Here is a 48809-nt window from a genome sequence, read left to right as displayed (position 1 = left end):
ACTGAGGGATAACCGCTCCCATGCTCCCGATGAAGTAAGAAGCAAATGTCGAGACTTGTCTAGTATTTGTGTAGCAGTTTATACTTTGGTTCGCTTAAGTGTACGAAACTTTAGAAATAATTAACCTCAACCTTTGAAACTATGTCACTGTATGACGAAGACACCTTTGTGGTGTTAGAAACAAACCAGCCAGAGCAGTTTTTGACTGCGGCGGAACTGTTAGAAAAGCTGAAAGCCGTGTTAGCCGAGGAACACGAAGATTTGCCGCAGGAGGTGGATAAAATATCTGGCGTGGAAGCTCAAGCCAAGTATTTAATTGATACTTATTGTGAATTAGATGTCGGGTATGGAAAATTTTTGCAGTGGTATGCAGTGCGCTTGGAAAAGTAATTTTGGGCATCGCGCATTGGGCATCTGGCATCGGGCATCGGGCATCGGGAATCGGGCATCGGGAATCGGGCATCGGGAATCGGGCATCGGGAATCGGGCATCGGGCATGGAGAATTGGTTATTAGAACCAACAAGTAACAAATACCAAATAACAGGTAACAAATAGCAAATAGCAAATAGCAAATAACAACCAACAAATAACTTATGCCCTATGCCCTATGCCCCATGCCCCATGCCCAATTCCCAATTCCCAATTCCCAATGGTTAATCTTCTAACTGTTGAACCGATGATACTTCTACTGCGGTAACATCGATCGTACCGGGCGGTGTCAAGCGACTAAAATGACCTTCCTCTATTTGCAGAGGTTCGCCGCAGTTGGCACACTGAAACTGAGTTTGATTTAAAGCTGTAAATTCGTATTGACAAACTGGACACTTATCTTCAATTAAATTGCGTTTCAGCCACCACTGAAGCGCGAAAAATGCGACCACAGGTGTCAGCAACAAAAAAGCTACTACAATCAACACTGATTTAACTACCCAACCCAAACCAATTGACACCAACAAACACGCGATGCCCAGCAGTATCAGCCAATTACTAATACGGGGTAGCTTGAAAGATATTTTGGGGCTGCCTTGGTTCACGGTGGTCTCCTTGGGTGTCTTTGCAGGTAGGCATAACTGCTACATAAGATTGACATAAAGCGGACAAGACTGACATCTCGGACACTTAAAACTTATTTCCTGTGTCTGCGTAGGGAGTCGGCTCCTTACTACTCAACAGGCGTTAATTCAGGACTAGCCATCCTTACTCGATCTTTTGGGACTGATGCTAAATTAATCGCAGCATTCAAGTCTCGATGACAATTGTTACCGCAAGACTCACAAACAAACATTCGCGCTTGAAGTGGCATCGGTTGAACGTGGCTGCAGCTTGAGCAAGTTTTAGATGAGGGATACCATCTATCTACCAGTTCGACAACAGTGCCGTAAATGGGAGATTTATAAGTGAGAAAGCGTCGAAATTCATAAAATCCTGAGTCTACTACTGAAGAAGCCAGTTTGTGATTGGCCACCATCCCAGAAACATTTAAATCTTCGATGCGGATGTGAGCATACTTCTGACTGATTTCTGTCGTTGTTTTCTGCAAGAAATCTCGTCGCCCCTGAGCAATATCGGCGTGTTGTTTAGCCTGATTGCGATAAAATTTCTGAGCGTTTTTCGAGGCTTCAATCCCAAGTTTTCTATTGCCTAATTGCTTGTTTCGATTGCGGTACTGTAGTTTCCCTAGCTTGATTTTCGCTTTTTTTAGGGAATTTGGCAGTTGGTATACCGTACCGTCACTCAAGGTGGCAAAGGTGGAAACTCCTAAATCTATGCCTGTCGGTTCGCATACTTCATGATACAAAGGGGGGATTCTGTCAGCTTTTATTGTAAAACTGACATACCATTTTTCGGCCCTACGGCTGATGGTAAATGTTTGAGAGCAACAGTTGTACCCGATAGATTCTTTCAGGCGAAACGTTCCCAATGTGGGAATTTTTATCCGATTTCCAGCTCTCAGAAATATTGGCCCATTGCTGCTGTCTACGGTAAAGGAGTCCCCGCCTTTCTTGCGTTTGAAATTAGGAAAGCCACTGACCCCGTTAAAAAAGCGTTCTAGGGCGCTATTGAAGGCCCGGAAAGCATTTTGATAAACGCGAGATGATAAAGTGTTAGTCCATTGATATTCTGGTTGTTTTTTGATGAAGTTTGTGAAGGTTTTTTTGATGAGGGCAATTTTTCGAGTACGGCTAACTTTGATATCCATCACGCCCAAGTAAAGGGTACGAGCCAAGTTATAGCAAAACCGAGCGTAACCGGCGTGTCGCGCCATCCTTGTACGTTCTGAATTGTTGAGTTTGAGTTCTAGCTTTAGGGCGTACATAGGCTGGGGAGAGAGTCAGGACTGCCTTCTTCGGATACTAATTTTACCAGTCGCAGCCCACAAAAGACAAGAAAACGGTGTTTTTTTGTCCAATATGTCTTTAATGTCACCAAAAGTATACGAAACTGCCGTTTAGTATCACCTCTATCCTACTCACAAATTCAGGCTGTCGATCGAGTTAATTTTCCCATTGTACACCCAGAAACCGCTCTCTACGGCATAAGCTTATCTGAGTCAGAGGGTTGAAAAATTCCTAGTAATGATTGACAAAGGGATTCAACACTAAATCTTGCGAGGGTTTGTTCCCTCAACCAGTGGCGATCGCACCTTTTATCCTCCCCTCGCAGCATTTCCACACAAGCAACCGCTACTGCTGCTGAATCTCGGTGGGGAACTCGCCATCCCAGTTTACCATCTTGCAGCGGATCGGCTGACCCGTCTGCGTCCCCCGCGAGTACGGGTACTCCGCAAGCCAGCGCTTCCAAATAAACTATACCGAACCCTTCCTGGGAGGGCATTACATAAGCATCGGCCAACTGGTAATGTGCTGCTAAATTTTCTGTCGGTACAAAACCCGCAAATATTACTCTTTCGGTAACTCCCAAGTCATCAGCGAGTTTGGCTAATCTAGATCGATCGTCTCCTCTGCCAATAACTAAGTATTTCACATTCGGAAAAGTTTCGGCTATTTGCGGCAAAGCTTGAATTGTGACATCGACGCCTTTGTAAATATCGCTCGATCGCAATCTGGCTACAGTCATCAATATTTTAGCACCAACCAAATTGTACTGCTCTAATAAATCCTGTGGCTTGTGCCGAGTCGTAAATATATTTACATCTACCGTACAAGGCACTATTTGGAACTTTTCAGGATTTAATTGGTTAATTTTGCAAGTGCGGTCGCGCGTGTACCTGCTAATAGTCCAAATACTGTCAGCTTTACTCATTGCTGTTTGATATTTGGGCCCAAGCGGTTCCCACACTTCCTTGCCGTAAGTTAAAATTGTGTAGGGAATTCCCAAGGGTTGGCACAGAATTTGAATTAGCGGTGCGAGTTTGATGTGACCGCAAAAAACCCGCTGCGGTCGTTTTTGCAGCAAGCGAGTTAGTAATACTGTAGCAAAATTAAGACGACCAAACCAGAGATTCTCGGTTTTGAGATAATAAAATTTCAGATTTCTTGACTCGTAAGGATTGTTGCATTCTTCGGAATCTCGCAACAGCAAAACTTCAGCTTGTGGCGGCGAGGTCGTGTTTGCGGTTATGGACAGGTAAGCTTTGAAAATGTCTTTAACGTAGGATTGTATGCCGCCTTCGCTGGCAAATATTTCTAGGAAACAGAATAGGTGATTTGTCGATCGCATCTCAGATTTAGGCATTGACAGCGCAGACAATTATTGCAGTATAGTAGTGATTTTGCCAATCCGGGCGATCGCCATTATCCAGAGCTTTTAAACCATGTCAAGAGGATTGTAGTTGCAGGTTTTACAGGAAAATATTTGACTCGCCTACTCTCACCGTTAGTTTTGAGCGAAGCTCTGCTTTTTAACTAGGGCTTTTTAACGGGCTGCATGGGTGAGCGCGAGGCTTTGGTTGCATTTTACTACGATCTACCGTTATTAACTGTAAACTTAATGATTTTTTACAATATCCTACCCAAGCAAAATTTAAGATTTATGGAGTTGCTGCGGGGCGTTCGACCCGACGGCGGATTAGCAGATCGGTGGCGATATAGGCTCTCGCATCTTTAGTTTTTGCTAAAAGTTTTGTCTATCCAAAGATAGATATCGAGCCAGTATTGAACTGTTATCATCAGCAAATATAGAGAGTTAAATTTAATATGACTCTGCCAGGTTTTAAACACAATTTCTGAAAAATTTTGTCGAAAATATTCTCCTAAAATTTTCTCAGATACTGCTCAAATTAATGCTCATAAAGCATTTAAAAAAAATCAAGCCTCGTTGATTTTTTGCAGGGAGGACAGAGACTGGATATTCGTATATTGTCTGTTCGCAAAAGCAGTCTAACGAGCCGAGCCAGAAAGTTTTACGAGAAGAAAAGAAACAAGGTTTTGTACAATCATGTACGAAGAAAAGCCTGTCACCTAAAAAATTAGGTATTCGAGCTTAAACCTGACCAAAGCTAATGTTAGGTGGGCAACGTCATATTTACGAGCGACTCTCTCCAAACGATCCTTCATTGGAGTTTGAGGTGAAACGAGTAACGATCGCACTCAGTCTTTTTAGTCTACTCAGCAGCACTCTGGCAAGTTGCGCCGCAGCTTCCCAGAACGCTCAAAACAGCACGGAAAAAAGCAACTCTGAACTTTCATCAGTTGCTGTAGCAGTCCGTGACCTCGGCAATCCATTCTTCGTACAAGTTGGCAAGGGTGCTGAGGCCGCAGCCAAGAAAATCGGCGGTGCAAACGTGAGGACAACTCTCGTTTCCAGCGGCGACGATTTAAATCAGCAATTTAATCAAATCGAAAACTTTATTGCCTCTAATGTCAGCATGATTGTACTCAATGCTGCTGACACCAAAGGCATTGCCCCGGTTGTCGAAAAAGCCAAGCAAGCCGGAATTCCGATAATTGCAGTTGATACCGCCGCCGAGGGAGGCGTTGATGCCACAGTTACTTCAAATAACGTGCAAGCTGGCGAAGTAAGCTGTCAATATATAGCCGATCGCTTGAAAGGAAAAGGCAGCGTTGTGATTATCAACGGGCCTCCCGTCGCTTCAGTGGTCGAGCGAGTTCAGGGTTGCCAGAGTGTGCTCTCCAAATATCCCGATCTCAAAGTTCTTTCCAAAGATCAGAACGCTGAAGGCAGCCGCGATGGCGGGTTGAGAGTTATGAGCGATTTGCTTACTTCCTTCCCAAAAATTGATGCGGTTTTTGCAATTAATGACCCCTGTGCCATTGGTGCAGAATTAGCAGCCAAACAGGCACAAAGAAGCGAGTTCTTTATTGTTGGAGTCGATGGTGCACCTGAAGCTTTAGATGCCCTCAAGCAGAACAACAGTTTATTTGTGGCTACAGCAGCTCAAGATCCATTTCGCATGGCAGCGAAGGCAGTTGAAGTCGGGAACGACATTCGGAAAGGGAAAAAGCCAGCCAATCCAAACATTCTGATTCCAGTCGCGCTGATTACTCGCGAAAACGTCAATCAACATAAAGGCTGGACAAGTGAGTGACCATTAGTGCCAAGTTAAGACTAAAACCCTTGAGGAATCTCGTTTTTACCCGAGTCTAGATCCCCCTAAATCCCCCTGGTTGTTGGGGAGTAGGGGTTGACTTTGATCGGAATCTTGTCCCCCCCTTCGTAGGGGCGGTGCCCCCGTGCCCGCCCTTGGGGGGGCTAGGGGGGATCTAAGTTTAATAGTCAAGCAGATTTTCTTACGGTATTTACGATGGTAAATAGCACTAAAAATTCAATCCAAACTAAGCCCGTCCTCGAAATGCAAGGTATTAAAAAAACCTTTAACGGTTTTATAGCCTTGCACGATGTAAATATCACCGTTTACCCAGGCGAAGTCCACGCCCTCATGGGGGAAAACGGTGCGGGCAAAAGTACGCTGATGAAAATTCTGGCGGGAGCCTACATAGCCGATGCAGGCGAAATCAGAATTGACGGCGAAGCTGTTAAGATGACAGACCCCGCTCAAGCCAGAGATTTAGGGATAGCAATTATTTATCAAGAACTCAATCTCGCCCCCAATCTGACAGTTGCTGAAAACATTTTTATGGGCAGCGAGATCAAGAAAGGAGGTACATTTCTAGACCAAGATGAAATGCGGCGCAAGGCATCTGAGGTCTTGAAAAACCTCGATGCAAATTTTGAGGCTGGAGACCTGGTTTCGACACTTTCAATTGCCGAACAGCAGCAAGTGGAAATAGCTAGAGCGCTAAAAGATAAAAGCCGAATTTTAGTGATGGACGAGCCGACGGCAGCGCTTTCAGACCGCGAAACAGATAAGCTTTTTGAAGTGGTTCGCCGCTTGCGGAATGAGGGCATTGCTATTATTTATATCAGCCACAGAATGGCAGAAATTTATGCCCTTGCCGATCGCGTGAGCGTCATCCGAGATGGCGGGTATATTGGCTCTCTTGAAAAGCACGAAATTTCTGCCAATCGCCTGGTGGAAATGATGGTGGGTCGTTCTTTACAGGATTTGTACGAAAACAAGCATCAAATAACACCGGGTGCTGTTGTTCTTGAGGTAACAAATTTAAGCGACGGCCGCAAAGTAAAGCCGACCACTTTTCAAATTCATGCGGGCGAAATTCTGGGTTTAGCTGGTTTAGTTGGCGCCGGCAGAACAGAACTTGCCCGCCTAATTTTTGGTGCAGATCGGAAGGTAAGCGGTGAAATAAAACTGGAAGGTCGTCCTCTCAATGTCTCGACACCCGATGAAGGAATGGCCGCCGGAATTGCTTACGTGCCAGAAGATCGCAAGGCTCTCGGACTATTTTTGGAGGCAAGTTCGGGTGAGAATATCACCATGAATGTCCTCGATCGAGAAGCAAAAGCTGGCATTATTAACTCAAATTTTCTGTTGAAAGTTGTCAATGATGCTATTAATAATTTGCAGATTCGCCTTGCAAGTCCGAGCATCAGGGCAATGGATCTGTCTGGGGGAAATCAGCAGAAGTTGCTGCTAGCGCGTTGGTTGGCTATCAACCCAAAGGTGCTTTTGCTAGATGAACCGACGCGGGGTGTGGACATTGGCGCAAAAAGCGAAATTTATCGAATTATTAGCGATTTGGCAGCCAAAGGTGTAGCTATTTTGATGATTTCCAGCGAATTGCCGGAAATTGTGGGAATGAGCGATCGCGTCTTAGTGATGCGAGCAGGAAGCCTCGTCGGTGAAGTAGGCGGATCGACTGGGGAAGCAATTACGCAAGAAAACATTATGGCTTATGCCACTGGTGCAAAAGAGGTAGTAAAATCATGAGTCAAACCCAAACAAAAACCAGCAGAAATTCAGGGAGCGATCGCCAAAAAGGCAGTAAAGCTCAAGCTTGGAGAAATTTTATCCAAGTAGCCGGTATCCTGCCGATTTTGGTTGGTATCTGTATCATTTTTTCCCTGGTAACGCCCAACTTTCTTTCAGTAGGAAATTTGATCAATGTCATCCGGCAAGCATCGATCAATATTGTCCTAGCTACCGGCATGACTTTTGTGATTTTGACGGGCGGAATTGACCTTTCAGTAGGGTCAATTTTGGGCGTGACTGCAGTTGTCGGGGTGCTGGTTTCCTTAGTTCCAGGTCTCGGTTGGTTTGCAGTACCGGCTGCCTTAATAGCCGGAGTCTTTTTGGGATTGCTTAACGGCTCGCTAGTTGCCTATTTAGGTTTGCCTCCGTTCATCGTCACCCTCGGTTCTTACACAGCTTTGCGGGGAGTTGCTTATTTAGTCGCTAACGGCACTACCGTTATCAATAGAAATCTGAATTTTGCTTGGGTAGGTAACAATTATGTCGGCCCAATTCCCTGGTTGGTTATTATCGCTTTCCTTGCAGTTCTAGCGAGTTGGTTTGTCTTGCGGCGGACTGTTCTCGGAAGGCATATTTATGCCGTGGGAGGCAACATTCGGGCAGCACGATTGACAGGTATTAAGGTGAGTCGCGTGCTGTTATTTGTCTATGGCGTGAGTGGGTTGCTTTCTGGTTTAGGTGGAATTATGAGCGCGTCCCGTCTCTACAGTGCGACGGGGATGTTGGGGCAAGGCTACGAATTAGATGCGATCGCTGCTGTAATTTTGGGAGGAACGAGTTTTACAGGTGGAATTGGCACTATTTGGGGTACTTTGCTGGGGGCTTTAATTATTGCCCTGCTCAACAATGGACTAACTCTCATGAATGTGTCTTTCTTCTGGCAGTTAGTTGTGAAAGGTCTGGTGATAATTATCGCAGTGACTATTGACAAAGTTCGCACAGGTTCAAGCGCAGCGTAGGGGAAGCCAACCCCCCCCTGCCCCCCCAAGGGGGAAAAGGAAGAAGGAAGTTCGGCAAAGGATTCTGTAACGAATTTAACGGATGTAACTGAGATATTGCACCTTTCTCAATTACTTGTTTAGGAACGGGCTCTCCGGCCCGTTCCACAAAGAGTGAATTTTTTTGTGGAACGGGCCGGAGAGCCCGTTCTTGAGAATGATGCAATATCGGTTTTTATGTGGAGCTTTGTCCTATGCACATCCACCATTTTCCTCCCCTGATTATTGCTTTTATACTGGGAACACCTGCTGTATTTCTACTAACATCATCCCCAACTTTTGCGGTTCCAATTGATAGATTAGTTGCTCATGAACCGTTAAATACCTTGACAGAAAAACCCTTCGCGCAGGTGAATTCTGTGTCTCAACTCTCGGATGTAAAACCTACTGACTGGGCGTTTCAGGCGCTGCAATCTTTAGTAGAACGCTACGGCTGCATTGTCGGTTATCCCGATGGAACTTACAGAGGAAACCGGGCGCTGACGCGGTACGAATTTGCCGCAGGATTGAATAGCTGTCTCGATCGAGTCAGCGAACTAATTGCCGCAGGAACAACCAACCAGATTACTGGGGAAGATTTAGCGATCGTCCAAAAACTGCAAGAAGAATTTGCAACAGAATTATCGGTGTTGCGGGGTCGAGTCGATGCTCTCGATGCACGCACAGCCGAACTAGAAGCGAATCAGTTCTCGACTACGACGAAGCTGAATGCGGAAATTATCGTGGTGGTAACAGATACCCCTCTACCGCCGGGGAGGTGGCGGTGCTGCTGCCAACTGGACGATCGTCAAAAACCTCACCCTGACTGTGGGCTATGTAGGCGGAAATCCCAATCTCTCGCAGCAAAGTAACGGTTTATTCAACGGTTCATACAATGCTCTGGTTCAGCTTGCCTACCGGAGCGATCGCGGAGCAATTGGCGTAGCCTATTCTCGTACCTTTGCACCAAGCGGTAAAGCCGATCTCACAGGCGGTACGGGCAGTTTTCTGGCTGCGCGACCGTTTGGGGACAATATTGCTACATCCAGCGATTCTGTAGGCGTACAAGGATTCTACCGCCTTGCTCCCCGGTTGCAAGTTCACGGTTGGGGCGTTTATACTCGCGCCAATGCAGAAAATTCTGGTGTTAGCAGCGTTTCTGATGGTAGAGGTGGCGTGGTTTTGCTAAATGTTGACGGTGACGATCGCGCCGATATTGTGTATGCAGCGATCGGGATAAGTTTCCCAGATGTGGGAGGTGAAGGCAACCTACCCGGTATTTTGGTCGGTTTACCAGGTCGCGTGACGAGCAGTAATGTCCGCCGCGAGCGAGATACTTCCTATCACATTGAAGCCTTCTATCGCTTTCAGGTCAACGACAACATTTCCATCACCCCTGCTGCTTGGGTCGTTGTTAATCCTGAGAATGACAGCCGCAACGAAACTCAATGGGTTTGGTTGCTTCGCACTGGCTTTAACTTTTAACCGGAAAGATATTTTACTAACCTAGTCCAGGACGCAAAAACCCAGTTTCTTAACGTAATTGCCTCATTTGAGACGATAATCGCGAGAAACCGGGTTTTTTAGACTGATAGTGCATCCAGGGCTTCATATCGTTTGCGGTGGCATCGGAATAATAAAATCGAGTCAACAGTTAACACTCAACCATTCAGTTTTTCGACCCGCCCGTCAACAGTCAACAGTCAACAGTCAACAATCACCTGACGGTGCAACCGGAATTGATCTCAATTCGATGCCACACAACAAAAAACCCCTACCATCGCTGGCTGGGGTAGAAAATTATCAGGGTGCATCTACTAATATTTGCAACTATAACATACATTTGTGGGGTGTCACCCTTCAGGGGTGACACCCAACGAGGAATTTAGGTCAGAATAAATTATGATTTAATATGCCAATGATTAACAAAGCTTCTATATCATCTCGTTCTGTCCCAGCCGATCTAAAATTTAAGATTTAGAATAAATCTGTGCTAGACCTCAAATTAATCCGAGAAAACCCGCAAGCCGTGCAAGAAAGCCTCAACCTGCGGGGAGGTAACTATGAAATCGAGCCGATTTTGCAATTAGACAAACAGCAGCGGGAGTTGGAAGGCAAGCGATCGCAACTACAAGCCCGCAGCAACGAAATTGCCAAACTCATCGGTCAAAAAAGAAAATCGGGTTTACCCCTCGAATCTCCCGAAATTCAGGAACTGCAGGCAGAAGGCAACGCAGTCGGCACCGAGTCGAACGAATTGCAAGCACAGGAAAAAGAGCTAAAAGCTCAAATAGAAGCTTTATTGCTACCGCTGCCAAACTTGCCGGGTTCGTCAACGCCGATCGGCAAAAATGAAGAGGAAAACGTCGAAATCCGGCGCTGGGGAGACGAATACATTCCCCAAAATTCCGGTATTTTACCGCACTGGGAAATCGGCGAAAAATTAGGAATTATCAACTTTGAACGGGCAGTTAAAATCGCTCAGCCCCGCTTTGTAAGCTTAATGGGGGCTGGTGCAGCCCTGGAAAGAGCGATTATTCAATTCATGCTGGATCGCCACACAAAAGCAGGTTATGTAGAAGTCATTCCCCCATTTTTAGTTAACACTGAATCCCTCACCGCTACGGGTCAATTACCCAAATTTGCTGAAGAAAGTTTCAAGTGCGACCAAGATGATTTGTGGCTAATTCCTACTTCCGAAGTTCCGGTTGTCAATTTGTACAGAGGTGAAATTTTGACAGCAGAACAGTTGCCAATTTATCACTGTTCTTATACTCCTTGTTTTCGCCGCGAAGCTGGCAGTTACGGCAAAGATACGCGGGGATTAATTCGGTTGCATCAATTTAATAAAGTTGAATTGGTGAAACTCGTGCATCCGAGTACCTCCGAGGCAGAACACGAAAAGTTAGTGCAGGATGCTGAGGGAGTTTTGCAGGCGCTGAAATTGCCTTATCGGGCGATCGTACTGTGTACCGGCGACTTGGGTTTCGCTGCTGCCAAAACCTACGATTTAGAGGTGTGGCTGCCATCTGCTGGCAAATACCGCGAGATTTCCAGTTGTTCCAACGTCGCAGATTTTCAGGCGCGGCGGGCAAATATTCGCTTTAAAGAAGCGGGTAAAAAAGGCACTCAATTCGTTCACGCCCTTAACGGTTCCGGTTTAGCTGTGGGCCGGACAATGGCGGCAATTTTGGAGAATTACCAGCAGCCCGACGGAACTATAAAAGTGCCGGAAGCCTTACAACCCTATTTGGGACGGGAAGTTTTATAAGTCACTCGGCGATTGAAATCGCGACTATACAAACGAAGTCCGCGCAACGCGAGACTAAGAAGTAACACTGTTAGAACCCCGACTTCTTCAAGAAGTCGGGGTTCTGGATCTTCTGTTTTTTGAAGTGGCTCTAATTATACCAAATCAGGCATAAATATCCTCCTTATTTCTTAGTCCGCCGAATCATCTTTGTTTGTGTAGTAGCGGTTTCAACCGCTGAATCATCGACGTGGTAATTTATAGTTTAACTAATGCTTCCTTGATATCCAACGCTAAAAATCTATCCAATGCTAGATACATCCAGTAAACAGATAACTGACTATCGCTGCTAGTCTTCTGAAATCCCAAAGCCCGGGACTGTTTTTCGTACATGGGGTGAATCATCAGGGTGTACAAGTCGCAAAGATTTGGAAAATCTGTTTGCATTTCGCCTAAAACTTTTTGGGCGTCTTCGAGAAAAGCAATGCGGTATTCTGACAAATACTGCGGATCGATCATCCAACTGCGGATAAATACTGACTGGCAATTTATATCTCCTGGTAGCGCCATATTGAAAGGATCGATATCGGAAATAGAACTTAAATGAAGGCTTTTGCTAGGAGCGTTAAAAAAATTGACTTCAGATTCGCTAACTGTGGGATAAAGTAAGTAAAACCCGACTGGATTGAGGTTATCTGAGCGCCGCAAAACTCGCATTCCCTTTGAGTATTGACTGGCAAAAAGCCGGAGTATTTTAGCAATTTTGTGGGGAACGGCGTTAGTGTTGCGGTTCATCCAGTTGTAATTGGTAGCTAATAAATTGGCAACGATAATTGCGTCGCACCGAGGGTTGAAATCATCTAATTGGAGTTGTACAGGATTTTGAGGTTCTGCGCCCTCGAAAATTTCTGAAACTGGTTGAATTTGAATTGCCGTAGTGTTACCGTCAAAGTGTTTTGCGATTAATCCGAGTGCTGCTAATTTATCTAACATCATTCCGGCGGCGCGATCGCTCCCGCGATCGGAATCGGAGTAAAATAGTTCGGCGGCTTCCCGGTGAGTGCACTGCACTTCTGTTGCTGGCACTTCCAGTTTCGCCAGCGGTGGTTTGATACGGGGCTGGCTTTCCTGAAGCTGTTTCACCGATAAGTAAACCCAAAGCCTGATAAAGCATTCAGCCCTAGTGCGAGTTACGCCTAGTCGTTTCATCAACAGCGAAACAGCCGTGCGGCGTTGAGAAGGAGAATACCAAGTATCTAGTTTTGCAATATCCATTTCAGTCGGGAAGCTGCGAAGGAACTCTAGTTACATATTGGCTCAATTACCATAAACTTCACCCCGCTTCAGGTTACTTGTTGCCTCTGTTGCTCAACTTGCCTGATTTCCGGCGACTCTACAAGATAGCTGCTTGCTCCTTGCAAGTTCACTGCTTCACACAGCACAATCAATTTTAGATGTTTTCTGGCTTGATTTAAGAAACCAACGCACCCGACTAAATTAGCAACTTTGGAGGTTTACGCCATGTACAGTGCTTATATCAATCGGATTGGAAAATTTTTGCCGGGAGAACCGATTAATAATGATGAGATGGAAGAATATCTTGGCAAAATTGCCTCGCGCCCTTCGAGAGTCAGGCAGCGAATTCTCAACAGCAACGGGATTCAACAGCGCTACTACGCGATCGACAAACAGCAGCAAACACTATATTCTAACAGCCAAATGGCCGCGTTTGCCGTCCGTGACGCGATCGCCCAGGCAAATTTGGAACCAGGGGCGATCGACTTATTGGCCTGCGCTACTACTTTACCAGATTTATTAGTACCGGGATTTGCCAGCACAGTACATGGGGAACTTTCCGAATTATCTCCCCTAGAAATAGTGTCAACTCAAGGAGTTTGCTGTGCCGGAGTTAGTGCTTTAAATTACGCCGCCTCTCAAATCGAACTCGGCAAAAAACAAACCGCCATAGCCGTCGCTTCCGAATTTCCCTCGCGCCTCTTCAAAAACACCAAATTTGAAACAGAGACTTCTCTGCAAGCGGGAAAAACCCTGCCTTTCGATACAGAATTTCTCCGCTGGATGCTCTCCGACGGTGCCGGAGCATTGTTGCTCCAAAACCATCCCAGCGCAACAGGAATTAGTTTAAAAATAGAATGGATTGAACTCGTTTCTCACGCCAATGCTTATCCTGTTTGTATGTATTCAGGATTAGCCAACGAAACATCCACTAAAAGCTGGCTGGATTATTCTTCCTACCTCGATGCAGCCACAGCAGGAGCTTTTGACTTGCGGCAGAATATTCGCTTGCTGGAAAATGTAATGAAATTAGGCGTTGAAGGTTGGCTGCGGTTGATTAAAGCCGGGAGAGTTTGTCCGCAGGAAATCGACTGGCTGCTGTGCCACTATTCGTCTCACTTTTTCCGGGGGCAAATTGTGGAACTTCTGGAACAAGCAGGCTGCATGATTCCTGAAGAAAAATGGTTTACCAACTTATACACAAGGGGAAATACAGGCTGCGCCTCGATTTATTTAATGTTAGAGGAATTGTTCAATTCTGGCAAGTTGCAGCCTGGACAGAAAATCTTTTGTTTTGTCCCGGAAAGCGGGCGCTTTACCACGGCATATATGATGTTAACTGCTGTGGAAAATACCCATAAGCCTATGAGTTCTCAATTTTCTAACTTTCACGAGGTTCCGGAAACTTCGCCTCTCGAAAGCGTTAAACCTGCACACCCCAACTCTCCGCAAGCTTATTTGTTGCGGGAGTTAGCATGGATTTGGCTGAAGTTCGATCGCGAAATTCGTTCTGTTCCCATTGTCCGCAAATTGTACCGAGGAGAGTTTACAATAGAAGATTATCAAGCTTTGCTGTGCAATCTCCGGCCGCAAGTTGTAGAGGGAGCTCGCTGGATTGCTCGCGCTGCTTCTAACATGAGTGACTTTCGCCTGCGATCGACTTTTATCGGCCATGCTCAAGACGAACACCGCGACTATCAAATGCTAGAACAAAATTATGTTTCTGTGGGCGGTGAATTGGCAAAAATTGTGGAATATGATAAGAATATTGGCAGCGAAGCACTATCAGCTTTTATCTTTCACCAAGCATCGCGGGACAATCCGGTTGATTTAATTGGCAGTATGTTTATTATCGAAGGTTTGGGCAATCAGTTGGCGGGAAAGTGGGCAAGACAAATTCAAGAAACTCTCGGTTTGCAATCAGAACAAGTATCGTTTTTAGCTTATCACGGATCGAATGACGAGTCGCATTTAGCCAAACTGGAAAATTTGATTAATGCCGAATGGATGACAGATGATATTGCCCGCCGCATTGTCAAAACCGCTCGCGTAACTGCTCGTTTATATTTGCTGCAATTGGAGGAAATTCGCTAATGCAAAAGCTGCAAAAACAAGATACTGAAAATCTCCCAGATGAGCGAAAAATCCCTTACGCTACCAAACCCTACAACCGCCGAGATCCGAATGTTTGGGATGTGCTATTTTGCGATCGATCTATTCCCGTCGATTTAGTGGCAAAAGCCTACATGATCCGGGATTTGCAAAACTGGACTCGCAGTTATTTGCTGATTCCGATCAAAGTAATTGCTAACTTGTTGCTGGCGGTAATTATGACAACAAAGCGCCTGTTGCCATTTCAATTCCGCGCTTACACTTTAATGCACAAATCGGCTGCATTTTTCCTAAATAACTTTGTCTCGCCCGAAGCTTGTTATTTAATTGTCCGACACATCTGCATCGGCTCCAACATTATCAACTTCTTGATTGACAACGGCCCCGACACCCAGATAGAAAAGTCAAAGCTTTATCCGCGTACTGTTAGCGATTTAGCTGAGAATGCGTTTCTCGAACACGACTTAATTCTCTATAACTTTGTCTGGGATTACAACCAAGCAATGCTGACAAATCCTAACTGGTTGCAAGTCGTCAAAAAACGGGGAATAAATTATGATAGTATTCAACCAGTAGAAGTGGTCATAGATTTTGAAAAACGCAGATGGCTAAATATTCTGGATTTAGAATCGGCGATCGAATTGTTTAAAGTCTTTTATTCTCTGTGTTTGACTAGCGACGAATTTGCGCGAGCAGTGATGTCGCTTCAGTTAGATGAAAACTTCGGACTGTACGTCAGCGAGATTACCGGAAATTGCGACTGGAATCATGTAATTGTCAATCGCCATCCGCTAGCACCAAACAGTCCGTTTAATGCGGCACGCGACTTGTTTTTGCACGGGATAGTTTCGGAATATCTCTATCGGTATTTGGAACTCCAAAAAGAGATGAACTCAACTCCGATTAAATAACCCTAAATACCCGTAGGGGCGGGTTTTACAAATAATATTTAAGAAGCGCAAACAATCTAGATAAACCCGCCCCCACACAACGAATAATCTACATCAACCCTGTCTGTGTTCGCATCGAAAAAATGTACATTTGGATTGTTCGTCTTGGGAGGGCGGGTTTGTCAGATTATTCGTTTCCGACATAGATGGTTGGTAAAACCCGCCCCTACGCAATCTGAAATTATAGTTGATTTTTCAGGTATAAAATTAATAGGAAAAGTCAAGCTGCTGCTAGCTGTGCTTGTTCTGCGGCTTGGGGCAAATTTTGACTTACGACAATCCACTTGCCTGTAAGTGGGTCGCGGTAAGTAATAAACGGATTAGATTTTAAAGGTTGACTGCAAGGTTTAGCGCCCATTTCTACACACTCCCAATAAATGGTATTGAATAACTACTACAACACCATACCTTTAATAATCGGATATTTTGCCTAAAATCCGCGTGATTTATACCTGAACAATAGGTGATATTTTAGGTATGTTTTGGTGACCTAGAACACTGCCTAATGTGATTTAAAACTGCGTTGGCAGTGAGCTGTATCACCAAAAACCTTCTGTAAAAAAAATCTGCCTTCTGGTTTTTACCTTCTACCTTTAAGAAGACCACTATTTTCAGTATACATCTGATATTATTAAGTAAGGTAAAGACGTTTATCAGAGATCCCCTCACAAACTTATGGTGCTATTTGGATTTGGCAAAAAGTCGAGCCTGCCCTCTCCCCAAGAAGCCTTGCCGGGGCGGGCAGAGTCGATGTCGGTACCGACAACTCACTTTGTTAACGGCAATCCGCTCAAACCTCCCTTTCCAAACGGCATGGAGACTGCGTTGTTTGGCCTGGGCTGTTTTTGGGGAGCGGAACGCAAATTTTGGCAGCAAAATGGAGTTTTTTCGACGGCTGTTGGCTACGCGGCGGGGATTACTCCGAATCCTACTTACAACGAAGTTTGCAGCGGGATGACGGGACATAATGAAGTAGTTCTGGTTGTGTTCGATCCGAAAGTAATTAGTTACGAAACGCTGCTCAAAGTTTTTTGGGAAAGTCACAATCCTACTCAAGGAATGCGTCAGGGCAATGATTCTGGTACTCAGTATCGATCGGGCATTTACACATATTCAGCCAGCCAAAAGCAGCTAGCTGAAGCTTCGCGCGATGCCTACCAGCAGGCTTTGACTCCGGCCGGTTACGGCAAGATTACTACTGAAATTATTGAGGCTCCTGAGTTTTATTACGCAGAAAGCTATCACCAGCAGTATCTTGCTAAAAACCCGAACGGTTATTGCGGTTTGGGCGGTACTAAGGTTTGTTTGCCTGCTATGTCTCAGGCTTAAAACTTTTACAAGGGGTAGTTTTTTGGGGCTGTTGCAATAGTCCGGCAGTCCGGCAGGGGTTTAAACCCCTGCCTCAAAGCTTAAGTCGTCTGAAGACGACTGAAAGGTTATTGAGATGGTAAAAGGGATTAGTTGAAAGCAGGTAAAATAATGCTGGCTGGTGTGGTAATTATCAATTTAATGATATCTCTGGTCTGTTTTTATATAGCTGCGAAAGTGTGGAAAATCAGGCGGACGATCGCACGTTTGGAACTTCGGATCGCAGCAATCGAACGCTGTAGCAGCAATGTCCTCAGTATGTCGCCGGATTTCCTTGGTAAAAGGCAGCAAGGTACCCGCCAACTACGACGGCGTTATCAACAACTGGAATTGCAACTGCAACAGGTTCAGCAACTTTTGGGATTGCTGGGTTTGGGACGGATGCTTTGGTCCAGGCGCGATCGACGTTTGAGGTAAGCTATCCTAAAACTGCCGCCCGTGCTGACTCCCTAGGGTTTTCAACAATATTTCTACCTTTGTAAAGGGCTGCGATCGGGCAAACGCCCCTAAAATTGGTGTATGGAGAGAAGTTATAAAAATGTCAACTAAACGTTCAGGATTATTTATTGGCGGTTTGCTTGTGGGTTCTGCGATCGGGGCCGTGACTGGCTTGCTGATGGCACCGCGACCGGGCAAGGAGACGCGGCAGATATTGAAAAAATCGGCCGATGCTTTGCCGGAGTTGGCGGAGGATTTATCGACTAGCGTGCAGTTGCAGGCCGATCGACTTTCTGAAACTGCAATCCGAAATTGGGACGAAACTTTGATTAGACTCAAAGAGGCGATCGCGGCAGGTTTGGAAGCGACTCAGCGGGAACGCCAAACCCTGTCGGAAACTGAAGCTGAAGTGAGTCCCCCGTCGCGCCCTCCCATCCGCTAAATGGCATGAAATTCTCCACCCTCAATCCCAGATTCAAGTGAGTGATCCCATATTTTGGCTAGGACTTTCGATTTTGCTAGTGGCAGTTAGCCTGACTGCTGTTTTAGTGACTTTAATACCTGCAGTGCAAGCGCTGGCCCGGGCGGCCCGCAGCGTGGAAAAGCTCGCTGATACGCTTTCTCGCGAATTTCCGCCCACTTTGGAGGCGATTCGCTTGACGGGGCTGGAAATTAGTGAGTTGACGGATGATGTCAGCGAGGGAGTACAAAGTGCGGGCGAGGTTGTCAAACAGGTCGATCGAAGTATTGGTAGCGCCAAAAAGCAGGCGCAAAATGTGCAGGTAACTACTCGCAGCCTGGTGACTGGGGTTAAGGCTGCTTGGAAAACTTTAACTCGCAAGCCACCGATTTCTGGGACAAATCGCCGATCGACAGATAGATTGTCGCCGAGTCAAAGAAGTGCGCTTTCGGTGAGGGATTCGGGTTTGGAGGACAGGTATTCTGGGGTTTACGGTGCGAGTAATGGGGAATCGCCCAGGTTGAGGAGTAGCGAGGGTTCTGGTTTGCCGGGGGATGCTGAAGAGTTTGAGGAAGTGTCGAAGGATTCTTGATAGTCGATCGCTTTTTACCTTGCTTGTTTCAACTTTTGAATTTCCTCCATACTCAATCCTGTTGTTTGAGCGATCGTTGCTTCATCTAATACATCCAGAAGTCCTTTGGCAATTTCGATCGCTTTTGCTTTCACAGCCTGCTTCACAGCTTTAATAGTAGCATTCCGCTGGTCTTGTATGTAAATTTCCTGATGTTCTAAATCTTCCAACTCTTCGCGCGTTAAATCGGCGCGATTCGCAACTTCAAAAGCTTTCTGAATTGCCTGGACTTCTCCCATTTGTTCCGGTACAACTTCTAAACTTTTGGCATTTTTCAGAAAATATATCCACTTATCGGTTAGAGTTTCTAATTCTTCTAATTTTTTGCCGAATTTGGGTAATTCAACAAACACTAACTCGATATCGTAAATTAGATAGTCAACCAGATAATCTCTTTCTTTGAGGACAAAGCGGGAAATTACTTTGTCGAGATTGGGAAACATTTCAAAGTCAGTAATAGTTAAGGCAATTACCGGATTTAGTAGCGTGTAATCTACTCCTGTGTCTAGTTGAATCGAATAAGCTTTAGCAGCATTGTACAATATCCGCTTTTCAAAGCCTTCTACATTCAATACCTGCATTTCGATAATGACTGTTTGCTCGTTATTCAGCTTGGCTCGGATATCTAAGTAAGTATCTTTAACTCCTCTAATTTTGGGGGGTTGATAGGGATTGAGGATTTCTAAAGATTCGATCGCAGAATTACCTTGGTAGAGGATGGCGTTGAGAAAACTGATGAGGATTTCTTTGTTTTGTTCGTCGCCGAAGATTTTTTTAAAGGCAAAATCTGTTTTGGGATTGATAAATCTCATTTGTGAAACGTCGCCTGTGAAGGAATCGTTCTCGATTAACATTATAGCACAATACGGTTCAGTTAGTGCTAAAAAAACCGATCGTGGGTAGGTTGGGTTGAGGAACGAAACCCAACATTTTCCCTACAATTTTCCACGGGCCCAAGCGTATTGGATTATAGCATTTATGCTCTTTGGTTGAGGGTATGATTAGATCGCAAAGCTTTTCAGTAAGATTGGTGGTTGAGGGGCGAGATCCCTTCAGTTAGATTAGTTACTATAGGGGCGATCGCACATCTAATCTTTTTTATCCAAGTCTTCTGTTTTTGCAGTTTCTGAAGTTGAGGGGAATTCTAGTCGAATGTTAATATCAATTGATATTGTATTTTTCTCAATCACACCTATACCAACTATTTTTACTAATGCTTCTGTAGGTACAGAATTATTTATTTTAAATTCAGGAGAAGACAGAGTTTTATATCCGGCTTCCTGTAGCCGATCGCAAATATTGCGCCAATTTCCTACAGGTTCGTTAGGTACATCTGCGAGTTTTTTAACATATTGGTATAAAGTTTTACATAAATAAACCTCTGCACTTTTGGAACTCTGAAACAGTTGGCGGGCGATTTCGGCGGGACTGCAACCGGAAAGCAATCCTCGGAGGTAAAGTTTTTCTGTTTCTGTTAGTCCCCTGCGCGATCGGGGTGAGATTTGCCGTTTAGCTTCTGCAAAAGCTTGGTACAGCCTTTCTAAATCCCAGTGTTTGGCGGCTTCGGCAAATAAGTCTTCCTTTGGTACCATTGTCGGGTGTGTTGAGATGTGGCTAACGATAGCATAACGGAAATTGCTAGCGTTTGTTAGTTGCTTGGTATCGGTAGCTAGTGTAGTATTATACTAAGACTAAAGATATAAGTGTAAATACTTAGATCAACGGGAGGCGCGATCGCTTCAACTAACGTCAAAGCTAGTATTTGCAAAAGTCAGAGGGCGCTAAGTAAAGTTTTGTAACAAAAAAGCAGTATTTTGCATAAAACTTGCGGACTCAGCCTGATAGATAAATAGAGCTTTAGAAGTACCGCTACTGTTGCGGTTCATCGGGGCTAAGGGTTCATGAGGGCGATCGGCCGATCGGCTTTTACAACAAACAGTTTATTTAATCCAAGCAAACACAGGGCAAGTCTATGTACTTGTCTCTAATCAACACGAGGGAATAACGTGTCTAATTTTTTCACGCCTGAATTTAATAACGAAAGTGCGATCGCACCTTGGAATGCCAGCCTAGAACCGACTAAGGCAATTATCCCGCAGCTAGATGCTAACCGCGTCCTAACCGGGGGTGTTGGTGAGGAAGTTAATCTCCCGACTTTAACGCCAGAAGCCTATGAAAATATCATCTTGCCTGAGGATTTGCTAACCCGGATGGCTAGTGCAGTGAGCACGGACTCCAACAGCAGTTTACCGGATAGCTCTGTCGATTTGCTAACAGGTCAGGCGATGTCAGAAGTCTATGGGGATTTGAGTAAGTTTGCAGCCGATCCAGATTTCGCAGCTAAGCTGAATGTGGCTTTTGGGGAAAACTGGGATGCTGCGGCTGCGAAAGCCTTAGCTGAAGGATGGTTTCAGGGAGATTTTAGCGATATCCCGTCGGTGAAGGTTGTCTCGTCTGCTGAGATTGGCGGGGCGAATGGGGCTTTTGCAGCAGCGACGGATACGATTTATTTATCGAAGGAATTTTTGACTCAGAATGTGGCGAATCCGGCGGCGGTGGCGGATGTGTTGCTGGAAGAAATCGGGCACTCTGTTGATGCGCGGTTGAATGTTACGGATTCACCGGGAGATGAGGGGGCGATTTTTGGGGCGATCGTTCAGGGTAAGGAGTTGAGTCACGGTGAGCTTCAGGGGTTGAAGAGTAAGGACGATCGGGCGACTGCCACTATAGATGGAAAGGTTATTGAGATAGAAGAGCAGCGGCTTTTAGGTGGATCGCAGGGAACAATACTGGGAGTAGATGGATCAAGCATTCTTCTAGGTGGAGCACTGACTAGAAACGATAGCAACAATCCCACCAGGGACGGCAAGTTCGCTGATGATTACCGTTTCGATAATCTCAGTCCAGGTCAACAATTGCAACTCGATTTGAACTCAGATGACTTTGATAGTTTTCTGCAACTGGTAGATGAAAGAACTGGTCGAGTTATTACTCAGGATGATGATGCTGGTGGCAACAGAAACTCTCGCTTGAGCTTTACTGTACAACCAAATATCAATTATATAGTACGGGCTACCAGCTACGATCCAGGTGAGACCGGCAATTACACAATCAGTTCTATAAACTTATCGAATATTTCTCCAGACCCGGATGGAGCGCCAGACAAAGCCAAACCTTTAGTTCTTCAGGGAAAAAGCCTAAGTAATGGTCAAAATGGTGGCATCATTGAGAGTGAAAATATCGGTCGTAACTACAACTATGGCAAAGATTCTGCTGACTACTACAAGTTCTCACTGAATGAAGCTAGACGAATTAACATTGCGTTGGACAACTTAACAGCGGACGCAGATCTAGTGCTATTTAGAGAAGGTGATAACACTTTCAGAGAGGAATCTGGAAGGTCATTTACAAATCCTGAAGCTATCAGCCGTGAGTTGCAGCCTGGCACTTATTTTGTCAAAGTTATTCCCTACGAAACAGCACAAACTGATTACAAACTGCGGATTACTGAACTCACTGGAAATATTGAGGAAAAGGGATTGTGGAGAGGTTATGATGAAGAAAATAAGTTCTATAACAATGGAGTAAATTTATATCGCTTTGACAAAAATGGACGCCAAGACAATCTAGGTATTGAGTCTGATAAAGATACAATTGTAGTCATTCATGGCTGGACGGATAGCACTGAAACAGATAGTGACGGAAAAGAAAGCCCAATCAAATCGTTAGGGAAAGCTGCTGCTGAGAAATATACTAATTATCAAGTGCTTGCTTTAGATTGGCGCGATCCTGCAAGAAACTCCACAAGTTCTGATCGCAAAGATAAAGGTCGAGATAGTGTGTTTCCATATCATGGTGCCCGCTCAATTACACCCGTAGCTACATGGGCTGTTAACACACTCATAAATTTGGGAATTAATCCAAATAAGCTCAGTATTTTTGGTCATAGTTTAGGTTCTCATCTCGGCACTGAAATAGGACGCATATTCAATGAAGATAAAAAATTAGGGCAGCTTAAGAACTTTGTTGCACTAGATCCGGCTCATGACATAAATGACTATGACCTTGACGGAAACATACCAGGCGATCAAAAGGTTAAGGAAAAGTGGGATTTTGCTCAAAGAAGTCTAGCACTTGTTGGCAAAGAGGGGGGGGTAGGTGTAGAAGGCATCGCAGGTTCTAGTGAGGGAGCTGCAAGAGCTCAGGATTCTCTTGTTGTTGACCTTACTGATGAGCGTATCAATCCGGGAACATATCACATCGCTCCAGTCAAAATCTTCCAAAAAGCTTTGGAAAAAAACTATTTAAAGTTGGAAGAAAACTTAGCTTTACCTAATGGTCTCATACGGAACTCCTATGATGACAATGCTTCTGTCGCTCACTTTCGGAATGGGAGACATGAAGGGAAAATAGTAGCTAAGTCAGATGGAACCATAGAGACACTGGAATATGTCAATAGGACTGGTTTCTTCGGCGAACTCAAAGGTGATGGACGAGCATGGACAAGCTGATACTATCCGTTTTTGTACAAGTGCAATTTCTCTCCCTTGTCATGTGCGATTGTCTTCAATATTTCCTCACTAAAACTCAGTCCAATTCACAGTTAAAAACAAGTAACAATGGCATTAAGATTTACCAATGATAATGGTCTTATTCGCTTGCTTGGCGATAATACCTCAGAATCTATTACCCTATCGCCTGGAGAACTAACAAATATTCCTGGCGGTGTTTGGGTTCGCGGTGGTAACGATACAGTCATAGGTTCTGCTGATAGTGAACTCATTCTAGGAAACGAGGGTCTAGATAGCATTTCAGGCGGTGCTGGTAACGACACTCTCAGCGGTGGCAAAGATAGCGATTTTGTAGATGGAGGCATTGGCAACGATTTAGTCAAAGGCGATCAAGATTCCGATACCATCAGAGGCGGAGACGGAAACGATAGTTTATTTGGTGGTAGAGGCAAAGATCAACTTTTTGGCGATGCTGGAGATGATTTCCTGTCAGGTGATAGGGACAACGATACACTCACTGGCGGACTGGGAAGAGATACATTTGCCCTATCAACAGGCGAGGGTTTAGATATCATCACCGACTTTGAGAATGGCATTGATTTAATCCAGCTACCAGCAGGTCTGAATTTTGATGCTATCTCAATTGAAAGTACAGGTGGTAATGCAGTGATTACTGTGAAAAGTACAGGTGAATCATTCGCTCAATTGAATAATATTGAAGGTTCCAGCATCACAAGAGCTAACTTTGCGAGTAGTGGGGTGCAGCCTGTACTCTCATCCTTAGAGCCTACTATGCCTCCAGTCCCATCCATACCTGGAATTCCTGTCCCGTCAGATATCAGCTTTTAATCGCGACTGTAAGAGGAATAATGCTAAGCGATCGCCCTTTTTTCCCGAAATAACCAAAAGGGCGATCGCCTTTCCCATGTCGAATCCCTGCATTGCGATGGCTCCTTTCCATCCAGCTATCCCAAAAACGATCGCCCTTTCCTTCCCAAAGTGCGATCGCTCTTTCATCAATCAATAAAAACTTCTGGTTGTTGTTAACTACAAATCTAAACGTGATAAGCAGTAATAGCCACTATTCCATCAGCACTGTAAATAGCTTCGATGCGTCTAAAAGTAGAATGAGTCCACCATACTTTCAGGCGATTTCCTTGAGCCGGAGCTGTACCAATTTTACCGTAGCCTGCTGTCAAGAGAAGTAACTCAAATTCTGTAGAAGGCAAAGTTTTGGCAGTAATTTGAATGATGCCGTCAAGCTTATGCTTATCAAGGGTCATAGCTACCTTGGTAAGTGCTATAGATACGGTAGCCAGGGAATACTAAAGCAATGCCAATGGGACTGTGAATAGTCCCCGGATAGCTTTCTTCGGGCTCGCTACCCCCAATCCGAATTTTGAGCGCACCCAGCCAAATGTAAAGCCCTGGAATTAAAGTATCTAAACTGTAGGCGATCGCCCGCATTTGAAGATCCGGGGGATTAATCGGTTTTAAATACTGTGGCTTTTCAGGTTGAGAAATGGACATGGCACTGATTCCTGTGCGGTATGGTGGAGAAGCGGTCTTGTTGAGAACATTTTAACATAACCTAAGTTTCACTTGCAAATTGTCAAGCTTAATTAATCTTATTTTACTTTAACTTGCGTAAGTCAGTTTGTCGGCATTTATGAAGACTACTCAAAGCTCGATCGCCCTTTTTGTCCGAAAGTGTGATCGCCCTATAATTTCAGCATGGCAACAACTGTCAAATTCAACAGAGCGAGCGGTATAATTAAAAAATCAACATCAAATACAGTCAATTAATGCCATGATTGCTAATTTGCCCATCAAGCTGCCTCACTTACCCAACAGCTTGCCCAGCGAAGGTTCTGTCCGCATTGAGTTGGTCAACGGACTCTTAATATTTAGCGCTTCTATTCAAACCCAGGAACGAATTCAAACTTTAACAGCTCAACAACAAGCATCAAATCTCACTCCCGAAGAACAAACAGAATTGGATGGATATCGAGAATTCATTAGCTATCTAAATTTGGTAAATGAAACCATGAAAAATACTTTTCTATATCCTTTGCGAGGCACTGTCATTGGCTATGATGAGCCGTTTGAACCTGCGGTTTCCTTGGAAGATTGGGAAGTGTTACAATGATTGTACTAGATACTCATATATGGGTTTGGTGGGTTGACGATAACACACGACTGACTCAGAAACATCGGGACTGGATACAACAATATCAATCTCAAGGTTTAGGAATCAGCATCATTTCTTGTTGGGAGGTTGCTAAATTAGTAGAAATGGGAAGACTTACTTTGTCCGTTACAGTTGATGAGTGGTTAAAACAAGCTTTGGCTTATCCCGGAGTGCAGCTACTCGAACTCACCATTCCCATCATTGTCGAGTCAACTAAACTCACAGGTTTTCACCGCGATCCAGCAGATCAAATCATTGTGGCAACTGCGAGGATTTGCGGGTGTCCCTTACTAACTGCTGATGCAAAAATTCTGGCATATCCTGATGTACAGACTCTTCAGTGACCTGTAAAAAATGCCTTCGCCCCGGCCGCAAACCCTGGTTTCGCTGCTACTTTCAGTGAGGGAAAATACATGAAAATTCGAGAATCTCAAGGTAAGAGTGTCTGGAACCATTCTGAGGGTTGGTGCTGCGAGCCTCTTGACCCCATACCGCCCCAGGGCTGTTTCATTCTTGGTAGGGGCCGTGCCCCCGTGCCGGCCCTTTTGGCCTGAAACCCCCATTCGATGATTGGTGGCGGGGGTAGGCACGGGGGCACTACCCCTACAAAAACCTCGTTTTTGGTGAGAATGAAACAGCCCCCCATACCGCCTGGTCATATTGCCCTAGCCGTTGAAGCGATAGATATTAATCTTGTAGACTGGGATATCGAAGAAATTGGCGAAAAAGCAGGTTTTGATATTCAGTACAAATACACGGGAGTGAATGACCCGAAAGATTCATCTTTAGCTTGCGTAAGTCAGTTTGTGGGTATCTATGAAGACTTCTCAAAGCTCGATCGGCCTCTCGAAGCTTTGATTGTGGCCGGCATCCCTTGTCATCTATTTAATAGGACTTACCCATGAGGCCCAGAAACCGGGTTTTTTATCAAAATACTTCGTTGTAGGCTGCAGATTCGGTAAAAAACCCGGTTTCTTTAGTCGGAGTGCATCAGTCCTGTCTGATAATGTTTTGGGCGTAGCGCAATTGTTTCTTTTTCCGAAAGTGCGATCGCCCCTCGGACATCTCAAATCCCAAAGTGCGATCGGCATCTCTAAGTTAAGATATAAACTGAGAAATTACCCTCATAGCAATACAACAGGAATGTGCGATCGGAAATTCTCAAAATCTTTATCAGTAGTGAAAATGCTGTAACCACGACGATGAGCAACGGCACATAACAGAAAATCAGTATTTGAACCCTGAATGCCATTACTGCGACAGGTATTGAAAAACTCTGCGGCTAACTCATAATCTTCAGTTGTTAGCTCTAAATCAGGAAAAGCACGAAGATACTCTTGTAATCGAATAAATTGTTCCTTGTAGCGCACCCCAGAAAGCACCTCCTGACGAATAGCCCCCAGTAAAACAACTCGTCCATCTGCAATCAAATCGCGTAGGACTTTAACGATCGCGATCGCATCATTTGTTGTGTTACGCCGCAAAGCCAGCGACCAAACCGAACTATCAACAAGAACATTCATGTTGTTTGTCGCTGTTGCTTGTAGTTATAATCTTCCTCGTATTCAATAGTACCAAACAATTCTAATATTTTTAATTGTTTGCGACGTTGGATGTACTCGCGTAAAGCTGCTTCGATTAATGTAGTAGGTGTTTGATGGTTACTCAAATCAAGGGCTTCTTGAAGAAGAGTTTTGTCAATTTCGAGCGTAGTTACCATGTATTTTCCTCGTGCAAGTAGGGTATCACGTAATTGCCACCGAACAATGCTGTAATTTTAGTGTAGCACTGAAACTCTATCAATGAGCGATCGCTTTCTGCATTGAGTTCGCGGGAGAATGAAAAGCCTGTTTAGCTTGCGTAAGTCAGGCAAGTCTTTATGAGGACTCGTCAAAGCTCGATCGCGATTTGGAAGTTTTGATTGCAGCCGGCATCCTACGTCATTTATTTAAAATACTGACTGACAACGATGACATCGATTTGAAGCCTGTAACGCAATACCTCAAAGCAGTCTAATAATGTCTTGGGCGTAGCGCAATTGTTGCTTTTTTAAAGTGCGATCGCCCTTATTGTCCGAAAGTGCGATCGCCTTACAATGATGTCAAATATATTCAATCCTCCCGATCATTTCTTCAGGCGCATACACTTCATAAATTAAAATCAAACTACGGATAATCTCGCCCACAGAACGAGAATTAGGAGGACAATAGACAATCCCCGGATAATCTGTGGTATCGCTTGCCATAATTAAAAAATCGTCATCGTGAGTTACTATCACGCGCTGCTGTTCCCGAATAAATGCCAGGTGTGACTCATCGCTTTTAGTACGCAATCCTGCATCAACTGTTGTTGTAACATCTATCCCGTAACGACGCAAACCGCGCGCAATGTTAGAGTCAATATGTTCGTCTAAATGAAAACGAATTTGCTCACTCACCTCTAATTGCCCTCAATTTTTCTTGTAACGGAGATGGTGGACTATTGCGCTTTAATTCTTCCACAATAGCTCGACTTTCAGCCGTGCGACGATCAATTTCTTCTCGATGATCGTAATAGTAGGTCATTGCAGCATGAACTGAGGCAAGTGGTAAGTCATACTTGCCGGCGATTTCTTCTACAGAAATTCCCATTTTCAGATACATTTCGGCGATGTGTGCTACAGCAATTCGATGGCCCGCAATGCGTGGCTTACCACCAAGTACGCCAGGTGTAATTTCGATATGTTCTGTGATGACTGATTCCTTAGACATCTTAGTTAAAGGCTCTTAATCAGTAATGTTTAACCTCTTTCATATTAACACCAACAAATTCAGCGCGCTCGCCTTTTCCTCTTTCTCATCAATCGGTTCTGCGCTCGCCCCTCTCTTATCCCCAATCTCCAAGGGCGATCGCCATCCCTAAGTTAAAATATAACTTATCAGATTCAGAAAGGACAAGTTATGCCCGTAAACTGGAGAGAACATATCGTTAGTACCCCCGACGTACTGCGAGGTAAACCAAGAATCAAAGCCACTAGAATTCCCGTTAGTCTGATTTTAGGTTATTTAGCATCAAATAATACTGTCGAACAAATTATCGACGAGTTTCCCGATCTACTCAAAGAACAGATAGATGCTTGTCTTGATTATGCTCGCGATTTGTCAGATTTTGAAAAAGTGCGATCGCTCTTATTTAAAGAATGTTAATATCGAAGCCTGGATAGTGTGTACAGACTGCAAGGCGTTGAGTTTGAATGGGACACACACAAATTCCAGATTAACCTAGAAAAGCATGGCGTTAGCTTTGAAGAAGCCGCAGAAGTTTTCTTCGATCCATTCTATCAGGAGGGAGATGCAACGGCTAATGACGAACAGCGTAACTTTATCCTGGGTTACTCCCGCACTCAACGCCTATTACTGGTTGTTTATGTAGAACGCAGCTTGCGAATACGCATCATTTCTTCCCGTCCTGCTACCCGCACTGAAAGGAAATTATATGAACAATTCTGAAGAAGAAATAAAATTGCAATTGCGACCTCGTACAGCGGAAAGAGTCTCGCTAAACATTCCAATAGATACTTTAGCATCACTTCAGAAAATAGCGGCTAATCGAGATATGTCTGTAGAAGCATTGCTTAAGTTTTATATAGGGCAAGGCTTACGGGAAGACTTAGCTAAAGTCTTTTCAGAACGCTTGCTGGACAAAACTGCTCAAGTTTTGGCTAGACACCTGGAGTCAGCCGAAGAAATATCAACTATTATTCGAGAAATTCAAGCTGAAACTGCACGTTAAATGACAATAAGGTTCAGTTAAAACTATTTATTCCTCGGAGATCCCCCTAAATCCCCCTTAAGAAGGGGGACTTTGAATAAGTTCTTGTCCCACCCCCTACTCCCCTTCGTAGGGGCGGTGCTACCCCTACTCCCCGTGCCCGCCCTAGGCTAGGAGGGATCGAGCTTAACTGAACCGTATTGCGTTAAATGATGGCGCGATTTAAGTACCAAACTAAAAGGCGATCGCCCTTTCCTTCCAAAAGTGCGATCGCCCTTATCTAACTTCTCTTCTCCTCACATTACTAAGCAACTGCAAGTTCATATTGCAGAACTAAAATTTCATCAGCTTTCAACATAGCCATAGCATATTCACTTCCTTGACTATCAGCAAACTCCACTAAATACTGACATTCCTTTTCCGTATCATACACTTCAATAATAGTTCCCACAAGTCCAACTGGCAAACTAGAAATAGATGCGTATTCTGGTTCCACTAGCGCTAATCGCGTATTTGAAATCGGCTTGAGAATCGCAATAGAATCCAAAACTCTAAAGTGTTTGATCATAGTTTAACAAAAGCTGAAATCCAACAACGGTTAGAATTAGTTGAAGTAATTCCCCAGAAGTACCTTCTCAAGGTTTTTAGGGGCAGGTTTAGTTAGGATATACGCAATCGCAGCGAGTTTACCCATTTCACGCACCCGCCCCACGCTAGGATATAGGCCTTACTTAGGCCTTAAGTTCGCGCTGCTAAACTCAGAAGCCACAATCATCGACCCAATCCCCGCATCCGTAAATATTTCTTGCAGCAAAGCGTGAGGAATTCGACCGTCAATAATGTGAGCACCCTTCACACCCTGAGCCAAACTCCGCACACAACAATTAACTTTCGGAATCATCCCCCCAGACACGACTCCCGACTCAACCAACTGTCTCGCTTCTTGAATATCTAACTTAGCAATCAGACTATCCGGCTTGTGATAATCCTCCAAAATTCCCGCCGTATCAGTCATCAAAATCAACTTTTCTGCTCCCAAACCAGCCGCAATTTCCCCAGCCACTGTGTCAGCATTAATGTTGTAAGATTGACCTTTTTCATCCGCTGCCACGCTCGACACCACCGGAATATAGCCGCTGTTCACCAAAGACTCCAAAATCTGGATTTTCACGCCGCTGACTTCACCAACAAATCCAATTCCTTCCCGGCCATCTGGACGAGCTTGAATCAGATTGGCATCCTTGCCGCACAATCCCACTGCTTTGCCGCCAGCTTGGTTGATTAACGAAACAATTTCCTTATTTACTTTACCCACCAAAACCATTTCTACAACTTCCATCGTCGCCGCATCAGTCACTCTCAAACCATCCTTAAATTGCGGCTCAATTCCCAATTTTTCGAGCCAAATATTAATTTCCGGGCCGCCGCCGTGAACCACAACCGGACGCATCCCCACGCAAGCTAGCAGCACAATATCCCGAACCACCTTGTCTTTGAGATTGCTATCTTTCATCGCCGCACCGCCATATTTGACCACAATGGTGCGACCGGCAAAGTGTTGAATGTAAGGCAGTGCTTCGGACAGCACCTCTACTCGATTAGTGTCCGAATTCCTAACAAAATCGCTTTGTTTGAGCATGGGTAAATTACAGAAGAGTAAAAACTTAATTCTAAACTTTAATGGCTAAAGCACATATCAACAGCCACAAAAATCACTTTTTCCCTTGAATTTATCCACGGGCAGGCTCGATCGCCCTTATTGAACCCCATGCTCAAAAAAATCATAGGTTTTTTTTATAAAAACATTAAAATTTATGTATTATAACTTATAGATTTTTTGCTACAGTCAAGAAATGTATAACTCCCTAGATTTACTTAACGTTTTATGTTAACTGCAGTCGCCCAAGACTCCGAAAACCTTCAGTACAAGCTATCATCAGAGGCTGATCCCTCCCCCCGGATGACGGTATTTTGCGATTTAGACGGGCCCATAGTCGATGTGTCCGATCGCTACTATGCCACATATCAACAGGGATTGGCCGATACTCAAGCAGCTTATCTCGATCGGGGAATCAACCTCAACCTTCAAATCCTCAGCAAACAGCAGTTTTGGCAGATGAAGCAAAACCGAGTGCCCGATGCTGAAATAGCCAAAAGTTCCGGCTTGTCGGGAGAAGAAATTAACGCTTTTCTAGGATGCGTGAGTCGGATTGTCAATCAGCCAGACTTGTTGCACTTAGATCGCATCCAGCCGGGAGTGCAATGGGCGATCGGACTTCTGCACTCCCGCGGCGTGCGGCTGATTTTAGTCACCCTGCGGCCGAGAAATCAAGCCGTTCAACTGTTACAAAATTACGGTTTAGCCAGACTGTTTACCAGCATTCGCGGCAGTCAGATGGCGGATGCCGCCTATCACAACTATACAGCCTTAAAAACTGAATTGTTGGCTGAAGTTGCAGAAGAATTTGAGTCATCGCTGGGTTCGGCTTGGATGATCGGAGATACAGAAGCAGACATCCTCGCAGGAAAAGCATTAGGAATACCTACAATTGCCGTTACCTGCGGAATTCGCAGCCGCTATCAACTGCAAAAGCACCAGCCTAATTTCATTCTCAGCGACTTGATTATTGCCGTTCATCACTTATTAGGTTCTGGCCAACAAGTAATAGTAGAATGACAATATTCCCGCTCACAACAATTAAAGGTTTTGACAAAATCTTGACAGTTACAGGTAAAGTAATATATGATTCTCTCAAATGTGTTGATGCTCATCTACACACCTAGCCCAAACCTTGAAAACCCCATAATTCCGTTGAGGTGTGTAGATGCAATATGTAGTAAGCTTTTCAGGGTGCAAAATTGATATTTTTGAGACGAGAAACCTCGATAGCGTCCCTTGCCTGTGTCCCCTTGGGACGAGGGCGTAGCGGAACGTCATAGACCAATAAGACCGTCCGGCGTTGCTGATTAACGGTATGAACCAACTTTTTGCTTAAAGTTACAAAACCCACCCTACTTGGCTTGTGGCAATTCCGAACTCTTCAATTCATACCTGTATTAAGCAACGCCCACTTTTTAAGTAAGTACATACATTGTCTCTAAGTCAAATTTTGGCAACACAGCAAAAATGAAGGAAATATTCAACAGTCTTTTGTATCCATTTCAAATACCATTTCTGGCATCATCTCGAATTTATTGGTTGTATGTGCTTTCAAGTGTTTTACTGGCGACAATACTATATATATTTGGTTCAGCAAATCGGGACAAACAGAAAAATTTACTAGAATACCTTTTACCTAAAGAAGTTTATTTACATCCCTCATCTATTACTCAATACAAATATTTTTTTTGTATTTCCTTGTTCGAGATATTTTTCGTAGTGCCAACAACACTATTTGTAGCAAATGTTGCCGATATAACTTGCCAAATTTTGATCCAAATTACGGGCATCACCACACCTTTTGTCGTCACGATTCCCCAATTATGGCAGCATATCATATTCAGCATTTTTTTAGCATTATTAGGTGACTTTGCTAATTTTTTCTACCATTATCTGGCTCATAAAATTCCTATTTTGTGGGAATTCCATAAAGTACATCATTCAGCCGAAGTCATCACACCATTGACGGTATATCGCATTCATCCATTCGAGCTGTTTTTAGGTACAATAACGATTGTTACAATCACTAATTTCGGAGCGGGCATCTGGATGTACTTATTTGGGAACGCGATGAAAGAGCTATTAGTTTATGGAGTCAGCTTTGAGATTTTTATCTTTTATTTAGCAGGATATAACTTGCGTCATTCTCATATCTGGTTAGCTTATCCTCAGTGGCTCAGTCATATTTTCATCAGTCCAGCACAACACCAAATTCATCATAGTGTAGACCCCAAACATTATGATAAAAACTTTAGTTATATTTTCGCATTTTGGGACTTGATGTTTTGCAGTTTATACGTGCCAAGCAACTATGAAAAATTGAGCTTTGGTTTAGCCAATGGAGAATCAAATTTGTTTAATAGTGTCACCAATATATTTTTACAGCCTTTGAGAGCAATTAGGCAGGGAATCAGCAAAAAGTCAGTCTGATGTAAATGCCTTTTAACTCACTGTTGATATTTTCCCATCTGGCATTTACTTAATTGAGAACAGCTATAGGTGGTTAAGTATAATAGTAATGGATTCGCGCTACTAAAAAATAGTTATTGCCGTCATTTTATAGCAGTTAATATGAACAAAGAACCCTTAGATTCACGCCATCAGACCACTGTCTTTAATCAAGATTCACATCTAACAACAGAAATGAAATATTCTCAAAACAAGTGTATTCATCAGGTATTTGCAGACCAGGTAGAAAAAACACCTAATGCAGTAGCAGTCGTATTTAAAAACCAGCAATTGACCTACAGAGAATTGAATGCAAAAGCTAATCAATTGGCACATCACTTGCAAGTGATGGGGGTAAGATCAGAGGTATTGGTGGGTCTATGCGTAGAGCGCTCTATTGAAGTAATTATAGGAATTCTCGGTATCCTTAAAGCGGGTGGAGCTTACGTTCCTTTAGACCCTGCTTATCCCCAAGAACGTCTGGCATTTATGTTAGAGGATACTAACTTAAAAGTGGTTTTAACTAAGACAGAGTGGATAGAGATACTACCTGTTATTACCGCTTCAGTGATTTGTCTTGATGCAGACTGGCAGAAAATTGAGCAACAAAGCCAAGAGAATCCAGTGTGTGATGTGACACCAGAAAATCTCGCTTACTTAATATATACTTCTGGCTCTACTGGCAAGCCAAAAGGAGTACAAATGCCCCACGCCAGTGTTGGATATTATTTGCAAGCGATCGCTAAAATATTACCAGTTAATAGCAATGATGTTTATCTCCACACAGCTTCTTTCTCTTTTACTGCCTCAGTCAGACAATTATTCTTGCCTTTATCCCAAGGTGCTACAAGTATCATTGCCACCCGTGAACAAACTAGAACTCCCCTGAGCCTATTTGAATTAATCCAAACACAGGGTGTCACTATCTCTGATGGTGTACCTTCCGTGTGGCGTTATGGACTGATGGCTTTAGAAAGCTTAGATATAAAATATACTGAAGCATTAAGCGAATCAAAATTAAGATTAATAGTATTTGGTGGCGAATTACTACCCTATCAATTAATTAAAAAGTTACGCAACCTCTTTAAAACACCACCCCGCTTTTTTAATGTTTTAGGTCAAACAGAAACTATTGGACATGGTTTTTATCCCATTCCAGAGGACTGCAACCTGGAAGAGGGATATGTCCCAGTCGGTCATCCTCTGGAAAACATTCAGCAGGTTTATGTACTCAATTCCCATCTTGAACCAGTAAAAACTAATGAATCTGGTGAAGTATATGTTGCAGGTTCTACCTTAGCTCGTGGCTATCTTCACCGGACTCAAGCCAATGCAGAAAATTTTATCTCTAATCCCTTTAATCCACAACAGCGACTTTTTAAAACTGGTGATGTAGCTCGCTACTCAAGCGACGGTACTTTAGAAATTCTTGGTCGTATCGACCTGCAGGTAAATATCCGGGGGATGCGAGTTGAACTGGAAGAAATCGAATCAGTATTGAAATTTCATCCTAATATCCGGGAAGGTATAGTCACTGTAAGAGAAGATATCCCAGGAGACCAGCGCCTAGTAGCCTATATTGTAGCTAACAATCAAGCCTTTAATTGGGGAGAAATCCGCAGTTTTTTAGAGCAAAAACTACCAGATTATATGGTTCCTAATGCCTTTGTGCTGATGGAGAAACTGTCAGTATTACCCAACGGCAAATTAGACCGCAACAGTTTACCTGCACCAAATATATCTGCTGAGATTCGTAACTTTGTTGCACCCCGTACCCCAAAAGAACAAGTTATAGCTAACATTTGGGCGGAAGTTTTACGACTGCAAAAAGTAGGTATTTATGATAATTTTTTGGAATTGGGAGGACATTCCCTGCTTGCCAGTTTAGTTATATCTAGATTGCGCGAAGCCTTATCTGTGGAATTATCGGTCAGCGTTTTATTTGAATCGCTTACTGTAGCCAGTTTAAGCGAACATATTGAAGCTTCCTATTATCACAACCAGCAAAATCAAACCTTACCAATATTAGAGTCACTTGACCGTTCTGTTGAATTACCTTTATCTTTGATTCAGCAGCGATTTTGGTTTCTCGACCAAATGGAAGGGGCAAATGCTGCCTATAATATTGCCAGAGCGTTGCGTTTAGTTGGTCGGCTGAATTTAACAGCACTCCAACAAGGTATAGAGTCAATTATTCAACGCCATGAAACCCTGCGTACTTCCTTTGGCATGGTAGATGAAAAACCAGTGCAATTTATTGCTGCAACTCTACCATTTACTTTACCATTAGTGGACTTACAAGAATTACCAGAAGTTGAGCGACTGACTGAATTACAAAGATTAATTACCGCAGAATATACAAAACCTTTTGATTTAAGCACTGCACCTTTATTAAGAGTCAAACTCATTTGCATAGAGTCAGAGTCCCATGTGTTGCTGGTGACAATGCACCATATTATCTCTGATGCTTGGTCAGTGGGAATTTTCTTTAAAGAATTGTCTAATTTTTATACCGCTTCTCCCTTACCAGATTTGCCGATTCAATATGCAGATTACGCTTACTGGCAACGTCAGTGGCAGCAAAATGATATTATCACCACCCAGCTAAACTACTGGAAACAACAATTAGCAGATGCTCCACCTGTAATAAAACTACCAACAGACCGACCGCGTTCTGCTATCCAGACATTTCGTAGCAGCATCGAGAGGTTTAAGTTGGGTTATGACCTGACTAGCAAGCTGAAAACCCTAAGTCAGAAGTCAGGTGCTTCGCTATTTATGACTCTCCAAGCGGCTTTTGCGACGTTGCTTTATCGCTACACTGGTCAGGAAGATATTGTCATCGGCTCTCCTATTACTAACCGCAACCGTCCAGCCCTTGAGTCATTAATTGGTTTTTTTGTCAACACTCTGGTTTTACGCACCGGCTTAGAGAACAACCCCACATTTAGAGAACTTCTAGCTCAGGTGCGACAGGTTGCGCTCAATGCTTACTCTCACCAAGATGTACCTTTCGATCGACTGGTTGAATTTCTGCAACCACAACGTCTCCTCAGCCACAGTCCGCTATTCCAGGTGATGTTCGTATTGCAAAACTCCCCAGTGGAAAAACTGGAATTGCCCGGTTTGAGTGTAACGCAGATCGAATTAGACAGACCGACCGCAGGTGCGACTTTTGATTTAACCCTGTCGATGCAGGAAATAGACTCAGAACTCAGGGGGGCATTTGAATATAATGCCAACTTGTTTGATGCTGGCACCATTGCACGGATGGCAGAGCATTTTCAAACCTTGGTAGAGGCGATCGCTACCAATCCAGACGAGTGCGTGGGGCAATTACCATTACTAACAGCAGCAGAACAGCATGAATTACTAATTGAATGGAATCAGACCCAAACTAATTATCCTCATCAATGTATCCATCAATTATTTGAGGAGCAAGTAGAAAAAACGCCTAATGCGGTAGCGGTAGGATTCAAAAATCAACAACTCACCTATCGGGAGTTAAATCATCGAGCCAATCAACTGGCACATTATTTGCAAAAGCTGGGTGTGGGTGAAGAAACTTTGGTGGGAATTTGTTTAGAGCGATCGCCTAATACAATCGTAGCCATGCTAGGGATTCTCAAAGCTGGTGGTGCTTATTTACCTCTAGATCCCACCTATCCCAGCGAGCGCTTGGCGTTTATGCTCCAAGATGCACAAGCCTTTTTACTGTTGACAGAACAGCAGCTATGGGGACAACTGACCACTGTTGAGCAGATTTGTATAGATAGCGACTGGTCTGTAATTTGCCAAGAGAGCCAGCAGAACTTAAAGTGTAATACCACCGCCGATAATTTGGCTTATGTCATATACACATCAGGGTCAACAGGTCAACCTAAAGGTGTGATGGTTCCTCATCGCGGGGTGGTGCGATTAATACGAAATACGGACTATATAGATTTACAACCAAAAGATGTCATCGCCCAAGCTTCTAATACCTCCTTTGACGCTGCTACCTTTGAAATTTGGGGAGCATTACTCAATGGTGCAAAAGTAGCGATGTTGGAAAGAGAAACAGTCCTCTCACCGCGAGATTTTGCCAGCAGCTTACAAACTCAGGGAGTTACAACCCTATTTATCACTACGGCACTGTTTAACCAAATGATTCAAGAAGTGCCGTTAGCATTTGCATCCCTACGCTACTTATTATTTGGTGGTGAAGCTGTTGACACCCGGCGGGTGCGACAGTTGTTAGCAGCAGGTGCGCCCCAAAAGTTGTTACACGTTTACGGTCCTACCGAGAATACAACTTTTTCCACCTGGTATCATATCCAGCACATAGAACCAAAAGCAGAAACAGTTCCTATTGGTCGAGCGATCGCCAATACCCAAAGCTATATTCTCGATCGCTATTTGCAACCTGTACCTATTGGTGTATCAGGAGAACTTTACCTTGGTGGTGCAGGTTTAGCCAGAGGGTATTTCAATCGTCCAGACTTAACATCTGAGCGATTTATTGCTAACCCTTTTGTGGAAGATGAGCGACTTTATAAAACTGGAGACTTGGCACGCTTTTTACCAGATGGAAATGTTGAATTTCTGGGACGCATTGATCACCAAGTTAAAATTCGCGGGTTTCGCATTGAACCAGGAGAAATTGAAACGGCACTGAGCCAACATCCCCAAGTTCAGCAAGCGGTGGTAATTGTCCGGGAAGACGATCCAGGAAATAAATATTTAATGGCTTATATTGTGAGTGAAACAGAAACATTGACCAGTAGTAAATTGCGTCAGTTTCTGAAAGAACACCTGCCTGAATATATGATACCAGCGGCTTTTGTGACGCTCAAAGCCTTACCCCTGACTCCTAATGGTAAAGTGGATCGGCAAACTCTGCCAAAGCCAGAGACAACAAATTCAGAACTAGAAGCCGCTTTTGTCGCACCTCGTAATTGGCTTGAAGAACAATTAGCCGAAATCTGGTGTACAGTGTTACATCGTCAGCAGGTAGGCATCCATGATAACTTCTTTGAATTGGGGGGACACTCTCTCCTGATAACATCTGTAATATCTCGCATTCGAGAAAGTTTTGCGATCGAACTTCCTCTGCGCTCTCTATTTGAAGCACCTACTATAGCTGCACTTAGTCAAGTGATAACTGCTCATCAGCTTGAGGTACAGGAGCAGAGTGCAAGTGGTATGACATCGAACACCTTACCACCTCTTCTCCCTCAAGTACGAGATACATATATACCACTATCTTTTGCACAAGAGCCTATATTGTATTTACAACAATTAGCTCCTGAAAGTTTCGCCTACAACAGCTTTTTTGTTTTACGTTTCACTGGCTCCCTCTCTGCAAGCGTGTTGGAGTCTAGCTTCAATGAGATTATTCGCCGTCATGAAATATTACGTACTACCTTTACTGTGGTAGAAGGTCAACCCGTACAAATCATTACCCCGTCCCTAACCATACCGTTGAAGATCGTAGACTTACAAAACCTACCTCACAGAGAGCGAACATCTGAAGCCGAAAAACTTGCTGCTCTGGAATATCAGCACCATTTTAATCTAGCTGCGGGTCCTCTGATCAAAACAACCTTGCTGCGATTAGCTCAACAGGAGCATTGGTTGACACTAAATATGCACCATATCATCACTGATGGGTGGTCATTTGGACTCTTGTTGGAGGAGTTAGGAATACTCTATAAAGCTTTTGCCAACGGTTTACCTTCACCCCTACCCGAATTACCTGTTCAGTACGCAGATTTTACCCTCTGGCACAGGAAATACTTTAATGAAAAGGTAATAGAACAGCAACTTGTTTATTGGCTGCAAAAACTGACTAATCCTTCACTAGCATCTGATGTGGTGTCAAGCAATCAACCACAGCTTTGTAACAGTAGAAGCGCATCTATTTATTCTGTAGTTCTGCCAGCCAGTCTTGTGGCATCAATCGAAACCCTCAGCCGTTCTCAAGGAGTCACCATCTTTGTCATCATTCTGACTGCTCTGAAGATACTTTTGTTCAAGTACACTGGTAAAAATGACATTTTAGTCATGGCAACAGTTGGTAATCGTAGCACAGTAGAAACCGAAAAAATGCTCGGTTGCTTTATCAACGACGTAATTTTGCGATCGCATATCTCATCTGAGCAAACGGGACTTGCTCTTTTTGAGCAGGTGAAAGAAACTTTCACAGAAGCAATCAACAATAGAGAAATTTCTGATCGAAAAGTCATTAATGCTATCACTAGCAAACAACCACTTAACCTCTCAGCAGCCGTGACCATGCTACCCGCACAAAATTGGCATGACTGGATGTTAGATGTAGACTTTGTATCAATTAAGCGCGATCACCGCTTGTGGTCTCAGGAAAATGCTCTAGAAATTTATGTTTCTTCACCTTCTGTAAATAACCCAACCATTGAAATTAAAGTCTTGTACAGCACAGAGCTATTTACAAATGAAACCATTGAGTTTCTGTTTAGCAATTACCAGGAAATTCTAGAGAAGCTTGTCCAACATCCAACCAGCCCGGTTTCTGAATTTGCATAATTTGAGGGCAAACCTTTCTTTTATCCTCCGGTATCTATGATTCAAAGCATGAGTGTTTTTATCTTGATCTGGATTGGTCAGGTGCTATCTCTGGTTGGCTCTCGCATGACCAGTTTTGCTCTGAGTATTTGGATTTATCAGCATACTAACTCAAACACCCAGTTCACTCTCCTGATTCTATCAACGACCTTACCTGCGATTATTATCTCCCCCATTGCTGGAGTGTTTGTCGATCGCTGGAGTCGTCGCTGGATCATGATTATTAGTGACTTCTGCGCTGGTCTGTGTACCTTAACCATTGCCTGGTTATTTATGAATGGCAACCTAGAAGCCTGGAGTCTGTGCCTAATTAGTGCTATTAGCTCCGGCTTCAGTGCCTTTCAGTCCCTCGCCTATTCTTCAGCCACTACATTACTGGTGTCTAAAGAACAACTTGGTCGTGCTAGTTCGATGACGCAGATTAGGTTGGCTATTGCGGAAATTCTCTCGCCAGTGCTGGCAACTGCACTGCTGGCAACTGTCCAAATTCCGGGAGTTATTATCATTGATCTGACAACTTTGTGCTTTGCCCTGGTTTGTTTGCTACTGGTTAAGTTCCCTGAAGTTCAGACCAAAGAAGCTAATGAAGAAGTAGGGTTATTCTCTTCATTCTGGAAAGAAGTGTCTTTTGGATGGAATTATTTAATTGAGCGACCTGGACTGATTGGGTTAGTCATATTTATTGCTATCAGTAACTTCCTCATCGGTTTCGATGAAGCTCTAACTACACCTCTGGTACTTTCGTTCACTTCCGTTCAAAGTCTGGGGACAATCTCTTCTATTGCTAGCTCTGGGATGTTAGTCGGTAGTTTTATTATGAGTTTGTGGGGAGGACTACAGCGCCAGATAAATATCATATTTATCTCGATGCTTTTTTTTGGTTTATTCTATGTGTTAGCTGGCTTGCGTCCTAGTCCGATTCTGTTTACTATCTCTAATTTCTTTATATTTTTTATACTCCCAATCGTTAATGGTGCAATCCAAGTCATCTTCCAAAAGAAAGTTGCTCCAGAGGTACAGGGAAGGGTCTTTGCATTCCGTACCACGATGACTCAGGGTTTTCTGCCGCTTTCTTATCTGATATCAGGGCCACTAGCCGACCAAGTTTTTGAACCGTTGATGGCTGCTGATGGGTTGGGAGCAGCTAGCATTGGGCAAATTATTGGTGTTGGGCATGGTCGCGGTATTGGTTTGATGTATGTCATCATGGGTATATTTAGCATCTTTGTCACCTTCATTGCCTACTTTTATCCCCGTCTGCGTCTGCTGGAAGATGAGTTACCGGATATAAATCCTTTCTCGGATCAACTTGACTTTTCACAAGATATCGATGAATGCCTAAGCCAGAAAGTTACCCATCCTAACTCCCTATGATATGCAGGGTGGTTTCATACAGCATCTGACTAAGATTTATTACCTCTCTAGTTTCTCACATTTGGTTTGGGATTGCTATATTTTCGTTTCCATTTACAAGCAATCTCAAATCCTGCTACTAGCCTAGTTTTCTGACCCTCACTCCTTGAAAATATAACGAAGTTCCTGGTACTATTTGGGTAACAAACACCAGTATAAGGAGATGGCTCTTTTCTGCCAGATGAGGGCGATCGTCAAAAGATTGATACAGCCCCATTGAGTCCGCTCTATCGAAACTGATAGGGTTTGTCCCACAGAGCAATAAGTTGTTAACCAATAAGTGATTAAGGGAAACCAAAGAGCGTACGATCGTTAATTGAGGTATTTCCAAAAATCTCTGCAATTTGCGACGCCGACTTTCAGTTGTAATTGGATAGGGAAATAAGGAGTGCGAGCCGTTCTAATCTCACTTGTTTCTCGGATTGTATCAAAGAGAGCAAGATTGTGAGTAGAATAAATTGGGTCTGGGTCAGTTGTTTTTGTAAGTGGGTCTGATAAAATGTTGGTAACATATTTTTTGAGATAGGCTAGCGTGTAACAACACAGGCTGCCTATCTTTTTTTACCACAAATCAGCCCACCCTTTATCCACTCTTGGTTTCAGGCGGGTTGTCACCCCCCCAGGGCTTAGACACTACCTTGCTCGACTGCATCGCCAGACACTGTGCTATTCCAAATCAGAATAACTACTGAGACACTCAATTAGATTGTTACTACATTATCTGAAATTCTGGGATGTTCCGGTTCCTCAATAATTCATACCGCTATTCAGCAACGCCAACTTTACTTCTCGCATTCGTCAATCTCTCAACTCAAAAGACATCTTTAGCACCTCCGTAGAAGAGATTCTAAATACTCTGGAAGCCGACCGTGTACTGATATATCGCTTCCATCCCGATGGCAAGAGTGGAGAAATCACAGCACAAGCGATCGCATGATAGTTTATTTGTTGGAGAGGTCTAATGACTAATGACTAATGACTAATGACTAATGACTAAGATTTTTCTAAATTCCTGGTCATTTCCCACAAGCGATTGAGCGGAAAATAAATCACCGGAGCCCAAAGACTGCTAAGAATAGCAGAACACAAAGCCACTCGCTGGTGATAGCTCCAAATTTCCAGTAAAGCCCGATCGCCCATAGCAAAAAATTGCAGCCCCATCACCGTTTCCGCTACCACCGCCATCCCAAACACAATTAATGCGATCGGAATCGGATCTCTCTCAACAATATCTACCGGAATCGACCAGGTTTTCTGCAAAACAACTGTTAGGACTCCTACAACTACTAGACTCACAGCGTGGCTGGGATGAGGAGCCGTCATCGCATCTTGAAGAAACCCCAAAACCAAGCCCATGCTAGCAGCTCCCCAAACTGTACGTTTCCGCTTAATACTCCAAGCTACCAACCAAATTAACAGCCAGTTTGGTCCAATTCCCAGCAATTCCATTCCCGGCATCCGAGTGGGCAATATCAGTATGCACAGCATCACAGATAGAAATGTAACTGCGAAGTTGAGAAATTGGCGCGATCGCGAAGACATCCGAGATAAAGCTTTCATTGTTGCTGTGCTCCCTCAGATGCTGCTGAAGATTGACTCGGCGAATCCTTCGATTCGGCTTGCTTAGAGTGCGGGTAAACCACCGCCCACTCCAGAGCATTCATCGGTGCAGAGAACTCAACCACAGCTTCGGGAGCCGGAGTTTTATTCATATCCACCGAAACCACTTTTCCCACAGGCAAACCAGGAGGGAACAACTGACTGTAAGAAGAAGTTGAAACCACATCCCCAGGCTTGACATTGGGAACATTATCAAAAAACTCCATCACAGCCTGATTTCCGCCTTTCCCGCGCATAAAACCCATCTGGCGACTGCGGGTAATTCCCACACCCAATTGACTCGTAGCGTCGCTGACTAACAGCACCAAGCTAGTATTAGGAGTAACGCTGACAACTCTGCCTACCAAACCGCCGGGGCCCATCACAGTAAAATCTGTTTTGATGCCATCGTTACTGCCGCGCCCCAAGGTTACTTGCTGCCACCAGTGGCCCGCACTGCGGCCGACAATAGGAGCCACAATCCCTGCTGGTTTCTTAGCCGAAACGTAACCTAAAAGCTCTTTTAGCTTCTGATTTTGATTGTCTAATTCTAATAGTTGCGCTTGCAATTCTTGAGTGCGCGCCGAGATGAGTTCCTCTTGCGCTGATCCGTTGGCGTGAAACGGACGAGTCACCCAATTGTAAACTTCAAATACGGCAGCACCTTGTGTTTGTCGAACTCCCCAAGCGGCAGTTACAGCGAAACCTAGAAGAGCAATTTGCAGCCGCAGATCCCACCACTTTCGGAATGTATTTTTTAGCATAATTTCACTAATCTAAAATTGTTAAGTCAGGATTTTAGATTTGAGATTGCAGCCGTATTTATTTCTAAATCCACAATCCCAAATTTGTTAACTACATATTACGCGACGACTGCCCGCTGAAAACCCGTTCCAACTGTTTGTTTTCCAATACTCTACCAGTTCCCAAAACCACGCAGCACAGAGGATCGGCTGCCACGTGAGTGACAATTCCTGTTTCGTGACTGATCAGAGTATCTAAACCTTTCATCAGCGCGCCACCACCAGCCAGCATAATTCCCCTGTCAATAATATCTGCTGCTAATTCCGGCGGGGTGCGTTCCAAAGTACGCTTGACAGCTTCCACAATTACTGAAAGCGGTTCCGACATACTTTCGCGAATTTCTGGGCCTTTGATAGTAACAGTTCGCGGCAAACCCGACAGTAAGTGCAAGCCCCGCACTTCCATCATTACATCGTCATCCTCTGGAGTTGGATATGCAGAACCAACCTGAATCTTAATTTCTTCAGCAGTGCGTTCGCCGATGACCAAATTGTGAACTTTTTTCATGTATTGGACGATCGCCTCATTGAGTTCGTCGCCGGCTACCCGCACAGACTCACTGATCACCGTACCTTGCAAACTCAAAACCGCAACTTCCGTCGTACCTCCGCCTATATCTATAATCATATTGCCAGTCGCCTCAGCAACAGGCAGTCCAGCCCCGATCGCCGCAGCGATGGGTTCATCAATTAACCGTACTTCTCTAGCACCGGCCTGAGTCGCCGCCTCAATGACAGCACGCCTCTCGACTCCGGTGACACCGCTGGGGATGCCAATAATGATCCGCGGCGAAACTAAGCTTCGGCCTTCGTGAACCCTGCGGATAAAAGTCTTGAGCATCAGTTCCGCCGTATCGAAGTCTGCAATTACCCCGTCGCGAAGCGGGCGCAGTGCTATGACGTTCCCTGGCGTGCGGCCGAGCATTTTTTTTGCTTCTTCTCCAACAGCCAGCGGTATTTTTAAATCTTGGTCGATCGCCACTACAGAAGGTTCCTGCAGAACAATACCTTTGCCCGATACATAAACGAGCGTGTTAGCAGTACCGAGGTCGATACCCATATCTCTAGATAACGAAAATCGATTGAGAAGACCCACTGATTCGTACCCCCCCCAAAAACTAAAATACTATTGTGTGCAATAATGTTGTTACAAAAGTGTAACCGAGGTGGATTCTATTACGTTTTTCATCCTGAGTCTAGTCAGAAATGTACATTGTCGAGCTCAGGTTGAGCGCAGACTCGCCAATCATCCACTATCAATATGTTCTGCTAACTGGGTGTACAATCAGGATGAAGCCTCACAAGCGCTGTTCCAAGTTCAGTTTGGAGGCTAATGCCCGTGTGGACTGTTTAACTACATCACCGATCGACCACATTCCAAAAAAAGTTTATGAGTCTTAATGTTGTGCATTTAGTAGGCCGCGTCGGCGGCGACCCGGACGTAAAGTATTTTGAGTCGGGTACAGTTAAGTGCAGATTGACGCTGGCAGTCAACCGCACATCCAAGAGCAGCGATCAGCCAGACTGGTTCAATCTGGAACTCTGGGGCAAGGAGGCACAAATAGCTGCTGACTATATTCGCAAGGGTCGGTTGATTGGTGTCAAGGGTTCGTTGAAGTTCGACCGCTGGCAAGATCGCAACACTGGAACCAACCGATCGTCCCCTGTCATTAAAGTAGACCGATTTGAGCTATTGGATTCTAAACGGGATGCAGAATCGAATAGGTCGCAACACAACAGCGAATTCTAGCGTTTGGGGAATTTGGGAAGTAATATTTGTGAATTGGGTGGGTGCTCGTGACTTCAGAAAAGTTAGAAATTGTTCAAACTGAGTACCAAGCTGGGCAAGTAGCTTTTGAGAGTGGCCGGTATGCTCAAGCTGTGCAGAGTTTAGAAACAGCTACCGGTTTAGTCGATCGAAATTCCCGGTTGGGCGGTGAGGTGCAGATGTGGCTAGTGACAGCCTACGAAGCCTCTGGCAATACAGAAAAGGCGATCGAGCTTTGCCGCAAGCTCACCCGCCATCCCCGCCAAGAAACCCGCCAGCAAGCAAAGCGCTTGCTGTTCATTCTCGAAGCTCCCAAACTCACTATCCCTCCTGAATGGATGGTGAAAATCCCTGATTTGGCAGCTTTAGATGAAAATCAATCAATCAGTTTTCAATCCAATCCGAACGCTGATATCAAGTACGCTAAACCCAAGCCAGTCGTACCAGAGCCTGTAGATTTGAGTCAGGTTAATACGAAAGATAATAGGTTTATCTGGGTGGCGTTAATTGCGATCGGGCTAATTTTAGGCGGCTTATTTCTTAGTTATTAATCATTTTTGGAAGTGGATTCGCGAAAAAACCCGGTTTCTGTGGTCGGTTGGTAGCGATCGCTAGTTCTTGAGTATAGTGCGAGATGTGAGTTAACATAGGAGTTAAAAAGCTCCACATCCCGATCGTCCGCGATCGAGATAAGCTGTGGGTTCCATCTACAATCTACAATATACAATCCGATGACTTCACTCCCACCCAACCGCGCCAAAACACTCAAAGAAGCTTACCGCGCTTGCGATGTCAAGCCTCTAACGGGCGATGATATTGCCCGATATTATGTGGATTTGTCCGCAGTACGCAACACAGTGGCGATCGAGGATGTTAGCACGGATTTGGATCTTCAAGAACCGGGAGAATTTAACACAATTTTGTTTACCGGGCATCGGGGATGCGGCAAAAGTACAGAGTTAAAACGCATTCAGTCGCGGTGGGAAAATGACTATCGGGTGATTTACATAGAATTCGATCAGGAACTAGATGTTCTTGATGCAGAATATACCGATTTATATTTGCTGTTTATCAACAAAGTAGCTGATGATTTAACTAAATTACGATTGAAGTTTGACCCCAAACTTTTAGAGCGTTTTGAATCGTGGTTTAAAGAAGTCACTAAAGAAACAGAAGAAACTGTTCAATCTTCCGTTAGCGTCGAAACTGAAGCAAGTGTAGGAGCAGAAATTCCCTTTATTTATAAGTTGACAGCCAAATTGCTAGGTCAAATCAAAGGTTCTAGTCAACAAAAACAGGTGATTCGGGAAACTCTTCAGCGTAATTTGTCCCGCTTGCAAACAGATATTAATTTGTTGTTGAAAGATGCTTTTGAGAAGCTGAGACGAAAATATCCCGACCGCTATCAAAAAGGATTTTTGGTGATTGTTGACAACTTAGACCGGATTCCTCCCAATGTTGCCAATCATTTGTTTTTTGATTACGCTCCTCAACTCCAAGAACTAGACTGTACAATTATTTATACAGTGCCGATTTCGGTAATTTATTCCTATAAAAATGTCAGCAATTTGTTTGGTAATCCCAACATCGTGCCAATGGTGAATATTTATGAATTTAATCGCAGTGAGTGCGATTTAAATTACAATCAGCAAAGATTAGAGGGAGTTGCCAGTTTGATCGAAAAACGGGTTGATGTTAGTGCCGTATTTGACGATCGACAACAGTTGCTAGATTTGGCAAAAGCTAGTGGCGGTCATGTGCGACAATTGATGCAGACGACTAGATCGGCTTTTCGCACAGCCATTACTCGCAAACACAGTAAAGTTTTGGCAGAAGATGTCACTTACGCTTTGAAGCAACAGCAATTTGATTTTGAAAGGTCTACTCCTACAGCAGAATATTACACCATATTAGCGCAAGTTTGCCTCAAAAAAGATATTGATAAAGATGAAATCGGACAAACTTTATTATTCAATATTTCCGTTTTGGAATACAACGGCAATAGTCGGTGGAATTATGTCAACCCACTCGTAAAACAAAGTTATGCTTTCCAACAAGCCCTGGCATCAATTCAAGGAAATCCCTGAAATATACCAGCAAAGGATTGTTGAACTCAATCAAGAGTCTTTCGATCAATTGCTGACGTTTGTCGATATTGTTCCCGACGATGCCTTTGATTTGGGATTTATCGACTGTAATTTTGCCAGGGATAGAGATGCGATTATTCAGGCTTTAATTAGTCATCCCGATTGTCAAGAGATGCAGTTTGAGGTTTGGGATTTTCCCGATCCTGAGATGCGCTTTTTGATGGATGAAATTCTGAAGGTTTTGCCAACAGTCAAAGTTCAACCAGACAAAAAGTTGATTTTCATTGTGCGGGGATTGGAAAATGCGATCGGGATGACGGGGGAATATCCGCCGATGCTGGTAGATTTTAATTGGGTGCGAGATGCTTATCCGGTTAAAGTGCCGCATCCAATGATTTTTTGTTTGCCGGATTATGCGATTACGCGAGTCGCTAATTATGCGCCGGATTTCTGGGCCTGGAATTCGGGAACTTTTGTGTTCAAAACTCCTGTAAATACTAGAGATGATGCTATTTCTCAAACTCTGGATGCTAGCAAAAGGATTAGCAATTGTGAGTTGCCCGAAAAGCAGGAACGGATCGATTTATTAAAACGGTTATTGATTGAATATACTCCCTCGAATGGGCGCGAGGAAACTCCAGGGGATTTGAAAACTCGCATCAGGGTTTTGAATGAGTTGGGAGTTGCCTATCGCAGTCGTAGTGAATATAAAACTGCAAAATACTATCTGGAACAAGCGTTAGATTTGGCGAAAGATGATGAAGAGTTCATATCTTTAAAAGCAAATACTTTACACCAACTAGCAGGAATTTATGCCAATCAAGGGGAAGTAGCAAAGGCGATAGCATTTTCTGAACAATCTCTCGAACTTAAGGAAAAGATTGGCGATGTTCAAGGGAAAGCTGCTACTTTGGACTGTCTAGCAGGAATTTATGCCAATCAAGGGGAAGTAGCAAAGGCCATCGCATTTTATGAACAATCTCTGGAACTTGAGGAAAAGATTGGCGATATTCGAGGGAAAGCTGCTACTTTGCACAATCTAGCAATAATTTATGCAAATCTTGGGGAAGTAGCAAAGGCGATCGCATTTTATGAAGAATCTCTCGAACTTACGGGAAAGATTGGCGTAAGGATTCAGGTCAAAAAAACTTAAGTGGCGGCATCTGGTAAAATAAAGGAATGAAAAAGCCCACAGCCACCAG

General features: G+C 44.1%; 48 protein-coding genes and 2 pseudogenes. 31 read left to right on the top strand and 19 right to left on the bottom strand.

Annotation, left to right across the window (positions count from 1 at the left end; translation table 11 throughout):
• Window positions 1-141: 141 nt before the first annotated feature.
• Window positions 142-390, top strand: coding sequence for a chlororespiratory reduction protein 7 (locus tag QUB35_RS25350; RefSeq protein WP_333144430.1), 249 nt, complete (start codon window positions 142-144; stop codon window positions 388-390).
• Window positions 347-556 carry a hypothetical protein gene (locus tag QUB35_RS25345; RefSeq protein ID WP_333144432.1) on the top strand — a complete coding sequence of 70 codons (210 nt, stop codon included), beginning with the start codon at window positions 347-349 and terminating at the stop codon, window positions 554-556. The genes QUB35_RS25350 and QUB35_RS25345 overlap by 44 nt, the downstream gene beginning before the upstream one ends.
• Before the next feature lie 98 nt (window positions 557-654).
• On the opposite strand, the gene QUB35_RS25340 is transcribed toward QUB35_RS25345, so the two are convergent.
• From QUB35_RS25340 to QUB35_RS25330, 3 genes are all read right to left on the bottom strand, one after another.
• A complete protein-coding gene (locus QUB35_RS25340) occupies window positions 655-1035 on the bottom strand; it encodes a hypothetical protein (RefSeq protein ID WP_333105913.1) in 381 nt (126 codons plus the stop codon).
• Between the two features lie 128 nt (window positions 1036-1163).
• A complete protein-coding gene (locus tag QUB35_RS25335) occupies window positions 1164-2318 on the bottom strand; it encodes a transposase (protein WP_333144429.1) in 1155 nt (384 codons plus the stop codon).
• 212 nt (window positions 2319-2530) lie between these two features.
• The gene (locus QUB35_RS25330) at window positions 2531-3697 is read right to left on the bottom strand and encodes a glycosyltransferase family 4 protein (RefSeq protein ID WP_333144428.1); all 1167 of its coding nucleotides are present in this window, start codon (window positions 3695-3697) and stop codon (window positions 2531-2533) included.
• Window positions 3698-4463: 766 nt separating this feature from the next.
• Between QUB35_RS25330 and QUB35_RS25325 the strand changes: the two genes are divergently transcribed.
• The 6 genes and pseudogenes from QUB35_RS25325 to serS all read left to right on the top strand — a co-directional run bounded on the left by QUB35_RS25325 (window position 4464) and on the right by serS (window position 11561).
• Complete coding sequence (locus QUB35_RS25325) at window positions 4464-5510, top strand: ABC transporter substrate-binding protein (protein WP_333144427.1); 1047 nt, start codon at window positions 4464-4466, stop codon at window positions 5508-5510.
• Window positions 5511-5726: 216 nt separating this feature from the next.
• Complete coding sequence (locus QUB35_RS25320) at window positions 5727-7271, top strand: sugar ABC transporter ATP-binding protein (protein ID WP_333144426.1); 1545 nt, start codon at window positions 5727-5729, stop codon at window positions 7269-7271.
• Entirely contained in the window at window positions 7268-8272 is a 1005-nt protein-coding gene (locus tag QUB35_RS25315; protein WP_333144425.1) for an ABC transporter permease subunit, read from the top strand. Before QUB35_RS25320 ends, QUB35_RS25315 begins: the two co-directional genes overlap by 4 nt.
• 233 nt (window positions 8273-8505) lie before the next feature.
• Window positions 8506-9051, top strand: a pseudogene (locus tag QUB35_RS25310) (iron uptake porin); the annotation flags it as partial.
• The gene (locus QUB35_RS25305; protein ID WP_333144431.1) at window positions 9047-9775 is read left to right on the top strand and encodes an iron uptake porin; all 729 of its coding nucleotides are present in this window, start codon (window positions 9047-9049) and stop codon (window positions 9773-9775) included. The pseudogene QUB35_RS25310 and the gene QUB35_RS25305, both read left to right, overlap by 5 nt.
• A gap of 505 nt (window positions 9776-10280) precedes the next feature.
• A complete protein-coding gene (gene serS / locus QUB35_RS25300) occupies window positions 10281-11561 on the top strand; it encodes a serine--tRNA ligase (RefSeq protein ID WP_333105906.1) in 1281 nt (426 codons plus the stop codon).
• A 237-nt stretch (window positions 11562-11798) separates the two neighbouring features.
• Here serS and QUB35_RS25295 read toward each other — a convergent pair whose 3' ends face one another.
• Complete coding sequence (locus QUB35_RS25295; protein WP_333144423.1) at window positions 11799-12815, bottom strand: hypothetical protein; 1017 nt, start codon at window positions 12813-12815, stop codon at window positions 11799-11801.
• A gap of 246 nt (window positions 12816-13061) precedes the next feature.
• Here QUB35_RS25295 and QUB35_RS25290 point away from each other — a divergent pair, with 246 nt between their 5' ends.
• Together QUB35_RS25290 and QUB35_RS25285 are read left to right on the top strand one after the other, a co-directional pair.
• Window positions 13062-14930, top strand: coding sequence for a 3-oxoacyl-[acyl-carrier-protein] synthase III C-terminal domain-containing protein (locus tag QUB35_RS25290; RefSeq protein WP_333144422.1), 1869 nt, complete (start codon window positions 13062-13064; stop codon window positions 14928-14930).
• A complete protein-coding gene (locus tag QUB35_RS25285) occupies window positions 14930-15859 on the top strand; it encodes a DUF6999 family protein (protein WP_333144421.1) in 930 nt (309 codons plus the stop codon). Before QUB35_RS25290 ends, QUB35_RS25285 begins: the two co-directional genes overlap by 1 nt.
• 259 nt (window positions 15860-16118) lie before the next feature.
• Here QUB35_RS25285 and QUB35_RS25280 read toward each other — a convergent pair whose 3' ends face one another.
• Window positions 16119-16256, bottom strand: a complete 138-nt coding sequence (locus tag QUB35_RS25280; RefSeq protein WP_333144420.1) for a hypothetical protein — start codon at window positions 16254-16256, stop codon at window positions 16119-16121.
• A gap of 317 nt (window positions 16257-16573) precedes the next feature.
• Here QUB35_RS25280 and msrA point away from each other — a divergent pair, with 317 nt between their 5' ends.
• The 4 genes from msrA to QUB35_RS25260 all read left to right on the top strand — a co-directional run bounded on the left by msrA (window position 16574) and on the right by QUB35_RS25260 (window position 18756).
• A complete protein-coding gene (gene msrA, locus QUB35_RS25275; RefSeq protein ID WP_333144419.1) occupies window positions 16574-17227 on the top strand; it encodes a peptide-methionine (S)-S-oxide reductase MsrA in 654 nt (217 codons plus the stop codon).
• Between the two features lie 132 nt (window positions 17228-17359).
• Window positions 17360-17683, top strand: a complete 324-nt coding sequence (locus QUB35_RS25270) for a hypothetical protein (RefSeq protein ID WP_333144418.1) — start codon at window positions 17360-17362, stop codon at window positions 17681-17683.
• A 121-nt stretch (window positions 17684-17804) separates the two neighbouring features.
• On the top strand, window positions 17805-18146 hold the full coding sequence (locus QUB35_RS25265; protein ID WP_333105898.1) for a YtxH domain-containing protein: 342 nt from the start codon (window positions 17805-17807) through the stop codon (window positions 18144-18146).
• Between the two features lie 37 nt (window positions 18147-18183).
• On the top strand, window positions 18184-18756 hold the full coding sequence (locus QUB35_RS25260; RefSeq protein ID WP_333144417.1) for a DUF948 domain-containing protein: 573 nt from the start codon (window positions 18184-18186) through the stop codon (window positions 18754-18756).
• A gap of 14 nt (window positions 18757-18770) precedes the next feature.
• Here QUB35_RS25260 and QUB35_RS25255 read toward each other — a convergent pair whose 3' ends face one another.
• Window positions 18771-19607, bottom strand: coding sequence for an Rpn family recombination-promoting nuclease/putative transposase (locus QUB35_RS25255; RefSeq protein WP_333300870.1), 837 nt, complete (start codon window positions 19605-19607; stop codon window positions 18771-18773).
• Between the two features lie 276 nt (window positions 19608-19883).
• The gene (locus tag QUB35_RS25250) at window positions 19884-20387 is read right to left on the bottom strand and encodes a DNA-binding response regulator (RefSeq protein ID WP_333144415.1); all 504 of its coding nucleotides are present in this window, start codon (window positions 20385-20387) and stop codon (window positions 19884-19886) included.
• A 414-nt stretch (window positions 20388-20801) separates the two neighbouring features.
• On the opposite strand from QUB35_RS25250, the gene QUB35_RS25245 reads away from it, so the two are divergent.
• Entirely contained in the window at window positions 20802-23306 is a 2505-nt protein-coding gene (locus QUB35_RS25245; protein WP_333144414.1) for a pre-peptidase C-terminal domain-containing protein, read from the top strand.
• A 108-nt stretch (window positions 23307-23414) separates the two neighbouring features.
• Complete coding sequence (locus tag QUB35_RS25240; RefSeq protein ID WP_333144413.1) at window positions 23415-24155, top strand: hypothetical protein; 741 nt, start codon at window positions 23415-23417, stop codon at window positions 24153-24155.
• On the opposite strand, the gene QUB35_RS25235 is transcribed toward QUB35_RS25240, so the two are convergent.
• The 3 genes from QUB35_RS25235 to QUB35_RS25225 are packed head-to-tail and all read right to left on the bottom strand — an operon-like array spanning window position 24138 to window position 24836.
• Entirely contained in the window at window positions 24138-24323 is a 186-nt protein-coding gene (locus tag QUB35_RS25235; RefSeq protein WP_333144412.1) for a hypothetical protein, read from the bottom strand. The genes QUB35_RS25240 and QUB35_RS25235 overlap by 18 nt on opposite strands.
• A gap of 38 nt (window positions 24324-24361) precedes the next feature.
• Window positions 24362-24589, bottom strand: coding sequence for a hypothetical protein (locus tag QUB35_RS25230; RefSeq protein WP_333144411.1), 228 nt, complete (start codon window positions 24587-24589; stop codon window positions 24362-24364).
• Window positions 24579-24836, bottom strand: a complete 258-nt coding sequence (locus tag QUB35_RS25225) for a hypothetical protein (RefSeq protein WP_333144410.1) — start codon at window positions 24834-24836, stop codon at window positions 24579-24581. Before QUB35_RS25225 ends, QUB35_RS25230 begins: the two co-directional genes overlap by 11 nt.
• 280 nt (window positions 24837-25116) lie before the next feature.
• On the opposite strand from QUB35_RS25225, the gene QUB35_RS25220 reads away from it, so the two are divergent.
• From QUB35_RS25220 to QUB35_RS25210, 3 genes are all read left to right on the top strand, one after another.
• Complete coding sequence (locus QUB35_RS25220; RefSeq protein WP_015174148.1) at window positions 25117-25455, top strand: hypothetical protein; 339 nt, start codon at window positions 25117-25119, stop codon at window positions 25453-25455.
• Window positions 25452-25841, top strand: a complete 390-nt coding sequence (locus QUB35_RS25215) for a type II toxin-antitoxin system VapC family toxin (RefSeq protein ID WP_333144409.1) — start codon at window positions 25452-25454, stop codon at window positions 25839-25841. Before QUB35_RS25220 ends, QUB35_RS25215 begins: the two co-directional genes overlap by 4 nt.
• 285 nt (window positions 25842-26126) lie before the next feature.
• On the top strand, window positions 26127-26402 hold the full coding sequence (locus tag QUB35_RS25210; protein WP_333144408.1) for a hypothetical protein: 276 nt from the start codon (window positions 26127-26129) through the stop codon (window positions 26400-26402).
• A 219-nt stretch (window positions 26403-26621) separates the two neighbouring features.
• On the opposite strand, the gene vapC is transcribed toward QUB35_RS25210, so the two are convergent.
• From vapC to QUB35_RS25190, 4 genes are all read right to left on the bottom strand, one after another.
• Window positions 26622-27020, bottom strand: coding sequence for a type II toxin-antitoxin system VapC family toxin (gene vapC / locus QUB35_RS25205; RefSeq protein ID WP_333144407.1), 399 nt, complete (start codon window positions 27018-27020; stop codon window positions 26622-26624).
• On the bottom strand, window positions 27017-27217 hold the full coding sequence (locus QUB35_RS25200) for a type II toxin-antitoxin system VapB family antitoxin (protein ID WP_333144406.1): 201 nt from the start codon (window positions 27215-27217) through the stop codon (window positions 27017-27019). Before QUB35_RS25200 ends, vapC begins: the two co-directional genes overlap by 4 nt.
• A gap of 381 nt (window positions 27218-27598) precedes the next feature.
• Complete coding sequence (locus QUB35_RS25195; RefSeq protein WP_193971742.1) at window positions 27599-27934, bottom strand: DUF5615 family PIN-like protein; 336 nt, start codon at window positions 27932-27934, stop codon at window positions 27599-27601.
• Window positions 27927-28247, bottom strand: a complete 321-nt coding sequence (locus QUB35_RS25190; protein ID WP_333106278.1) for a DUF433 domain-containing protein — start codon at window positions 28245-28247, stop codon at window positions 27927-27929. Before QUB35_RS25190 ends, QUB35_RS25195 begins: the two co-directional genes overlap by 8 nt.
• A 189-nt stretch (window positions 28248-28436) precedes the next feature.
• Here QUB35_RS25190 and QUB35_RS25185 point away from each other — a divergent pair, with 189 nt between their 5' ends.
• From QUB35_RS25185 to QUB35_RS25175, 3 genes are read left to right on the top strand one after another with little or no spacing between them, the layout of a single operon-like run.
• Window positions 28437-28682 (top strand): DUF433 domain-containing protein, encoded by a 246-nt coding sequence (locus tag QUB35_RS25185; protein WP_333144405.1) that lies wholly within the window; start codon window positions 28437-28439, stop codon window positions 28680-28682.
• 18 nt (window positions 28683-28700) lie between these two features.
• A complete protein-coding gene (locus QUB35_RS25180) occupies window positions 28701-28985 on the top strand; it encodes a BrnT family toxin (protein ID WP_333144404.1) in 285 nt (94 codons plus the stop codon).
• Window positions 28972-29268 (top strand): hypothetical protein, encoded by a 297-nt coding sequence (locus QUB35_RS25175; RefSeq protein WP_333144403.1) that lies wholly within the window; start codon window positions 28972-28974, stop codon window positions 29266-29268. Before QUB35_RS25180 ends, QUB35_RS25175 begins: the two co-directional genes overlap by 14 nt.
• 283 nt (window positions 29269-29551) lie before the next feature.
• Here the strand turns inward: QUB35_RS25175 and QUB35_RS25170 are convergent, their stop codons facing one another.
• Both QUB35_RS25170 and argB read right to left on the bottom strand, forming a co-directional pair.
• Window positions 29552-29815, bottom strand: a complete 264-nt coding sequence (locus QUB35_RS25170) for a DUF4926 domain-containing protein (protein ID WP_333144402.1) — start codon at window positions 29813-29815, stop codon at window positions 29552-29554.
• A gap of 159 nt (window positions 29816-29974) precedes the next feature.
• Window positions 29975-30886: an acetylglutamate kinase gene (gene argB / locus QUB35_RS25165; protein ID WP_333144401.1), complete on the bottom strand. Its 912-nt coding sequence runs from the start codon at window positions 30884-30886 to the stop codon at window positions 29975-29977.
• 246 nt (window positions 30887-31132) lie between these two features.
• On the opposite strand from argB, the gene QUB35_RS25160 reads away from it, so the two are divergent.
• The 5 genes and pseudogenes from QUB35_RS25160 to QUB35_RS25140 all read left to right on the top strand — a co-directional run.
• A complete protein-coding gene (locus QUB35_RS25160) occupies window positions 31133-31924 on the top strand; it encodes an HAD family hydrolase (protein WP_333144400.1) in 792 nt (263 codons plus the stop codon).
• Window positions 31925-32374: 450 nt separating this feature from the next.
• The gene (locus QUB35_RS25155; RefSeq protein WP_333144399.1) at window positions 32375-33337 is read left to right on the top strand and encodes a sterol desaturase family protein; all 963 of its coding nucleotides are present in this window, start codon (window positions 32375-32377) and stop codon (window positions 33335-33337) included.
• Between the two features lie 213 nt (window positions 33338-33550).
• Window positions 33551-39898, top strand: coding sequence for an amino acid adenylation domain-containing protein (locus tag QUB35_RS25150; protein WP_333144398.1), 6348 nt, complete (start codon window positions 33551-33553; stop codon window positions 39896-39898).
• 36 nt (window positions 39899-39934) lie between these two features.
• Window positions 39935-41311 (top strand): MFS transporter, encoded by a 1377-nt coding sequence (locus QUB35_RS25145; protein WP_333144397.1) that lies wholly within the window; start codon window positions 39935-39937, stop codon window positions 41309-41311.
• A gap of 664 nt (window positions 41312-41975) precedes the next feature.
• Window positions 41976-42104 (top strand): annotated as a pseudogene (locus QUB35_RS25140) (IS1 family transposase); the annotation flags it as partial.
• A 239-nt stretch (window positions 42105-42343) separates the two neighbouring features.
• Here QUB35_RS25140 and mreD read toward each other — a convergent pair.
• From mreD to QUB35_RS25125, 3 genes are all read right to left on the bottom strand, one after another.
• Entirely contained in the window at window positions 42344-42910 is a 567-nt protein-coding gene (mreD, locus tag QUB35_RS25135; RefSeq protein ID WP_333144396.1) for a rod shape-determining protein MreD, read from the bottom strand.
• Window positions 42907-43713, bottom strand: a complete 807-nt coding sequence (mreC, locus tag QUB35_RS25130) for a rod shape-determining protein MreC (RefSeq protein ID WP_333144395.1) — start codon at window positions 43711-43713, stop codon at window positions 42907-42909. Before mreC ends, mreD begins: the two co-directional genes overlap by 4 nt.
• Window positions 43714-43804: 91 nt before the next feature.
• The gene (locus QUB35_RS25125; RefSeq protein ID WP_006632285.1) at window positions 43805-44812 is read right to left on the bottom strand and encodes a rod shape-determining protein; all 1008 of its coding nucleotides are present in this window, start codon (window positions 44810-44812) and stop codon (window positions 43805-43807) included.
• Between the two features lie 330 nt (window positions 44813-45142).
• Between QUB35_RS25125 and QUB35_RS25120 the strand changes: the two genes are divergently transcribed.
• From QUB35_RS25120 to QUB35_RS25105, 4 genes are all read left to right on the top strand, one after another.
• A complete protein-coding gene (locus tag QUB35_RS25120) occupies window positions 45143-45502 on the top strand; it encodes a single-stranded DNA-binding protein (RefSeq protein WP_333144394.1) in 360 nt (119 codons plus the stop codon).
• 47 nt (window positions 45503-45549) lie between these two features.
• Window positions 45550-46071 carry a tetratricopeptide repeat protein gene (locus QUB35_RS25115; protein ID WP_333053443.1) on the top strand — a complete coding sequence of 174 codons (522 nt, stop codon included), beginning with the start codon at window positions 45550-45552 and terminating at the stop codon, window positions 46069-46071.
• Window positions 46072-46251: 180 nt separating this feature from the next.
• The gene (locus tag QUB35_RS25110; protein ID WP_333144393.1) at window positions 46252-47607 is read left to right on the top strand and encodes a P-loop NTPase fold protein; all 1356 of its coding nucleotides are present in this window, start codon (window positions 46252-46254) and stop codon (window positions 47605-47607) included.
• Window positions 47564-48760, top strand: coding sequence for a tetratricopeptide repeat protein (locus tag QUB35_RS25105; RefSeq protein ID WP_333144392.1), 1197 nt, complete (start codon window positions 47564-47566; stop codon window positions 48758-48760). Before QUB35_RS25110 ends, QUB35_RS25105 begins: the two co-directional genes overlap by 44 nt.
• Window positions 48761-48809: the final 49 nt, after the last annotated feature.

It is taken from the genome of Microcoleus sp. B13-B6, from assembly GCF_036705405.1.
Lineage (GTDB): Bacteria > Cyanobacteriota > Cyanobacteriia > Cyanobacteriales > Microcoleaceae > Microcoleus.
This window is presented reverse-complemented; position numbering and strand designations above follow the sequence as displayed.

What these genes read in the sequence shown, in the direction of transcription:
- QUB35_RS25250 (WP_333144415.1), bottom strand. Translation starts at nt 20,387, where the DNA reads ATGGTACCAAAGGAAGACTTATTTGCCGAAGCCGCCAAACACTGGGAT.
- QUB35_RS25350 (WP_333144430.1), top strand. Translation starts at nt 142, where the DNA reads ATGTCACTGTATGACGAAGACACCTTTGTGGTGTTAGAAACAAACCAG.
- mreC (WP_333144395.1), bottom strand. Translation starts at nt 43,713, where the DNA reads ATGCTAAAAAATACATTCCGAAAGTGGTGGGATCTGCGGCTGCAAATT.
- QUB35_RS25235 (WP_333144412.1), bottom strand. Translation starts at nt 24,323, where the DNA reads ATGAAAGAGCGATCGCACTTTGGGAAGGAAAGGGCGATCGTTTTTGGG.
- QUB35_RS25240 (WP_333144413.1), top strand. Translation starts at nt 23,415, where the DNA reads ATGGCATTAAGATTTACCAATGATAATGGTCTTATTCGCTTGCTTGGC.
- QUB35_RS25200 (WP_333144406.1), bottom strand. Translation starts at nt 27,217, where the DNA reads ATGGTAACTACGCTCGAAATTGACAAAACTCTTCTTCAAGAAGCCCTT.
- QUB35_RS25210 (WP_333144408.1), top strand. Translation starts at nt 26,127, where the DNA reads ATGAAACAGCCCCCCATACCGCCTGGTCATATTGCCCTAGCCGTTGAA.
- mreD (WP_333144396.1), bottom strand. Translation starts at nt 42,910, where the DNA reads ATGAAAGCTTTATCTCGGATGTCTTCGCGATCGCGCCAATTTCTCAAC.
- QUB35_RS25160 (WP_333144400.1), top strand. Translation starts at nt 31,133, where the DNA reads ATGTTAACTGCAGTCGCCCAAGACTCCGAAAACCTTCAGTACAAGCTA.
- QUB35_RS25315 (WP_333144425.1), top strand. Translation starts at nt 7,268, where the DNA reads ATGAGTCAAACCCAAACAAAAACCAGCAGAAATTCAGGGAGCGATCGC.
- QUB35_RS25320 (WP_333144426.1), top strand. Translation starts at nt 5,727, where the DNA reads ATGGTAAATAGCACTAAAAATTCAATCCAAACTAAGCCCGTCCTCGAA.
- QUB35_RS25280 (WP_333144420.1), bottom strand. Translation starts at nt 16,256, where the DNA reads ATGGGCGCTAAACCTTGCAGTCAACCTTTAAAATCTAATCCGTTTATT.
- vapC (WP_333144407.1), bottom strand. Translation starts at nt 27,020, where the DNA reads ATGAATGTTCTTGTTGATAGTTCGGTTTGGTCGCTGGCTTTGCGGCGT.
- QUB35_RS25335 (WP_333144429.1), bottom strand. Translation starts at nt 2,318, where the DNA reads ATGTACGCCCTAAAGCTAGAACTCAAACTCAACAATTCAGAACGTACA.
- QUB35_RS25295 (WP_333144423.1), bottom strand. Translation starts at nt 12,815, where the DNA reads ATGGATATTGCAAAACTAGATACTTGGTATTCTCCTTCTCAACGCCGC.
- QUB35_RS25150 (WP_333144398.1), top strand. Translation starts at nt 33,551, where the DNA reads ATGAAATATTCTCAAAACAAGTGTATTCATCAGGTATTTGCAGACCAG.
- QUB35_RS25220 (WP_015174148.1), top strand. Translation starts at nt 25,117, where the DNA reads ATGATTGCTAATTTGCCCATCAAGCTGCCTCACTTACCCAACAGCTTG.
- QUB35_RS25225 (WP_333144410.1), bottom strand. Translation starts at nt 24,836, where the DNA reads ATGTCCATTTCTCAACCTGAAAAGCCACAGTATTTAAAACCGATTAAT.
- QUB35_RS25230 (WP_333144411.1), bottom strand. Translation starts at nt 24,589, where the DNA reads ATGACCCTTGATAAGCATAAGCTTGACGGCATCATTCAAATTACTGCC.
- msrA (WP_333144419.1), top strand. Translation starts at nt 16,574, where the DNA reads ATGGTGCTATTTGGATTTGGCAAAAAGTCGAGCCTGCCCTCTCCCCAA.
- argB (WP_333144401.1), bottom strand. Translation starts at nt 30,886, where the DNA reads ATGCTCAAACAAAGCGATTTTGTTAGGAATTCGGACACTAATCGAGTA.
- QUB35_RS25255 (WP_333300870.1), bottom strand. Translation starts at nt 19,607, where the DNA reads ATGAGATTTATCAATCCCAAAACAGATTTTGCCTTTAAAAAAATCTTC.
- QUB35_RS25145 (WP_333144397.1), top strand. Translation starts at nt 39,935, where the DNA reads ATGATTCAAAGCATGAGTGTTTTTATCTTGATCTGGATTGGTCAGGTG.
- QUB35_RS25175 (WP_333144403.1), top strand. Translation starts at nt 28,972, where the DNA reads ATGAACAATTCTGAAGAAGAAATAAAATTGCAATTGCGACCTCGTACA.
- QUB35_RS25265 (WP_333105898.1), top strand. Translation starts at nt 17,805, where the DNA reads ATGTCAACTAAACGTTCAGGATTATTTATTGGCGGTTTGCTTGTGGGT.
- QUB35_RS25190 (WP_333106278.1), bottom strand. Translation starts at nt 28,247, where the DNA reads ATGTCTAAGGAATCAGTCATCACAGAACATATCGAAATTACACCTGGC.
- QUB35_RS25120 (WP_333144394.1), top strand. Translation starts at nt 45,143, where the DNA reads ATGAGTCTTAATGTTGTGCATTTAGTAGGCCGCGTCGGCGGCGACCCG.
- QUB35_RS25170 (WP_333144402.1), bottom strand. Translation starts at nt 29,815, where the DNA reads ATGATCAAACACTTTAGAGTTTTGGATTCTATTGCGATTCTCAAGCCG.
- QUB35_RS25330 (WP_333144428.1), bottom strand. Translation starts at nt 3,697, where the DNA reads ATGCCTAAATCTGAGATGCGATCGACAAATCACCTATTCTGTTTCCTA.
- QUB35_RS25290 (WP_333144422.1), top strand. Translation starts at nt 13,062, where the DNA reads ATGTACAGTGCTTATATCAATCGGATTGGAAAATTTTTGCCGGGAGAA.
- QUB35_RS25155 (WP_333144399.1), top strand. Translation starts at nt 32,375, where the DNA reads ATGAAGGAAATATTCAACAGTCTTTTGTATCCATTTCAAATACCATTT.
- QUB35_RS25325 (WP_333144427.1), top strand. Translation starts at nt 4,464, where the DNA reads ATGTTAGGTGGGCAACGTCATATTTACGAGCGACTCTCTCCAAACGAT.
- QUB35_RS25105 (WP_333144392.1), top strand. Translation starts at nt 47,564, where the DNA reads ATGCTTTCCAACAAGCCCTGGCATCAATTCAAGGAAATCCCTGAAATA.
- QUB35_RS25215 (WP_333144409.1), top strand. Translation starts at nt 25,452, where the DNA reads ATGATTGTACTAGATACTCATATATGGGTTTGGTGGGTTGACGATAAC.
- QUB35_RS25110 (WP_333144393.1), top strand. Translation starts at nt 46,252, where the DNA reads ATGACTTCACTCCCACCCAACCGCGCCAAAACACTCAAAGAAGCTTAC.
- QUB35_RS25345 (WP_333144432.1), top strand. Translation starts at nt 347, where the DNA reads ATGGAAAATTTTTGCAGTGGTATGCAGTGCGCTTGGAAAAGTAATTTT.
- QUB35_RS25185 (WP_333144405.1), top strand. Translation starts at nt 28,437, where the DNA reads ATGCCCGTAAACTGGAGAGAACATATCGTTAGTACCCCCGACGTACTG.
- QUB35_RS25125 (WP_006632285.1), bottom strand. Translation starts at nt 44,812, where the DNA reads ATGGGTATCGACCTCGGTACTGCTAACACGCTCGTTTATGTATCGGGC.
- QUB35_RS25285 (WP_333144421.1), top strand. Translation starts at nt 14,930, where the DNA reads ATGCAAAAGCTGCAAAAACAAGATACTGAAAATCTCCCAGATGAGCGA.